The following is a 57,671-nucleotide window of genomic DNA, read 5'->3' as shown; positions in this document are numbered from 1 at the left end:
GCATAGTTTGTTTTTAATAGAGCAGTTAAATCCTGCACCACTTTATAATGTGCTTGATGAATTAATACAAAAACAAACCCAACACATGCCCGAGCACGTAAAAGCACGTTACTTAGATTAAATTCGTTACTATATGAAACTTGCAATGCGTAACTACCCTAACAGGCTAAAACGTGGCTTTACTCGCCAAGGCCCCGACTATCGCTTTGACGACCAAGTCGACTTTAGCGATATAAGAGATACCTTTGGCTTTAGGTCAATGGTCGTCGGTAAATGGGTAACTAAAGAAGAGCGCTACATTAGCGCTAATTTAATTTACGATGCACTGGCCGACCTTGCACAAATACTGCATTTACCGCCCAAAGCTATTGGTCTTCGTGGCAAACTTAACTTTGCATTTGGTCATGGTGGTCAAAAAGGTGTGCAAGCGCATTATAATGCAGCCTCTCAAACACTTGCTCTTGCAAAAAATGCAGGCGGTGGTGCACTTGCTCACGAATGGTTTCATGCGTTTGATCATCATATAAGCGAGCATTTATTTGCAGCAAAACCGCGATTTGGTTTTGCCTCAAAATTATGGCTTTCAAACACGCCTAATTTATCGCATCCACTTAATAATGCTTTGAACACTTTTTATAAAAATGTATTTTTAGATGAAGATGGTATTGATGCAAATAGCTTTGTACAAACGTGTATAGAACACGATAAGGCTCACAATATGAATTATATGAGCATGCCAGAAGAACTTGCAGCACGTTGTTTTGAAGCCTGTATTGAGCAGCATTCAAATATAAAAAATAGCTTTTTAGTGGGGGGCTTACAAAGTAGTAATTTAATATACCCAAATATTGGGCATATTAATAAAGCAAATGAAGCGCTTAACCAGTACTTTGAACTACTGGGTTATGCGCTTCATAAAATAGACGAGTAATGTCTATATTTGGTGATTACTTATCGTCACTAATACGACTTGCTACTGCACTGTTTTGATCTTTATATTTTGCATCTTTACGGATGTTGTATGGGTTTTCACACGGGCCCGATAGCATTTCAAAGCTCATAGCCCCAATTTTCATCAGTGGGCGAAGCGCCAGTGGTAATTTACCTGAGTTGTAAAACTCTAAAACAATATTACCGCTCCAGCCTGGGTCTATTCGGTGCGCGGTTACATGCACCATTAACCCCAAACGCGCAAGCGATGAGCGTCCATCTAACCACCCTACTATATCTGCTGGCAGAGTTACTTTTTCGTGTGTTATAGCAAGTGCAAGTTCACCTGGGTGTAAAAAAAATGCTTCACCTTCATCAAGCACTATTTCTTCACTCATGATTGATTCCATGGCTTTATTTAACTGATCTTTTGGACCACTTAAATCCACGTATGCTGCATTATGCGCATTAAAAGTTCTAAATTTATTACCTAATCGCAAATCGGCAGTTACGCCTGAAATCATGTCACTTGTTGGCGCAGGCTCAATAACAATGCGACCATCGCTTAGGTATTCATTAATATGTGTGTCTGAAAGTCTCATTATTTACTAATCTTCTGTAATCACAATTTCAATTGCATTGTGATGCTGTTGATAATAGAGCGTGCTGGCTATAAGCCTCGCTGCTGCGCTGTATGTTTTGCTTATCGCCGCGTCGTTATCGTTGGCAATAAGTTTTCCTTGCTCAGAATACTCACGTATATCTATTGCAAGCGGAATATGGCTAAGTACGGGCACGCCGTGCTTGTGCGCCAGTTTTTGTGCACCGTCTTTACCAAATACGTGGTTAGCTTCACCGCAGTGGCTGCAAATGTAATAACTCATGTTTTCAATTAAGCCCAGCACTGGCACGTTTACTTTATTAAACATAGCAATGCCTTTTTGCGCATCGGCTAGGGCTAAGTCTTGCGGTGTAGTGACAATAACAGTACCGCTCGCTGGTACTTTTTGGCTCATTGTTAGTTGAATATCACCGGTGCCCGGTGGCATATCCACAATTAAGTAATCAAGCTCACCCCAATCAGTCTCGTTAAGCAATTGGCTAAGTGCGCCTGACGCCATTGGTCCGCGCCATACAGTGGCGTCATCGCTTGGGACTAAAAAGCCAATTGACTGCGCTTTAATGCCGTTTGCATCAAAAGGCTGTAGCTGTTTGTTATCTTTAGTTACGGGCTCTGCGCCTACCAAGCCTAAAAGCATTGGAATAGATGGGCCATAAATATCAGCGTCTAAAATACCCACCTTTGCGCCTTCGTTTTTAAGGGCGCCCGCCAAGTTAACGGCAGTAGTCGACTTACCTACTCCGCCTTTGCCTGAGGCAATAAGCACAATATGTTTAATCGCCTTAAACTTAGCTGCCTCTTTAATGATAACCTTGGCGCTAATTGTTACAGGCACATTTAAGCTTTCACTTACGTGTTGCTCAACTAAAGGCATTTCTGATTGCCCAGCAAATGGCAGGGTTAATTTAATGTGTAGTGATTTATCGTCATTTTGAGTAATAGTATCAATGAAGCTTTCGTCAATACCGACGGCAAAAGCCGCACTACGATATGCCGCTAAGGCAGTAATAATCGGTTGTTTTTGCACCGATTTAGAAGAGAATAGTTTCGACAGTCCAAACATAGCAATTAAATAGCGTTTCTTTGATGAAAAGTGCCACGGAATTATGTAACATTCAGGGCATTAACACCAGTCAATTAATAAAAATCCATAAGCTGTGCGCACTCTAAGCAGATAGCTTGTAGATAAATTAATGATAATTGCCGTTTGTATAATAAAAACGGCGTTTTATCCTCAATTCGGAATGATTATGACGCAGCGAAAGATCCTGATTACCAGCGCATTACCTTATGCAAATGGCCCTACTCACTTAGGTCATCTATTGGAATATATTCAAACTGATATTTGGTCACGTTTTCAAAAACTACAGGGCCACGAAGCTTATTATGTTTGCGCAGACGATGCCCACGGCACGCCAATTATGCTTAATGCGCAAAAGCAAGGGATCACGCCTGAAGAAATGGTAAAACAAGTGAGCATAGAGCGCCAACGCGACTTCGCTGACTTTAATATCAAATTTGATAACTACCACAGTACGCATAGCCAAGAAAACAAAGAATTAAGCGAACTTATTTATAACCGCCTAAACGATGCCGGTCATATTAAAAAGCACACTATTTCGCAATTATTCGATCCAGAAAAAGGTATTTTCTTACCCGATCGTTTTGTAACTGGTACTTGCCCAACGTGTAAATCTGAAAACCAAAACGGCGACAGTTGTGATTCGTGTGGTGCTACATACAGCCCTACCGAACTCATTAATCCGCGTTCTGTAATGTCAGGTGCAGAGCCTGTACTTAAAGATTCTGAACATTACTTTTTTGACCTGCCAGCATTTGAAGGCATGCTAAAAGAGTGGTTACACTCGGGCACTATTCAACAAGAAATGGCTAACAAGCTAGACGAATGGTTTACCGATGGCCTGCAGCAGTGGGATATTAGCCGTGATGCGCCTTACTTTGGTTTTGAAATTCCAAATGCACCGGGCAAATATTTTTACGTTTGGTTAGATGCACCTATTGGTTACATGGCGAGCTTTAAAAACCTATGTGATAAAAAAGGCATCAACTTTGATGAGTTTTGGGCTGAAGGTTCAGACGCTGAGCTTTATCACTTTATTGGTAAAGACATCATTTATTTCCACAGCTTATTTTGGCCAGCAATGTTAGAAGGCGCTAATTTTAGAAAGCCAACTAACGTATTCGCTCATGGTTTTGTTACTGTAAATGGCGAAAAAATGTCTAAATCAAAGGGTACGTTTATTAAAGCGCGTACTTATTTAGATAACTTAAACCCAGAGTACTTACGTTACTACTACGCAGCAAAATTAAGCAGCGGTATTGTTGATCTTGATTTAAACCTAGAAGACTTTGCACAACGCGTAAATTCGGACCTAGTAGGTAAAGTAGTAAACATAGCGAGCCGTTGTGCTGGCTTTATTACTAAAAAGTTTGATGGCAAGCTAAGCAGCACTATTATGCAACCAGAGCTGTTAGCAGAGTTTCAAGCGGCTGCACCTAGCATTACAACACACTATGAGAACCGCGATTACAGCCGCGCAATTCGCGAAATAATGGCGCTTGCCGACAAAGCAAACCAATTTATTGATGGCGCAGCACCTTGGGTATTAATTAAAGACGAAACTAAGCAACAAGAAGCACACGAAGTGTGTTCTCTTGGTCTTAACTTGTTCCGCGTTTTAATTACTTACTTAAAACCAGTGCTACCAGAAATGGCCGACAACGTACAAGCATTTTTAAATGACGACCTTGCATGGGACGGCGTTCAAAATGCTCTCGTAAGCCACCCTATCAATAAATTTAAACCGTTAATGCAGCGTGTTGAAATGGATAAAGTAAATAAAATGGTTGAAGAATCTAAAGAAAGCTTAGCGCCAAAAGTAACTATTGACCCTAACAGCCCACTTGCAAAAGAGCCGATTAGCGACGAAATAGAATTTGATGACTTTGCAAAAGTAGACTTACGCGTAGCTAAAATTGCTAAAGCAGAGCACGTAGAAGGCGCTGATAAACTACTTAAGCTAACACTTGATTTAGGCGGCGAAACTCGCCAAGTGTTTGCAGGTATTAAATCAGCTTACGCACCAGAGGATCTCGAAGGTAAGTTAACCGTTATGGTCGCTAACCTTAAGCCTCGTAAAATGCGCTTTGGTATGTCTGAGGGCATGGTATTAGCAGCAGGTCCTGGCGGAAAAGAAATTTATATTCTTAACCCAGATGACGGCTCAGAGCCTGGTATGCGCGTAATGTAATATTACTCATACAATAAAAACCGCTGATACATCAGCGGTTTTTTTATGGGCAAAAGCAATGTTTAGTCGTATATTCAATACGAATGCCTCTGTATTAAATAAAGTGAATTGTAATTATGACCCAAATTTTAGATGCCAACAGAATAAAAGTAAGTAGCCAAATAAAACAACACAAATTAGTCGCCATACTGCGCTTAAAGCAACAAGGTGATGTAGCACCATTAATTGATTGTTTAGTTAATGCGGGCATAAACGCACTCGAGATCACGTCAAATACACCGGGCTTTGAGCAAGAAATAGCAAAAGCTCGTGCAGCTCATAAAAACGCACTTATTGGTGCAGGCACAATAATTAACACCACCCTTGCTCAGCAAGCAATTGATGCAGGCGCGCAGTTTATTGTAACGCCAAATACCAACAAATCGGTTGTCGAACTTGCCCACCAGCACGGGTTACCAGTATTAATGGGCGCGCTAACACCTACCGATGTAGCAAATGCAATTGAATATAAGGCAGATATTATTAAGGTATTTCCTGCGGGCAGTATGGGCGTTGGTTACTTTAAAGCATTAACAGGTCCATTTTCAGAAGCACAATTAATACCTGTTGGTGGTGTGAATTTAGATAATTTATCACAATGGTTTGAAGCAGGTGCTTGTGGCGCGGCAGTAAGTGGCGATTTTTGTAAGGTATTAAATACCGAACAAGAGCGTAGCCACCTTACCAAGCTTGTAAAAAACTATATAAGTAAACTGCCTAAATAGGCAGTTTATTTTATTTATAAAATAGCCAAATGTGTGCTCATAAAATTTGATTGGGCGCTATACAAAATTAATTACTACTAATTAATTCAGCTTTTTCAATACGCGATCTTTTCTTGGTAGGTAATAATTATCGTAATCAAGTGACACTATAACGCGCTCTGCTTTTCCTAATAACTCGTTACGCGGAATTAAACCTATTACACGCGAGTCAGCGCTATTGTCGCGGTTATCGCCCATTGCTAAGTAATAATCATCAGGAATTGTAATTGCATCAAACCCCGATAAACGTGAAGGAATATTTGCCACTCTTATCGAATGCTCTAATCCGTTTAAATCTTCAATTTTATCAAGCGAGTCTATGTTGCTTCGCTGATCTGCATAATTAAGTTTTTTACCATTAATAATGAGCTCATTATTTTCAAGCGCAACGGTGTCTCCTGGCACACCAATTACACGTTTAATTAAACGGTTATCGGCAGCTTGTGAGTCAAAAACAATAATATCACCAGCTTGTGGATCCGCTAATTTAAGTAATTTTATGTGCGTAAATGGGACGCGAATATCGTAGGCCATTTTATCGGTAAGTATTCTGTCACCTTCTTGAATGGTCGGTTTCATTGAGCCTGTTGGCACTTCGTACCAATCGGCAACAGCGCTTCTAAATACGCTCATCAGTGCAATAAATACGATAAGAGAGCGGTTATTTTTCCAAAACTTATAAACTAATTTCATGCCTATTCCTTCAATTGAACAAGTCTTTAATTGAGTAACTATTTATATGACTTTGCTAATTAGCTGCAGTTCAATCAATGATGTAACAAAACATGTTGACTACTAATTTTAATTGATCGATTAAATTTAGAGCGTCGTAACATTTAACGAAACCAACGGGTATTAACTTAAAGGAAAATAAAATGTTTAAGAAAATTACTACTGCATTATTGTTTACAACTGCAAGCCTTGGATTTACTACAATGGCTTATGCTGATCATCATGGTATGAAAAAAGACGTTGTTGAAGTAGCCGTTGAAAATGGTTCGTTCACTACTCTTGTTGCTGCTGTTAAAGCCGCAGGTTTAGTTGAAACACTGCAAGGTAAAGGACCGTTTACTATTTTTGCACCAACAGATGCTGCATTTTCTAAATTACCTGAAGGCACTGTTGAAATGCTACTCAAGCCTGAAAACAAAGACAAGCTAACGGCGGTATTAACTTATCACGTAGTGTCTGGAAAAGTGATGGCAGCCGACGTAATGAAGGTAGATAGTGCGAAAACACTACAAGGCCAATCAGTTATGGTTAAAGCCGACAGCATGGGCGTAATGATAAATGACGCTAAAGTTGTAAAAGCTGATGTAAAAGCAAGCAACGGCGTAATTCATGTTATCGACACCGTACTACTTCCAAAAGAGTAGTCATAAAAGAATAAGCCAAATAAAAAAGCATAAGTAAATACTTATGCTCTTTTATTTATTTTTGTTTCATCACATAAAAAATTATTGATTTAGTTTTTCTTTCGCTTCTTTTACTTTTTCAAAATCTAAACCAAGTTCATCAGTCGCTTCTTTAATAAGGTGCGGTTGAGTCATTACGACTGCCATTAGTTGCTGTAGTTTTTCTGGCGGAATACCAAGCTCTTGAACAAGCGCCATTGCCATCATTGGGTTTTGAGTAAACGCTTCAAACAATGCTTTTACTTTTTCGTCGCTTACATTGTGCTCTTTAAGTATTGCTAGTATTGGATTCATTATTAAACCTTAAGTGTTTTTTATAGGGCTTAGTATATGGGCTAAACCCTAAAATTAAAGAGTTACTCTACAAGTAAAACAACTTTACCAGCATTTTCATTACGCTCTAAAATAGCATGAGCTTCGTTTGCGTCGCTCCAAGGCAATGTTTTATACAGGTTAAAGTCGTACTTTTTAGTGGCAATATCATTGTAAAAACGCGCTACAAAGTCGTCGCGCACCTGGCGTTTAAACTCAATACTACGATTTCTAAGCGTTGAGGCATGAAACGAAATACGTTTGCGTAAAAGCGCGGCAAAATCAACTTCTGCAAAGCGTCCATCTAAAAATGCAAGCATCACAATTTGGCAATCCATCGCTGCAATAGCGGCATTTTTATTTAAGTAACTCCCCGAAACAGGATCTACAATTGCATTTGCTGTTAACTCATTTGCTTTCATATATTCTACAAAGTCGGTGGTTTTGTAGTTAATTGCATGATCGGCACCGAGTTCTTTTGCGTGTCGGCATTTGTCATCCGTACCTGCGGTAATAACCACGGTAGCACCTGCGCTTTTAGCCATTTGAATTGCTGCACCGCCCACACCACTAGCACCTGCATGAATAAGCGCTGTTTGCCCTTTTTGCAATTTACCAAGCTCAAATAACGCGCCAAATGCTGTTAGGTACACTTCGCTTATTGCTGCGCCTTCAGCCATTGTTACATCATCGGGTAATTCCATAAGCTGCTTTGCATCAACGGCTACATATTCACTGTAAGCGCCACCAGAACACAAAGCAAAAACACGTTTATTAAGCCAAACTCTATCAACTTTACCACCAATATCGCTAACAACACCGGCACATTCTAAACCTAAAATAGGACTATCTCCCGCAGGGGCCGGGTATTTACCTTGGCGCTGCATACTGTCTGCACGGTTTACACCTATTGCTGCAACTTTAACAAGTACTTCATGGCTCTTTAAAACCGGTTTTTCGGTTTCACTAAATGCAAGATTACCATCTTCATGAGAAATATATTTCATTGTTGCTCCAAGTTTAAAAACTGTAATAACATATAGATGGGGATGAACACAGATTCAAACAACCTCAAAAGCGCCAACTTTGTTTGTAAGGATAAACATCGGGTAGAAAACCATTGTGTACTTGTTGCTGACAACCTTGCCAAAACGTCGCTAAAAACAAGTTACTGTGCTCATTATTAAAATAATTAAACGCAATCTCGTTGGCGCTAAAAAACACATTAAATTGGCTCGGAAATATATCGTTTTCAGCTATATCAAAATACGAGTTACTACTTAGCTCTTCAAGTGCATTTTGGGTTTGTGGCACCTCTCTAAAGTTGCAATCGGTTAGTGGGCAAATTTCGTCAAAGTCGTAAAACACAACTCGCCCCCATCGCGTTACGCCAAAGTTTTTCATTAGCATGTCGCCCGGAAATATATTAGCACCGGCTAATTCTTTAATTGCTTTACCGTAATCATGCATAACTCTCTCTAAGGTTTTGTTATCGCATTGGGTAATATATAAATTAAGCGGGGTCATTTTACGCTCAACATAAACGTGCTTTAAAATAAGTGCCTTGCCAGATATAACCATGCTGCTACCAATTTGGCTTTTCATCTGCTCAAGCAGCTCGTCGCTAAAACGGCTTAAATCAAACGCTAAATATCTAAATTCGTGTGTGTCTACCAAACGACCAACCCTATCGGCTTGTTTTACAAAGTTATACTTTTCTTTCACTTGTGCTTTGGTGGCTGTTTTTGGCGCACTAAATTTGTCTTTAATTACTTTATAAACGTAATCTAGCCCTTCAATAGTAAATACCAGCATTACCATACCCGGCGTCCCTGGTGCTGTAACATACTTGAAGTTGGCTGGGCTATTTTTAGTCGTATCAACCTTGTGCCGATAAAACTCAGTTTTGGCGTGCTTTATAAAACCAATGGCGTTAAATAACTCAAAGCGTTGTTTATGTGGCATTAACACACTTAAGTAATCTACATAACGAGCGGGCTTATCGGTATCAACCATAAAATAGGTGCGTGCAAAACCAAATAATAAACTTAATTGATCGGCGCCCATCATTACAGCATCAAGCTTTAATCCCTCATCGGTATTTAAAATAGCGATAGCAAAAGGCATATTGTCGCCATTTTTAGCAATGCAGCGCCCAATTAAATAACAGGCTTTGTTTCTAAAAAATAATGAGTTGGCGTATTCAATATACCCATCGTTTAAATTTATAAGTTCGTACACCTGTTTGCATTGCTGCTTAGCGCCTTGCATTAACGTACTTTGTAATGTGGCTACATCGCGTTCTAAATGACTAAACGGCACTCTAAATACTTGATTAGTGATAAGCGTTTTAACGGCGTTATTAAACCCATTATGTAGCGATACCCTGCTCACTAAGCTTTCATAAGAGCGCGGCTCACTACGATACTTTGCTTTTAATACAAACAAATGCACAGTACGAATTTTTTTATCGTCCCAAATTGCGCCAAACGTTGAGTTAAAAAAGGTATGCGCAATAGGTTTATTTTCGTGATTTTCTACCATATCGCCGTAAATATTTTTAGCTAACTGCCACGTTTGCGGGCAAGTAAGTTCAGCATAAGCAATAACTCTCACGGCTTCACTCACGTTTTTAACTTCGCGCTCATACACCTGTAAACGTTCACGCATAGCACTTTGTACACTGTGATACTGTCGTTGTTCAAAACGGCTTTGTGCACCCAGTGTAATATTTAAAAATTGCGAAAACATCGCCTCAAATCCAGCAAAAACAGATCGTGCAAGCTTACTGGCTACAACGTGTTGTAGCGCATTATTAGATTGATTTGTTAGCTTATTTTGCATAAATACAGCACTTATATTGATGCCAGTTATGGCGGTTATTTTTTATTAATGGTTTACACCTTAGCAAGCAGGCTTTAATTTAGATAATTAATAAAGCATATAAATAGAATTTATTGGGCGTATTGACCTTTCGAGGTTAATTTTGCAGCCGTGTATTTGGTTTTTAAGCAAGGCAAAGTACATGTAGTGTGGTGACTCCCCATAAATGTACTTTAACGCTGCATAAAGGCCAAATACACACTGCCCATAGGGTTCTTTCTAGGGACGATTAACTCTTTGTTACTCGATTTTTACTTAGCCCACTAGGTGGCAAACCTCGCGCCGCGATTAAATCGCCCCTAGATTGAACAAATTTCAACCCTGAAAGGCCAACACGCCCATATGAATATAAGAAATGTCGATCTTAACCTTCTCGTTTACTTAAATGTGTTAATAGATGAAAAAAGTGTGTCAAAAGCTGCAAATAAACTTGCTCTTACGCAACCAGCTATGAGTAATGCGCTAAAACGTTTGCGCGATTTATTTGACGACCCGCTACTTGTGCGTGCCGCAGGCTCTATGACGCCAACGGCAAAGGCACTTGCATTAAAGCCTGAAGTTGAGGCCCTATTAAAAATGGCTGAAGCTATTACGCAGCCTAGTGAGCAGTTTAACCCTACAACCGCTGAAGTTACGTTTAGAATAATGGCAAACGACTATATAGAGTCGACCTTAATAGCCCCTTTTATAACGGCGCAGCTTAGTAAAAACCCCGGTATTAATTTTGATGTATTGAGCCCAAGCGACGTAAACCTACAAGATATGGAAAAAGGCACTATTGATTTAGCTATAAACCGCTTTAACGGTCTCCCTCGCTCGTTTCATCAGGCCAGTGTTTGGCGCGATAACTACTGTTGTTTAACGCATCCTAAAAATACATTTTTACAACATTCAGGGTTAGACGACTACTTACAAAAAGAACATATTTGGGTAAACCGTGCAGGCTGGGGACCAGAGGCCGCTGTTACTAATAAATCAGGTAAGCAAAAATTAGGCTGGGTAGACGAAGCCCTTTGGCAACTAGAACAAACCCGTAAAATACGTGTTTTTACTCGCCACTACATGGTCGCAAGCCTGCTTTGCCAATCAGAGCAACTTATTGCCACCCTACCGCGCAGGCAGGCTAAATTGTTAACCTCTCATACTGATTTAGTAATCAGCCCTGTACCATTTCAAATAGTGCCTATTGAGGTAAAAATGATATGGAGCCCGCTACTACACCACGCGCCTGCACACCAATGGTTAAGGCGTGAATTATTAGCGTTTGCTAAAACGATTGCAGATAGGTAATTAAGAGCAAACCTTTGATTAGTACTCAAGAGCCTAATGCGAGTGCCTGTGCTATGTACTGAATCATCTTATTTTGAGCTAATAGCTTGGTTAGCATTTTAAATACATTGAGTTAAAAACTATCTAATGAAAAAGCTAGAACTCAAATACAGTGTTCGCTGAAGAATTGAATCAAAATAGGTACTGCGTTATTCTTAATTAGTGATATAAAGTCAATAACTTTAGATACTCGTTATCAATAACCTAAGACATATTAAAAAATGGAATTTTATGTACCAATACCTATATTTGAAGTGTTCACTTATAATGAGCAAGGTCACCAAAATTAGCTTTCTTCCTTTCTCTAAAGTTGAAACTGATAATTTAAAAACCCTCTTATTTACTGCACGATTTTTTGTTTATATAGCTCTTGCATACTTTTTGAATGGGTTAGGTACTTTTTTATATGATGTTCATGAAGTTGTTAATTTATACAACTTTGAACAAACTTGGAGCGTAATATTTACAAATATTCATCAGACTCTACTGTTGAAAAAATTATTATGGGAGATGTTATTTAGCGCTGCTATATTAGCGACTGGAGGTATATTGGCTGCAATAGTTTCATTCGAGTTTAAATATGAAAGTAAAAGTGACTAACCTCAAGTCTTTGCTACATTAAAATAAACTTAATCGGATTATAAAAATATCATTAAATAACAACAACTTAAAAACCTTGCTGTGTAAGTGTTATTTAAGAGCCTTTTAAGGAAGATTATTATAAATATTGATTACTCTGCTTATTCACTTAGTGAATTAAACGAAGCAATTGAAAGTATTGACTCACATAAATATCCAGAGAACTACAAACGCCTTAAAGATGAATTAGCTAAACCAAATCGTAACGAGCCAAAAGCTGCGCAACAAATAGTAATAGCTAAAAAGAACACTAAGAAAACAAGTAAAGCGCTCCTGTGTATTGTTTTAGGTTTGTTTATTCTTTTGCGCAGCTATTTTAATTACGAAAGTGGTGTCATTTATAAGAGATACAATGAGCCGGCAGTGGCATCTTTAGAAAATAACCCGAAAAAGTTTTATTTATTTCTTTTTTTCACAATTAGTGCCGGAGGTTTTATTACGGCATATGGTATTCATGCTTTATTTTCTAAAAAAGAAGACAATGATAAACAAACTTAATAATAAGAATAACGATACTGCAAATAAAATTTTTGCTGTCTTTCAAAAATCCTATGCTATTGAGGCTAAACTGATCGGCGCGCATAACTTCCCTCCTTTAGCGCGTAATATTAAAGGTATAAAAAAGTCAGAAACAACTTTTTATGGCTACAGCGAAAAAGAATGTTTAGTAGCTGTTATTGAAGTAGATACAAACAACGAGTGTTTAGATATTTGTAGTTTAACCGTTGATCCTAGTCATTTTAAAAAAGGTATCGCAAGTAAGCTAATAAGTTATGTTTTAGCAATGGATGATTTTTCTCATGCAAGAGTTGAGACTGCGGTTGCTAATACTCCTGCAATAAATTTATATAAAAAGCATGGCTTCGTGGAATTTAAAAGATGGACTCCTTCACATGGTATTGAAAAACTGGCTATGTCGGTTGTAATTTAAATCAGTATTTCAAAATAGGTAATTTATAAATGGATAGTGCATCAATAATTGCGTGGAGTGTTTTGTTTGGCGGCATAGGTATTGGCTACCTTACTTACGGGCGAAGAAAAAAAGCCGTAGTGCCACTTTGTATTGGTTTGTCATTATTGGTTTTTCCGTACTTTATGACCAGTGTTAGCATGCTGTTGATTGTAGGCGGTATTTTAGTAGCTATTCCCTACTTTATTAAAATTTAACATTACTATTGTTATTGCTATTGCTATTGTGACGGATAAATAAAATACACGCGAAAAATAAAAAAGCGCCACGGTATTCAACTTTGGGAAAATACCGTGGCGCTTTTGGAAATCGTCGATATAGGAATCTACCTACAGCGTATTATTAGCAAGCTTAGTACCAACTTCATAAAATAATTAAAATTCAATAAAAACAATTAACTAAGATTCCTTCTTTATTCCTCAACTCCTCCCTTTGTTCCAGTTTTGTGCACACTTTCACCGCATTGCACCAAATTAATTAGTATTATTTAAGATTGTTTTCTGCGTTCTATTAACCATTAAATCTTACTATTGATAAAATCAATATCAGTTATTGAAAACAACAATTTTATTAATAATACACTTAGCGCTAGAGTGAAGTTAAGCCAACAAACTAAGAGTAATTATTATGACAACAACTTCTTTCACACGCCAAGACGGATTATTCATCGATGTTAACTTGCATCAGTTCATCGAAGAGCAGTTATGCACTAAGGCTAACACCACTGAAACTTACCAAGCGTTAGCTACTTTAGTTGACGAGTTTGGTTGTAAATGCCGTAAAACAAAGCATCAACCAGATGATGTATTAGAAGTTGATACATTATTAAATGCATACCAACTTAAAAATCATCCACTTTGCCATGTAGATGCACAAACTACGGAAGCCGTTTTAGACGAATATTGCTGCCAGGTTCCTGCAATTATTGTTGTTGCGTTAATGGATACGCTTAGTGGTACACAGTGCGATGAACCTCAAGCACATGAGATTTACCATCGTGCAGCGCAGTTAACCAACCGCCCTTGTATGCACAGAGTAAAAACTGCCTCAGCAGCTTAATAATGGATGTATTTAAAAGTGCTCGATAACCTTCTTTGCAAAGCCAGTACAAGTTAAGGTTATCGAGTTATGAATACTTGAGTTATCGGACTGCTCTTGCGCTAAATCAAAGGTTACTTCACCGCTTTTAAATGTTTGCTCTAACGCATTTTCTATCAGTAATGCGGCCTCGTCCCACCCCATAAATTTAAGCATTAATACCGCACTTAAAATACTACTGCTGGGGTTTGCTTTATTTTGCCCTGCTATACGTTCAAACGTGCCATGTGTAGGCTCAAAAAATGCGACATCGTTATTTAAATTTGCAGCAGGCATTATGCCAACACCACCAACTTGTGCGCTGAGCATATCAGCTAAAAAGTCACCATTTTGGTTAGTAGTAACCACTACATCAAATTGCTCTGGATGCATTAAACATTGTTGCAGCATGTTGTCGGCTATGACTTCTTTAATAATTAAGGGCGCTTGGTGTGCTCGCTCTATTTGCAACCAACGCCCATTTTCATGTGCAGTGGCATTAAACTCGTTTTGTGCAAGTGCAAACCCCCAACGCTTAAATGCACCATCGGTAAATTTAAGTACATTACCTTTGTGCACTAGCGTTAATGATTCACTATCGTTTTTAAGTGCATAGTTAATTGCAAAGCGCATTAGTCGCTCAGAGCCTTCTTTAGATATATTTTTAATACCAATTCCGCACTCTTGTGAAAACCTTAGGCGGGTTACGCCCATTTCCTCACATAAAAAATCGAGCATTTTTTCGCTTTCTACACTGCCTGCTTGCCACTCAATACCTGAGTACACGTCTTCGCTACTATCACGAAGCACTGTTATGTTTGTTAAAAAAGGGTTTTTTAAAGGAGAAGGGAGTGCACTAAAGCCTTTTATAGTGCGCATATTTACAAACAAATCCATTTCTTGCCTGAGTGCAACATTAAGAGATCGAAAGCCACCACCTAGTGGTGTGGTTAACGGCCCTTTTATGGCAATTTTACAGGCACGTACCGCGTTAATTGTTTCTTGTGGAAACCAATCACCGTCGTACAGCTTTGCGGCCTGCTCGCCATTATAAACCTGCATCCAATGAATTTTCCGTGCGCTTTTATAACAATGCTCAATTGCACTATCAACAACATGGCGCATTACCGGCATAACATCTAGACCCACGCCATCGCCATCAATGAAGGCAATTATAGGTTCTAACGGTATTTGCCAGTGTCCTTGTGCATCAATAGTGATATTTTGGCCGTGCTCAGGAACTTGAATATGCTGATACGTCATGGCTAAACCTAACTTAAAATAACGATTAATTGATTAAACCATGCTTAGCTAGGAGTGTCTGTATTTGTACTTTTATAGTTACTATCATTTTAAAAAATAAAGAATTAGGCGTGATTATTTATCCATTTAGTTGGTCTTGTATATTAGAATTTTCGTACCAATTATTAAATTACAGTGGAGCATTTTAATGAAATTCTTTTTTGTACTGCTACTATTAATCAGCTCTTTTAACGCATTAGCCGTTGAAGTAGTCATACATAACCTTAGCTCGCTCTCAAGTAATGCTCAAAATACGGTGTCTATATGGGTTAATCAAAGTGTTGAAAAAACACAAAATACACTGGGACCTTTAAAACAAACCACATTGCCTATTTATTTAAAACCGCAATACTTTGCTTTTGAGCCTGTACCGTGGGCTACAGTTAAGCGCAATAACCCCGATGGGCTTGAACTACATATAGATCGCTATGCCAGTTTAAATGCATTCACTAAAGATTGGACGCTATACCATGAACTTTCGCATTTATATTTGCCGCTACTTCCCTACTCCGGTTTTTGGCTTAGCGAGGGTTTTGCCAGTTATATGCAAAACGTAATAATGCGTGACAGCGGTATAATTACCCAGCCGCAATTTGTACAACGTTTAAATGCAGGATTTGATCGTGCCCGCCTGCAAACTAAAACTAAAACACAGCCACTTGATAAGCTCTCTGCCGATATGTGGAAACAACGAGCCCAGCAACGTGTTTATTGGACGGGTGCGGCTTTTTTTGCACAGGCCGATTTGGAGCTACAAAAACAAGGTTTATCTGTCGCGGGTATAATAAAACAGTATCAAGTATGCTGTAGACCCGCTCGATCTAGTGCTAAAACCTTTATAAAAGAGTTAGATAAGCTATCCGGTAGTAGCGTTTTTACAACGCTGTATGCAAAATATAATACCCGCACCGATTTTCCTGATATTAGTAAAGAGCAGCTAAACACGCTTTAACGGCTGCTCTGTTTTATATAGTTACTATATTCAACAAGCCCTTGCGCGTTAAAATTGGTTGAGTACTCGTTCATAAAACCATGCAAAAAATTGGTTTTATAGCACTTAACATTCGCTTTGGTGCTTAAAGCTTTAATAACTTCATCAACATTAAAGTGACTCTCACTTGCTGGAAATATGAACTCACAGGGTACTTTTGCGCTTAAATTTAAATTATGTCTAATTTGCGACGGATAAAAGCCAATTAACTTTTTAAGGTGTGTATTGCCTGTTAATAACTGTGCCCGCCATGCTGCACTTGCCCCTGCACTAAAAGCAATACACGTCGTTGGCACTTTTAAACTCTCAAAGCATTTTTGAAGTTTGTCGGTGTATTTATCATGGCCACACTGCTGTATAAAATTATTGTAACTATCTTGTTCACTTTCAATAGCTTGAAACTTGTTATTGTAAGGGTCAACAATAACTAAATTTGAACTAATTACCTGTGATAACTTCCTTAAAGCAGGGGTTAAACCATAAATATCACTCACTATTAGGTAATTCATACTTATCCTTTGGTAACTAAAAATGGGCTTTGTAAGCAGTTGATAAGATTTATTATAAATATTTTTACAAAAATAGCTTGCACACAATTTATATATAAGTTACCTTCCCTCTCTGGTTTAAAGAAACCGCCGCGGTTAACCATTTACCCTGATCCAGTAAGCCCCGCAAAACGTATATTTGAAAGCTAAGTTATTGTACGGCGAGAACCCCTTGAATAATACCGAGATGATTTTTTACTATCATCGCAAAAGTGTCATAAAGATCGTCAACACTGTAATGAAGCTAAACACAACATCGTTAATTTATTAACTGCAATTTGCTATAAAAATATAGCGCAGAATAAATAACAAGAATAAAGTGAGTTTTATTATGTCTTATAAATATAATGGGTCTATGATCCAAATCGCACATCCAGTGCAATCAATTTCAGTAAACAAACATCGTGTAATCTTTAGTGATACACAAGGTTTAAAAAATGCATTGTTTCAAAAAGCGAGTGATGCACGCCAGTTTGTTAAGTGGCTAAAAGCTAACTAAGCAACACATAACTTTAATTGCCCTTTTATTATTGCAATTATTGATAAGATATTATGCCAGCCTCGTTGCTGGCATTTTACTTTTTAGCTCTTTATTGGTTACAATAGTTTTACAATAATAATTACTGGCAGCTGTTGTAATGCTCCGTATATTTTTAACTTTCTTACTTTTTTTCTGTCTGAGCTCAATAGGCAATGCTAGAACCATAAACTGGCTAGCGCACGATTTTGCACCCTATTATATTTTAAATGGTCAATATCAACACCAAGGCCGTGACGAAAGCATAATTTATTTACTTGAAAAACAACTTCCTAATATTACCTTTAACCGCATGCTTATCCCTTCAGGTAAAGTAATCCAAGAGCTATCTAATACTTCAAATAATGTTTGTGCGTTATCGCTTTATAAAAATGATTACAGAAAAGAGCATATTTATTTTACAGAGGAGAGCTCAACAACGGGCCTCTCGCCTTCAATAGCAATGCACAAAAGACTCGCCAAAGCGCTAAATATAGCGGAATCAAAAGAAGTATCACTATTAGATTTAATACAAGATAAAAAACTAACTCTTGGGATCTCTATGAGCCGCTCTTATGGCCAAGAAATAGATACATTGATAAACAGTACGCCTAATATAGATTTAGTAATTAGACCCACTCGCGATAGCCTAGCGAGCCTCACATATATGCTTAACCTAAAACGAATTGATATTTTGCTGGGTTACCCAAGCGAGCATTACTATTTAGCTAAATCAATGCACTTTGAAGAGAACTTAACGCAGCGTCCATTAACCGAATCCCCAGCGCTCAGTTTTGGCTTTATTGGTTGTACTAAAAACGAGCAAGGCGCAAAAGACATTGCTATTCTTAATGAGCAGCTTAAAGTTATTAAAAAAATGCAGGCTTATAATGATTTACTCATGCGCTGGTTGCCCGAGCATTTAAGGCCGCTATTACAGTCACGTATTAATAGCGCAAAATAAGCAAATTCGAAGTCGCTTAATTTGAGTTTCTGTTAAGCAAAAAAAACGCCACAGTAAGTGGCGTTTATATATTTAATAATGGTATTACTGACGAACGCCTTCTATTGATAAAATAATATCAACATGGGTAGATGCAGGTCCTAAGTTGTAATCAATACCGTAATCGGTAAGTTTAAGGCTGGTTTCGCCCTCAAAACCTACGCGATAGCCGCCCCACGGATCTTTACCTTCGCCCACTTTATCTATTTCAAAAGTAATAGTGTTTGTTACGCCGTGCAGCGTAAACTCACCGGTTACATCAGCCTCTTCGCCGTCTTCATCAAATTTAATACTCGTGCTTTTAAATGTCGCTTTTGGGTATTTATCTACATTTAAAAAATCTTTACCATGTAAATGCTTATCGCGCTCTGCATGGTTAGAGTCAAGACTTGTGGTATCAATGTTTACCATAATTTTTGACGCATCAGGGTTTTTAGCATCGTAACTAAATGTGCCGTCAAAAGTATTAAAACGACCATATAACCAGCTGTAACCTAAGTGTTTAATTTTAAAGTTAACAGATGCATGCCCGCCTTTTGTATCAATTATATAATCAGCTGCATTGGCGGCTGTTGCCGATAACATCATTGCAGCCGAAACGGCTGTGCTTACTAATAATTTTTTCATTTTAATCATCCTTTAATGGTTTGATCATTCTAATTAAGGTTTTATCTTTATCGATAAAGTGATGTTTTAACGCCCCTAGTGCATGCAATACTGCAAACCCGATTAATGTGCACGCGCCGTAATAATGTACTTTTCCTGCAATATCGGCTTGGTCATCAAAGGCAAAATCAAGCGCTGATACATTAAATAAAGTAAATACTTCTATTGGACGCCCGTCTGCGGTTGATATTAAATACCCTGCAACAACAATAACAGCCAAAATAATATACATAGCAATATGCGCCGTATGCGCTAATTGGTTCATGCCTTTACTCTCACCTAATGGTTTAGGTTGTGTAGATAAAGCACGCCATAAAATTCTAAATAAAAATACGGCCACAAGCGTAATACCAATACTCTTATGTAAATCGAGTGAACCTTTATACCAGCTATCGTAATAAGTAAGCTCAACCATATATAAACCTAAACCAAACAGGCCAAAAATAGTCAGCGCCATGAGCCAATGTAAAATAATAGCGACAAGTCCGTAAGATGAAGGTGTATTTTTAAACATGTGTAACTTCCTATAATGCTATGACGTTACAATATAGTGCACAGCCATAAATGAAAATAACATTTACAAACACTTTACGTGCGTATACGCACAGAACTTTGATAATTAAAGTTAGTTTTAGAAGTTGAGGATTAAACAGATAGTTTTATAGGGTGGATTGTTCGCTTAAGCTGACATAAATTAAGCTCTCAGGGCTCACTTGCAAACAGGTAACAAGCCCTTCTTTAATGAGCTCAAGCATAGCTATAAAACTAACCACTACACCACTTCGCCCTTCATTTGGGGTAAAAAGCGCATTAAATACCACTGCCGAGTTTGCTTGCGATAGTTGCTGTAATATTTGGCTCATTCTCTCTCGGGTTGAGAGTACTTCAGCAGTAATTTGATGATGCTCAAAGGTTTTTGCACGCGCCATTACATCACTCAGCGCCAGCATTAAGTCTTTAAGTTCAATATCGGGGAGATTTTGACTTGTATCTTCACTTATTGGCATAGCGGCATGCGCTATAAAAATATCACGACCAACACGAGGAATATCGTCGAGGTTTTCGGCGGCTTGTTTAAACAGCTCATACTCTTGCAGGCGTTTAATAAGCTCTGCGCGAGGATCTTCTTCCTCTTCAAGCTCTTCGTGTACAGGGAGTAATAAGCGCGACTTAATTTGCGCAAGTAACGCAGCCATTACTAAATATTCGCCAGCAAGTTCGAGTTGAAACTCGGTCATCATTTCTACATAACTTACGTACTGCTCTGTAATACTAAAAATAGAAAGCTCGAGTACATCAAGCTTATGCTTTTTAATTAAATAGAGCAGTAAATCGAGCGGGCCTTCAAAGGTTTCTAATATTATTTCGAGCGCGTCAGGTGGAATGTATAAATCTTCTGGTTTGTCTACAACCGCTTTACCATGCAAAAAAGCCAGTGGCAGCTTTTGCTGCACTGGCTTTTCACTATTTTTTGTATTCGCAGTGCTTTCGCTCACTCGCTATTACTCAAACGGGCTTGTATCACCACAGCCAACACGCAAAATCTTGACTTCATCTTCCGACAAATCGATTACCGTGGTTGCTTGCTCGGCTAAGTGGCCACCGTGAATAATTAAATCAACGTGTTTATCTAATCGCTCTAATATTTCATCAGGATCTGATTCTGTAAACTGCTCACCTGGTAAAATTAAAGAACACGACATTAACGGCTCACCAAGTTCGGCAAGCAACGCACAGGCTATTGGGTGTTCAATTACACGCATGCCAATGGTTTTTTTCTTGTCGTTTAATAAACGTTTAGGGACTTCTTTTGTGCCTTTAAAAATAAAGGTATATGGCCCTGGCGTATTATTTTTAATGAGTCTAAATAGCTGGTTATCTACGCGTGCATAAGTAGATAACTCCGATAAATCACGACAAACTAGCGTAAAATTATCGTTTTTTTCAATACCACGAATACGCTCTATGCGCTCTTTGGCTTGCTTATTACCAATGTTACAACCGATGGCGTAGCCCGAATCTGTAGGGTAAACAACAACGCCGCCTTGTTTAATAATATCAACGGCTTGACTAATTAGTCTCGGTTGCGGGTTATCAGGATGAATATGAAATAATTGACTCATGTTAATGCCCCTTCTTCTCCTTCCCAAGCTTGCCAAACACCTTGGCAGTCTTTTGGTAGGTATAAATTTTTGCCAAGCTCTAAATAGCTTGTCGGAAAATGAAAATCAGACCCTTGAGAGCAAAGTAGTTCGTACTCACGGCTGAGTTCACCTAAAAATTGACGTTCGCTTGGCGCCTGTTGAGGTTGTGCAACTTCCATTGCGTCCCCTCCTACACTTTTAAATTCTACTAATAATTTGCGTAGCCACTTGTTTGACATTTGATAGCTACTTGGATGCGCAAGTACAGCAACACCACCAGCGGCATGTATGGCCTCAATAGCGGCTTGCATGGTGCACCAGCAACTTGGTACGTAGCCTGTTTTGCCACGCCCTAAGTACTTTTTAAAAACACCCGGGAAATTTTTAGCAACACCGCGCTCAATAAGGGCGCGTGCAAAATGTGCACGCGTTATTTGCGCGTCTTTTGCCAGCTCTTTAGCTTGCTCGTAAATGCCATCAAAGCCATTTTTTGCAAGGCGAACACCAATCTCTAGTGCACGCTCTTCTCGCTTTTGCTGTTGAGCTGATAATAAAGAGGTAAGGTCAATATTATTAATATCAATATTTAAACCTACAATATGAATTTCGAAGCTTTCCCATTTAGTAGACACTTCGGTACCCGTTATTAATGAAAGCGGTAAGTTTTCTGCTTCAATAAATTGCTGCGCAGGCTTAATAGCCGCCACAGTGTCATGATCGGTAATAGCAAACACATCAATATTTTTATCAACAGCGCGATGCAATAATTCTTCAACCGTTAAACGCCCGTCTGAATGTGTGGTATGGCTATGTAAATCATATTTTATCAAAAGAAAACTGCTTAAAGTTAAGGGTTACTGGTGTTTATGTAAGTATAACAACTTTTTTGACTAAATTGTTTTAAATAAACACTTGACACAAAAGCATAAGATACGTTTTACTGTAGCCACTTTCAGACACATTAAGAATTAACAATAATGATCAATTCAAACTTAAACACTATTTGGTGGTGGCACTCGTAATTATCGGGTGATGAATTGTCGTGTCTAACAAAAATTCAAAACCCGCAACTATGCGGGTTTTTTTATAACTAAATTTTACGAAACGTATACGTTAAAAATATTTAATAAATTTTGAGGCAGAAAAACATGAATAACGGTCTTACTCTTACACATCGTTGGTGGTGGCGCCTGATATAGCGGGACGGTAATGATCTGTTTGTAATTTAGATATCGTTATTCAAACCCCGCATTGCTAAAGCATTGCGGGGTTTAATTTTTTGAGGGAATGAGGTTTGATTTTTAGTCATATAACTACCACACCAGGCGAAGTAACAAGCATTACGCAAGTACGCGACTATATTAGTAGTCCTCTTGCATTATACGCGGCACTTGATAAGCCTAACTCACTACTGCTTGAATCGGCTGAGATTGATTCTAAAGACAGTGTAAAAAGTTTAATTTTAGTCGACTGTGCACTGCGCATTGTATGCCAAGGTAAAACAGTCACTATTACTGCTCAATCTAATAATGGGCAACAGCTTCTAAGCTACTTGCAGGCAAATGTTAAAAGCTGTGATGCCACTTTAGACGGCGCAACACTTACCCTGTGTTATTTAGACACTAGCGGCGATACTGACGAAGCAAGTAAACTAATTGCAGATAATGCATTTAGCGCTCTGAGAACTTGTATTAACAGTATTAAAAGCACAACTAACAATCCATTTTCGTTATTTTTAGGCGGTGTATTTGCCTACGATATGGTAGCAAACTTTGAGCAGTTAAGTGATGTACCTGATGGCGAAAACACCTGCCCAGATTACGTATTTTATTTAGCCGAAACCTTAGTTGTTATTGATCATCAAAAACAAACAACCGAACTCATTGGTAATGTATTTAACGGCCCAGACGTACACGCTAACTGCTTTGAAGTAGGTAAAGAGCTAGAGCGCTTAAATACGCTGTGCGATAACGCTTCAGAATTTAGTGCGGATATGCAAAGTGGCGAATGTGAGGTAAGCGTTGATATAGACGATGACACTTACTGCGAGCAAGTGGTTAAGCTTAAAAAGAATATTGTAGATGGTGATATTTTTCAGGTAGTGCCGTCGCGTACATTTTCACTACCTTGTCCTGATCCTCTGCATGCTTACAGCCAGCTTAAAAAACAAAACCCAAGTCCGTATATGTTTTATATGCGCGATGAAGACTTTGCTTTATTTGGCGCATCGCCTGAATCAGCACTTAAATACACAGTGCAATCTCAGCAAGTTGAAGTATACCCAATTGCTGGCACTCGCCCACGTGGCAAATTTGCTAATGGGCAAATAAACCCAGACCTAGACAGCCGCATTGAACTTGAACTTAGAAACGATCAAAAAGAGCGCGCCGAGCATTTAATGCTTGTCGATTTAGCCCGTAACGACGTAGCACGTATTAGTGTTGCAGGTACTCGTTTTGCCAAAGAGCTATTAAAAGTAGACCGCTATTCACAAGTAATGCATTTGGTGTCACGCGTTGTTGGTACACTCAAACCCGAGCTTGATGCACTGCACGCTTACCAAGCATGTATGAACATGGGCACGCTTGTTGGTGCACCAAAGGTTCGTGCTGCTGAGCTTGTTCGTCAAACAGAAGGTAAACGTCGTGGTAGCTATGGCGGCGCAGTAGGTTACTTAACCGGTGATGGCGCAATGGATAGCTGTATTGTTATTCGCTCAGCTTTTGTTAAAAATAACAAAGCGTATGTGCAAGCCGGTGCCGGTGTGGTGTTTGACTCAGATCCTATTTCAGAAGCAAACGAAACTCGCGCTAAAGCACAAGCGGTTATTACCGCCATTAAATCTACGTATAAGGCGGTATAAAATGAGCAAAGTAAATCCTATCAAAATCTATTTTTTAGATAACTTTGACTCATTTACATATAACCTTGTTGATGAGCTTACGATGCTTGGCTGCGAACTGGTTGTTTACAGAAACAACATTAGCGCTGAGGTTATCTTTAACAAAATACGCCAAGAGCAAGGCCAAGTACTATTAGTACTTTCGCCTGGTCCTGGCACGCCAAGCGATGCAGGCTGTTTAATGGAGCTTATTGAGCTCTCTAAAGGCCACTTCCCAATGCTAGGCATTTGTTTAGGCCAACAAGCATTAACACAAAGTTACGGTGGAGTAATCGGTCACGCGGGTGAAACCGTACATGGTAAGTCTTCAATTATTAATTTAGGCGAGCACCCTGTATTTGATGGTATGGGCAATACAATGCCTGTGGCACGTTACCATTCATTAATGGCAACAAAAGTGCCTGATAATATTGAGGTTATTGCCCAGTACGAAGATATCCCTATGGCTATTTATCATCATGATGACAACGCATTAGGTTATCAGTTTCATCCAGAATCAATACTAACGCCAAACGGCGCAATGCTACTTCAGCAAAGTGTCGCTTACTTAACACGCGCTAAATAAAAGAGGACATTATGAGTACACAACCAGAACAACCCATAAATGTTCAACACGCTATTGAGCAACTAATTACTGGGCAATCATTAAGCTACGCAGACGCCAAAGCGCTGTTTGATGAAATAATGCAAGGTAATATGAGTGAAATTGAGCTAACCGCCCTACTTATAAGCCTTAAAATTAAAGGCGAAGTAAGCGACGAAATTGCAGGCGCTGCGGCCTCAATGCGCGAAAACGCCGTTGCTTTTACTACCAGCAGTACGCAACTTGCCGATAGCTGTGGCACTGGTGGCGATGGCTCAAACACAATTAATATAAGTACAACGGCTGCAATTGTTGCCGCTGCTGCTGGTATTAACATGGTAAAACATGGTAATCGCAGTGTATCGAGTAATTCAGGCTCAGCCGATTTACTCAAAGCCCTGGGCATTAATATAGATATGAGCCCAGAGCAAGCAGCAAAATGTCTTGAGCAAACCAATTTTACCTTTTTGTTTGCACCGCACTATCACAGTGGCGTACGCCATGCGATGGGCGTACGAACATCGCTTAAAACACGCACTATTTTTAATATTTTAGGTCCGCTTGCTAACCCAGCGGCACCTGAAGTGCAATTACTCGGCGTCTATAACGAAGCGTTGTGTATGCCAATGGCACAAACACTTAAAACCCTTGGCACAAAGCGCGCTATGATTGTTCACGGCTCGGGCACTGACGAAATAGCTCTGCACGGCCCAACAACGGTAGTTGAGCTAAATAATGGCGAGCTTACACAGTACACACTAAACCCAAGCGACTTTGACCTTGCAAACTATTCACTTGAACAACTCGCTGGTGAAGGCCCACAATACAACGCAAATGCTAGCCTCGCCATCTTGCAAGGCAAAGGCACAGATGCACATAATGCTGCTATTGTTGTTAACGTAGCTGCTCTTTTATACCTAACAGGTAAAGCAGAAACGTTAAAAGAAGGGGCAAAACAAGTACAAACATTATTAAGTTCAGGGCAAGCCATGAACACACTAAGTGCAATTATTGAGGTAAGTAATGGCTAATGTATTAGACAAAATTGTTGCTGATAAAAAATTAGAACTAATTGAAAGAAAAGCCACGCGTCCGCTTGAAAGCTTTAAGCATCTTGCAGTGCCTACAAGCCGTAGCTTTTATAAAGCACTTGCAGCACCTGGCACACAGTTTATTTTAGAGTGTAAAAAAGCATCGCCTTCAAAAGGGTTAATTAGAGACCCGTTTGATTTGACTGAAATTACCTCAGTTTATAAAAAATACGCTACCTGCATGAGTGTGTTAACTGACGCTAAATATTTTCAAGGCAGTTTTGATTACCTCGAATTTGTGCGCAGCCAAGTAGAACAACCGCTTATCTGTAAAGACTTTTTTATAGATGAGTACCAAGTGTACATGGCACGTATTTATGGCGGTGACGCTATATTACTGATGCTTTCGGTACTCGATGACGAAAGCTATAACGCACTGCATGCGGTTGCAGATTCACTTAATATGTCGGTATTAACCGAAGTAAGTAATGAAGAAGAAGTACACCGCGCACTTGCACTTGATGCACAAATCATTGGCATTAATAACCGCGACTTACGCGATTTAAGCACCGATTTAGCCACTACCGAAAAACTACGAAAGCTTATTCCAGCTGATAAAGTGGTTATTTCGGAATCTGGCATTTACACCCATCAAGACGTAAAACGTTTAGCTCCATTATGCGATGGCTTTTTAATTGGCAGCTCACTCATGGGCGAGCGTGATTTAGAGCAAGCATGTCGCCGTGTGATTTTAGGTGACAATAAAGTATGTGGTTTAACGCGAACTCAAGATGCACAAGCGGCATATCAAAACGGTGCTGTTTATGGTGGTTTAATTTTTCATCCTAAATCGCCACGCTATGTAGATTTAGATTGCGCAAGAGAGCTGAGCCAAAGTGCACCACTTAACTTTGTGGGTGTATTTGTAGATGCCCCAATTGAGCAAGTTGTTCAATACGCAAGTGTGTTAAAATTAGCGGCAGTACAATTACATGGCCAAGAAAGTGACGATTACATTGCTGCGCTGCGTACACAACTTCCAACTAATTGCGAAATTTGGAAAGCCCAAGCAATAAAAGATGCATTGCCAACGCCTGTAAATGGGGTTGATCGACACCTTTACGATACGCACAGTGATACACAAGCTGGCGGTACTGGTAAAGCATTTGATTGGTCGGTGCTTAGCGGCGCAACTACACCATTTATGCTCGCTGGAGGCTTAAATCCAGACAATATTAAAGATGCGCTTTTTAAAGGTGCCTTAGGCCTTGACTTAAACTCAGGCGTTGAAGAATCTGCGGGTAAAAAGTGCCCTAACAAATTACATAATGCTTTCACAAGCATCAGAAATTATTGAGGTTAAAATGCAAAATCCAGCTTATTTTGGCGAGTTTGGCGGTATGTTTGTACCCGAGTTACTTGTCCCTGCGCTTAAGCAGTTAGAAAATGAATTTAACAAAGCACAAAAAGATCCTGAGTTTCAGGCAGAGCTAAGTAAATTATTAAACGAGTATGCGGGTCGTCCTACCCCACTTACTTTAACGCGCAATTTAGTTAAAAATCCAAAAGTAAAACTGTACCTAAAGCGTGAAGACTTACTACACGGCGGCGCACATAAAACAAACCAAGTACTTGGTCAGGCGTTACTTACTAAGCGTATGGGTAAAAAACAAGTTATTGCTGAAACAGGTGCCGGTCAACACGGTGTTGCAACAGCGCTTGCATGTGCCTTACTGGGTTTAAAATGTCGTATTTATATGGGCGCAAAAGACGTTGAACGTCAGCAACCTAACGTATTTAGAATGAAGTTAATGGGCGCAGAAGTTATTCCGGTAACAGCGGGTTCTGGCACATTAAAAGATGCAGTAAATGAAGCGCTGCGTGACTGGTCAGCAAATTACCAAGACGCACATTACCTACTAGGTACAGCTGCGGGTCCTCACCCATTCCCAACAATTGTACGCGAGTATCAAAAAATTATTGGTGAAGAAGCTAAGCAACAAGTACTTAAAGCAGAAGGTCGTTTACCTGACGCAGTTATTGCCTGTGTTGGTGGTGGTTCAAACGCAATTGGTATGTTTACTGACTTTATTGACGAGCCAGGCGTTAAATTAATTGGTGTTGAGCCAGCTGGTAAAGGGCTTGATACAAATGAGCACGGTGCAACAATTTGTAAAGGTACAAAAGGCATATTACACGGTACTTATACGTACATTATGCAAAATGATGATGGCCAAATTGAAGAGTCTTACTCTGTATCAGCGGGTCTTGATTACCCAGCTGTTGGTCCTCAGCATGCATTTTTACACGAAACTGGTCGCGCTCAATACGTGGGTATTACCGATACAGAAGCGCTTGATGCGTTTCAGTCGCTTGCTAAAAATGAAGGTATTATTCCGGCACTTGAATCAAGCCATGCGCTAGCTTATGCGCTTAAGTACGCAGAGGAGCTAACCGAGGAGAGTGTTATAGTGATTAATTTGAGTGGTCGTGGCGATAAAGATTTAGCACACGTTCACAATGTACTAACTGAAAGAGGTCAGCTATGAGCCAAGTAAAAACGGATCGTTACGGCAAAATGTTTGCAGCGCTTAACGAGCAAAAACAAGGTGCGTTTGTACCATTTGTAACGATTGGCGACCCAGGTAAAGAGCAAAGTATTGCGATTATTAAAAGTCTAATTGACGGCGGAGCAGATGCGCTTGAACTTGGTATTCCGTTTTCTGACCCAATTGCAGATGGTCCAGTAATTCAAAAAGCTAATATTCGCGCCCTCGATGTGCACATTAACACACAAGATTGCTTTGATATTATTAAAGAAATACGTGAGTATAATGCTGATATTCCAATTGGCTTATTATTGTATTCAAACCTTGTGTTTAAGCGCGGTATAGAAGCATTTTATAAAGATGCAAAAGCGGTAGGCGTAGACTCAATTTTAGTGGCTGATGTGCCTCTGCATGAATCTAAAATGTTTAGAAAGTCAGCTATGGATAACGGTGTAGACCCAATTTTTATTGCAACACCAAATGCGGATGACGACACACTTCGCCAGTGCGCCTCTTACGGTCGTGGTTATACGTATTTACTATCGCGCGCTGGTGTTACCGGTACCGATACTAAGGCACAAATGCCTGCTGGTAATATTGTCACTAAATTAAAAGAATACCATGCAGCCCCCGCTCTTTTAGGGTTTGGTATTTCAACGCCAGATGATGTAAAAGCGGCTCTTAATGCAGGAGCAGCCGGTGCTATTTCAGGCTCTGCTGTGGTTAAAATTATTGAAGCTAACCTTAATGATTTAGACGCAATGACCGCGCAACTAAAAGCATTTGTAGCTGATATGAAAGCAGCTACATCGCTATAAGCTAACTAGGGCGTGTTTTATACGCATTAAAAAAAGGGCATTTAAAATGCCCTTTTTTGTTTTTTAAAAATCAAACGCTATAGCAATATCCAAACGTTTTAAAAAAATTAGTGAGCTTGGTGTTTACCCTCTAAAATCTCTTCAATAAATTTAGCATTAAATGCTTCTAAATCGGCTGGGCTACGGCTTGTTACTAGGCCTTTATCTACACATACTTCTTGGTCAACCCAATTGGCACCTGCGTTAATTAAATCGCTTTTAATACTTGGAAAAGAGGTAATGGTACGGTCGCGCAATTTATTAATTTCAGCTAACAACCACGGAGCATGGCAAATTGCAGCAACGGGTTTGTTTTTTTCTGCGCCAAAAAAGCCATCAATAAAGGCTTTAGCATCTTTATCTTGGCGTAAACTGTCTGGGTTAAATAAACCACCAGGGAGCATAAGCGCGTCGTAATCGGCGGGGTCTGCGTTTGTAACTAGTTTATCTACTGTTACTTTATCGCCCCACTTATCTTCATCCCAGCCCGTAATTTGGCCTTCTTTAATTGATACTATTTCGATGTTTGCACCGGCATCAAGTAATGCGCTGCGTGGAGATAAAAGCTCACTTTGCTCAAACCCATCAGTGGCTAAAATTGCAATTTTTTTGCCTTGTAAACGTGTGCTTGTTTGTAATGTACTCATTGAGATCTCCTTTTTCTTGAAAAATATATTCGAAACACACAGTTAAACAGCATAATGCATGCCGATAACAAGCAATTGAAAATAAAGGATTTAATGTAAGTGGGATTTATAATGCCATGTAAATCATTTAGAGATTATGAATAATCTACATAGGTGCGAATTTATTTCCAGCTCATATAATTTAAAGCCACCAAACGCGAGGTATAAAACCTCACCTACAACATATACCCGTAGGTGCGAATTTACTTCGAGCTCATGTAACTTATCTATCAATACGGGGTTTAAAACCTTAAATAAATTTAAAGCAGATCTTTTAACGCCTTAGCCGGTTTAAAAACCGCTTTATTAGCGCCTTCTATTTCAATTGCTGCGCCTGTTTGCGGGTTACGCCCAGTGCGCGCTGGGTAATAACTTAGTGCAAACGTACCAAAGCCATTAATTTGAACCTGATCACCTTCAGAAAGTGATTTAGTAATTACTTTTTGCAAGCTTGAAAGTGCCGCTTGAGAATCTTTTTTTGTTAATTCACTTTTGTGTGCAATGGCAGCAACGAGTTCTGCTTTATTCATTTTAGGCTCCTAAATACACGCCAAATCAGTGTTGGTTAAGCGTGGGAATATGATGATATATAAAATACCAAACCAAATTGGCAATAAAGCCACGCAGGCTAAGGGTTACAGGGCAACAAGTCAACCTTGTAGTTGCTAAGCTTTATGTGGTAAAAAGCCTTTGACTCTTTTTTGTATAATTTAGGTAGTATATGCACGCATTAATTGAATACATTCCACTCATACTGTTTTTTGCAGTTTTTAAGCTAGTCGATATTTACTGGGCTACCGGTTTATTAATGGCCACTACGCTCATTCAAGTTGCTTATAGCTACTTTAAACATGGCTCTGTGCCTACTCGTCAGTGGATATTTTTTGGCATTGCTGCTGTGTTTGGTACGTTAACGCTGGTACTTCATGATGAGCAATACATAAAATGGAAAGCAACACTCATATACGCAGGTTTAAGCTTAACGTTACTTGTTAGCCGTTATGTACTTAAGAAAAATCTCGTTAAAAAAGCGCTTAGCTCAATTCTCGAAAACGCTAACGATACAAAACAAGCCATTGTTGTCCCAGAACCATTATGGAATAAGCTTAACCTAATGTGGGTTGTAATTACTGCTGGCATCGCAGCACTAAACATTTATATTGCATATAATTTTTCGCTCGACTTTTGGGTTAACTTTAAAGTGTTTGGTTTAATGGGTATTACCTTTGTAAGTATTTTTGCCACTATTATTGCCTTGTACAAATACCTCCCTAGTGAAGAAGAACCAGCAAAGTAAGCCCCCTCGTCATAAAAGTGTCGTCTTAGCTTGTTAGCTTATTAAAAAAAGCAAGTTGAGACGATCTTGAACGCTAATCAATACCGCTGGTTTGAATTTACCCTCATTTTTGTATTTCTGCCTTTATTGGGCTTTGGATTACGTGAGCATTTAGCTAACTGGCTTATTCCTGCGCTTATTATACTTATGAGTGTGTGTTGTATGTTGCTACTGGGCGATCCCCACTTTAAACGTTTTAGGCTTACAAGCCTTGGGCAATTTTCTGCTGTTAAAAAGCGTTTGTTTAGCTTCTTTTTTTTAGGTGCGCTGTTCTCGGGTATGTTTTACGGGATTATTCATCAGGGCAACTGGTTTACCCTTCCCCGCAACTCGTTTAATGATTGGCTTTTACTGTTGTTGCTCTACCCAATACTGTCGGTTATTCCTCAAGAGTTAATATTCAGAACGTATTTTTTTCATCGTTATAAACGCATCATGCCCAAAAAAGCAGTGCGTATTGTAGTTAGTGCAAGTGTATTTGCGTTGGCGCATATTGTGTATGCAAATTGGATTGCAGTAGGTTTAGCATTTTTAGGTGGCTTACTGTTTGCCTATACCTATGCACAAAGCCGCTCAACCGTCGTGTGTGTTATTGAGCATAGTTTATGGGGGATATGGATGTTTACACTCGGGATCGGCAGCTACCTTGATTCAGGCGCATTTAACTAATATAACAAGCATTAAAAAATCCGATACCAGAAAACTAATATCGGATTTTGAATATTTCTAAAACCACTTAACTAATGGTTAAAATAACGATTCAAACTCACCATTTGGAAATAAAACACCAGGAATACCACGTACTGCAGTAACATCAGCTAGTTTAGTATCACCAAAATATAAACCGCCACTGTAATTACGGCCCTTTTGCTTTACATCTAACCAACGTCCATTTTCGCCTTTCGCTATTAGATTAATGTTGCCACTAACATCACGAATACGTAAATCTAACGCACGGTTTTTTATGCTAACAAATATATCTGTAGAGGTAAGTTCTGATAAGTTTTCAACATCGCCCACGTAAGCAAACTTAAAATCGCTTGCACCACTCAACGGAAAATCTAATTCAAAAGTAAATGCTAAATCGTCATTATCTTCACCAATAAAAGGCGAAGCCTCTACTGCAGTGATATGAAATGCAGTGTCTTGAATGTCACTTACGTAATCACCATTAAAATCAAAAGTAGATAACGTCGTAGACTCTTCACCTAATGAATTAACAAAACGATTTAAGTTTAGTGATAAATCGCCTTCAAGTTTACCAGCGGCTTTATTGATAATTACATTGGTAGTTACCTGTGTAATACCTGTGTCGGCTTCTGGATTTAATTCACTTTGAGCATCTATACCATCAAACTGAATTAGCAACTCACTTACATCAACACTTAATACCGTAGCACCATTTGTAACAGTAGCGCTCATTATACCTTCAATTTTATTACCTAATACACCACTTACTCTAAATGTTGGAATTGATAAATCAATTGTTATAGGTAACTCATCATATGTGCCAGTTATAGCCCAAGTATAAGGTGATTGGCTGTAATCAATATCTAAGTCACGAAGTTTATACTGTCCTGATGGTGTAGAGCCATCAGCTAGTGGTGAATAATTTGTAATAACTTCGTTTAAAGCATTAGTAAGTGCATCAAGGGTTCTTTGTGTGTCTTCATCAAACGCATCTTCAAGCTCAGCAAATTTTACGTCTAATTCATCTGAATAGCTTTTTTCTTGAAGTCTTGCAGCACCTATAATATTTCGTGTATCAACAAGTAACTCTCTAGAATCTAAGCTTTGAGCTTCTGTTGAGCGAACCTGCCAATTTATAAATGTAGTTACACTTGCGATCGTTTGCTTAACTTGACCTGCAACGTTTGGTAGTAATCCATTACCTTGGTCGCTAAATAAGTTATCTGTAACATACTGCGCTGCTAAATCGCTATAATCTTCCCATGCCTGTTGGTCAGTCTCTGAGTTAGTAAATGCATTAAAAGCACTTTCAACACTAAACGTACTATCAGCAACACCAGCTAAAATTGCTGCGTAAGTAAATGCATTAGTAACCATTTCTGCTTCAACACTTGCATTTAAATTGCTGTGCGTTAAATGATAAAAAGGCGTGGCTGATAAACTAGCTTGCGTAGCACTAAAGCCTTCATCTGTAATTGCTTTACTTAATGGCGATAAATAAACCGTATTTACACCCGGTGCACTAAATGCATTTGCTTTGTAATTAAGAGTAACGGCTGTCAATTCTTGGTAGTCTATTAAACGGTTTGCGTTTAAGTCATTTACATCACCACGAACTGTTCTGCCACAACCTGTAAAGCGCGGACAAGGTAGAGCAGTATCACTCGGTATAAACTCAAAACTATTAAAAGTAAGTGGAGTTACACTTACACTCGCAGTATTGATGTTTTCAACTTCAATTGATTCTTGCACCACCCCGTCGCTATCTAAAACATTAAGCGTGCCCTGTGGTGATTGCCAATTAGATACATAAAAACTCACAGAAGAAGATGTAGCAATCTCACTCACTGCAACAGACTCTGAACTGTCACTGTCTGATGAGGAACCACAACCTACCAATGCAATAGCTACCCCTAAGGGTATAATTTGTTTTAACATCTTCATTCCTTAAAACTTAATGTTCACGTACCAATTCACATTAGCATAATAGGCTTTATCTAAATCTAGGCTATCAGTTTGTAAATTAAGACCAAAATACTCGTTTTCTATACCAACTAAAAATGCTTCACTTTTTGTCTCATAGCCTGCCTGTACTCTCCAATGATCCCAAAAGTGTATACGGCCTTTTAATTGGCTGAACGTGTCTTTGTCGTAACGTTTTAAAGTTAACTGAGTCGAAAATCGGTCGTTTATTCTGTAATCGGCAAATGCTTGTAGTCGCATTTCCATTTCTAAATCATGAGATACCGTATTTCCAAATGCAGATGTTTTTAATGAAACTGTTGGCTGAGTAATAATATCGCCGTTGTCATCTTCGCTAAATGGAATTTCAGTAGTTTGACCTTTTACGGAGCCACTGTCTTCATACTCTGTTTTATAAAGCAAATCTTTTACGCTAAAGCCAACCTGAAGCTCATCGTTTACTTGCCAATCAGCAAAAATATCTAGGCTATAGCCAAGCCCTTCAGGCTTTTCTGAAGGTGAAAACTTTTTAAATAATATATCTTTTGAAAAGTTGTAATCAACAGTTACAGCGCCTTCAACTTCATCACTATAAATTTCACCATTTACAGTGGCATCTTGATAGTGTGAGCTGGCAAAAACAGAAAGTTTAGGTGTTATTGTTAATGCATTTTTATCTAAAAATTTAAAATCATAAGATACAAATACACCGTTAGACGTTGCTTGTTTAGCATCAAGGTAATATGTATAAAATCTATCTTCAAACTCTAGATCATTTTTTTCGGTATGAGTATATTTAGCTGTATCAGGATCAAAGTTAAGGACATAGTCGTAACGACTTTGTAAACCTACCTTAAAATTACCGTAGCCAACACCTACTTCAAATATATTATAGGTAAATGCACTGTCACCCGATTTTAATGGAGCATCAAAATCATCTACAAAAGCTTGTACTGGTTGTGCTTCAGTATAAATTTCTGCGTCAAAGTGGGTAAAAATTTGAAATTGGTTATCTGCGGAAGCAAGAGGAGAAATAAAAGCTGTTGAAAATCCTAACAAGAGAATTTTTTTTTTCATAATTTAATCGCTTTCTATAAAAAAAGGGAAAAGCACTGCTTTCCCCTTTTATAGTTTAAATATTACTTAGATGAATCAATTAAATCAACATCAGTGTAATCAACTACGTCACCATCAATGTAAGTAATTGAAAGACCGTTTGTTGTTTTAGTTGCAGTACCAAAAGACATCATCATCTCATTGTACATAGCCATAACGTCACCAGTGTAACCTGTACTTTCATTATCAGTAATAGACAATGTATAACCCATTGCATTATTTACAGTAATATCTAGAGCACTTGTCTCTTCCATATCACTATCAATAAATGTAGCCATTACTTTAAAGTCTACATCACCAGAAACACCTTCTAATGTAATAGAACCTGAATCTGTTGCATCATCAGCTGTAATGCTTAACACGCCATCAAAGCCTGAATCGCCATCAACAATTTCAACATGGTTCGACATCTCAGTCATTACAATTTCAGCGTCATCTACATTGTCAGCCGTCACTGCGCCATCAAAAGTAAATACTAAACATGAATCAATTTGAGTTGAATCAATTGTACCAGCGGCAAATTCAACACAATCTGTAAGTGCTTGTGTTTGTGTATCAGCAGTTACAAGCTTAACTGAAGCGTCATTTTCACCTACTAGCGTAGCACCCCAAGCAACAACAAGCTGATTGTCTTGATAAGATGCAGCTGCGCTGATCATCTCACCTGTAGTCGCATTGCTAAGCATTAGCGTAAGATCATCTAAATTATAAGCATAATCCCAATCAGCATTACGAGTTGAAGTACCTGTACCTGAGTTATTACCCATTTCAGCTAATTCATCAATTACGTCGGCAAGAACGTCTGCTGCATCGATAACCGCTTGACCACCAGTGTTAGTAAGCACAGTCATTGTCGCTAAAGACTCTGATGTAGCTTTAACAGAAGTTAGTACTTCAAGTTTTGCAACTGCAGTTTCAGCAGCAAGCTGTAGATTATAAGCTGTTACAAATTGCTCGCTAGCTAGTTCACCTTGAGCTACAGCAGCTGTTTGCATAGCTGTAAGCGCATCAATCATTGCTTGTGCGCCTTCGCCTTCAAGTTCTAGGTAGGCATTAGCAGCAACAAGTGCTTGCTCAATAGCAATTTCAAGTGCATCAACAGCAGCAGCAAAATCAGACGCAGCAGTAACGGCAGTCATTGCAAGCTCTTTTGCTTCAGCAGCGTTTGCAGCAGTATCTACCATTGCATTTTCTGCGTTAGCAAGTGCGCTAGTAGAAGCCGCTTCAGCTGTGTCTGCTACTGATTTTTTCTCATCAGCAACGTCTGCAGTGTCTTCAGCAACTAGTTTTGCAGCAGCAAGAGCCACATCAAACTCTGTAATCGCTGCTTCAGCTTCAGCTACTAGTGCAGCTAGTGCCGCGTCGTATGTAGCGGTGTCAGTTACAGCAACAGATGCGTCTGTTTGCAACGACGTTGCAGAATCAAGAACTTGTTGGTAATCAGAGCTTTGAGTAACTAACGCTTTTGCTGCAGTTACATAGCCTTGTGATTTAACAAAAATAGAACCCGCTTTAGCTGTTAAACCAGCTGTAGCAGCTTCATTTTTCAGTAATGTAACAGCGCTTACAAATGCAGCTGCGTTATCAGCGGTAAGAGCATCGCCACCCATTGCTTGAACATCTACAAGTGAGCTTTGAGCTGTTTCAATGTTCATTTCTAATGCAGTAAGTGCAGTTTGAGAAGCAGTAACTTCTAATGTTAAAGCAGCTGCTAGAGCTGTATAAAAGTCATCTCCAACTGTACATTCTGCGCCAGTACAACCAATTACTTCTAGTGCTTTTTTAATTTTCACTGCAGCGGCTGCAAGGCTCGCATCAGTTGCTGCACCATTTTTAACAGCTTTATCTTTAGCAGCTTTTGCTTTTTTAGCAACATCAGCTGAGTTAGCAGCAAATGCAACTATCTCACCAGCAGTAGGAGCTGGAATTTTTGCTGCGAAAGCGGCTTCTAATGCAGTTTTAATGTCATCTTCAGTACCAGTAGCAATGGCAACAAAAACATTTGCAGTATTTGTAATAGCTGTTTGTAACATTGTCGCTATTGCTGCAATGCTAGCATCAGCATTACCTTTAAACTGGCCTGATTTAATACCAGCTTTAATGCTGCTCATTACATCACCAATTGAAGGTAAACCTTGAATTGAAGATGAAAGCTGTGCAATTGCTAAAATACCGTCAGTAAGTTCTTCTTCGCCATCAACATCACTTAAATCTACAGCGCCGCCGTTAGATAAATCACCAATAATAGCTGAAAGTAAAAGTGCAGCGTCTTGACCCATTACTTGTACAACAGTATCTAAGCTTGCTTTAGCAATTGCGTCTTCATCTACACTTGAACCTGAGTCAAGAAGAAGAGCCGCCACTAACGATGTTAAGAAAGTAACATTAGCTTTATAAGAAGCTTCTACATTAGCATCGCCTGCAGAACCACTTACTCCAGATGTATCAGCTTCAACAGCTGGAACAAATTTAACAACTGAAAGCTCTAGGTCAGTTTTGTACCATTCGCCAAACTCAATCGCAGTATCGCCATCATTTACGTCATCTTCTTCTGGCGCTACATCGTAATCGCCACAACCTACGTAAGCATCACAACGTAAAAAGCTATCATCACCTTCTGCAGACGTTTTAACAGTAATGTAAACTGGTCCAGTAAAGTCATCATCTAAGTAGATGCTGTAACGGCCGCTTTCATCAGTTAATACTTCAGGGTTAGCAGCAATTTTACTTGCTTCTACTGCAGCATCAGCAGCACTTTGTGATAGTGCTTCTTCAGAAAAAGACTCTGCTTCTGCTGAAGCAGCTGAGCGAAACGCAACAGGAACGCTTTGACCAGATGCATCTAAAGTCATTACAGTTACTACTGCACTTTTCATTGAACCTTTAACTGCTTTACCGGTTACTTCAATGTTGAACTGTGCATCACCTGTTGCAGTAAAAGATTCTACAGGTGTAACAGGAATGTTTCTGTCATTGTCCGAACCACATGCTGTTAAGCCTAATGTAAGTGCAACTGAAGCTGCAATAGGTGTAAATTTGATCGTACGCTTTACCATTTATTTCTCCTTGATAGCCTGGAATGAGTATCAGAAATTAGTTTAGTTGATAGTGGCTTGTGTAAGCTTTTATGTTTAAAAAGCATTAAAAAAGTACACAATCATAACCTTTGTTACCAGAACATTAAAAATACCATTAAGCTATATAGTTATGCTACATATTTATACGTTTTATAGAAGTATTTATCTTTATTCTATGAGCTACTTCTTTATCAGCATCTCTATTATTCAATAACCTATAGACACTCATAAAGAACCAGCACATATTGATACAATATATTCACTTTATTAAATGAATATTACATACAATCTAGTTTGTTAATTATATTCTTCAAGTAAATGCGATGGATGAGAGCTAAAAAAGAGGATAATTCGAAAAATTAATGAAAAAGGATTGTTTATAATTAATGTTAGTAGGTTTTACTTTAGGTAAGCAAACGTTTATAAAACTTGTTTACTTACCTAAAGTAAATGTTTAGTAATTACTGAGGGACTCTTACAACCCCTTCCATTAATACGCGTGCACTTCGGCTCATACTTGCTTTGGTAACTAGCCAGTTGCCAGCATTATTTTTAGCCTCAGCACCTACTTTTAGCGTGCCCGACGGATGACCAAAGTTAACTTCACTTAATTCGCCGCCACCAGCGGCTATATTTACGAGTGTGCCTTCAATTGCTGCGGCCGTGCCAATAGCAACCGCAGCTGTACCCATCATGGCATGGTGCAGTTTACCCATCGACATAGCGCGTACTAACAAGTTGATATTTGCAGCTTCAATAATTTTACCGCTAGATGCTTTGTAATCTAAAGGTGATGCAACAAACGCAACTTTAGGCGTATGTTGCCGAGCTTGCGCTTCACTAATGTTAGTGATTAAGCCCATTTTAACAGCGCCGTAAGCACGAATGGTTTCAAGCTTTTTAAGCGCTGCAACATCGTTATTTATATCGTCTTGCAGCTCTGTGCCGGTATAATTAATATCAGCGGCGTTAATAAATATGGTAGGAATACCTGCATTTATCATCGTGGCTTTTAGAGTACCAACACCTGGTACTTCTAAGTCATCAACTACGTTACCTGTTGGAAATAACGCGCCATCGCCATCAGCGGGGTCCATAAATTCAAGTTTTACTTCAGCTGCTGCAAATGTAACACCATCGAGCTCAAAGTCGCCGGTTTCTTGTACTTCGCCATTTGTCATAGGGACATGCACTAATATGCTTTTTTTAATATTAGCCTGCCACACACGCACAATAGCAACACCGTTATCGGGCACTAGGTTTTTATCGACCAAACCATTACTAATGGCAAAAGCACCGACTGCTGACGTTAAATTGCCGCAGTTTCCGCTCCAATCTACAAAAGGTTTATCTATCGCCACTTGACCAAACAAGTAATCAACATCGTGATCGGCTTGCTTACTTTTACTTAGGATTACGGTTTTACTAGTACTTGATGTAGCGCCGCCCATTCCATCCGTTTGCTTAGCATACGGATCGGGGCTGCCAATAACGCGTAGTAGTAAATTATCGCGCGCCTCGCCTTCTACTTGAGCAGGCTTTGGCAAATCAGTTAAATTAAAAAAAACACCTTTACTGGTGCCGCCACGCATATAGGTTGCAGGCACTTTAATTTGCGGTTTAAACATAATATTTGCCCTTATGCAGATTGCGTTGCTTCTAAAAAGTCTTGAGCAAAGCGTTGTAACACACCACCAGCCGCGTAAATAGAAAGCTCTTCTTGGGTATCGATACGGCACTTCATAGGCACAGTGAGTACTTCACCGTCTTTACGAGTAATACTTAAATTAACGGTGGCACCTGGTTTTAAATCGCCCGCTACATCGTACGTTTCACTGCCATCCAGCTTTAGAGTTTTACGCGTTGTGCCTGCTTTAAACTCAAGCGGTAAAACACCCATACCAATTAGGTTAGTACGGTGAATACGCTCAAAACCTTCAGCTGCTATTACTTCAACGCCTGCAAGTCTTACGCCTTTTGCAGCCCAATCGCGCGACGAACCTTGCCCGTAATCGGCACCGGCTACAATAATAAGCGGTTGCTTACGCTCCATGTAGGCTTCGATTGCTTCCCACATACGGGTATTAGTACCTTGTGGCTCTAACCGTGCGTAAGAACCTTGTTTAACTGCGCCGTTTTCGTCAAGTACCATTTCATTTAGCAGCTTTGGATTTGCAAAGGTTGCGCGCTGCGCTGTTAAATGATCGCCCCGGTGCGTTGCGTACGAGTTGTAGTCTTCCTCTGGGACGTTCATTTTGGTCAGGTATTCGCCAGCAGCGCTGCTTGCCATAATTGCGTTTGATGGCGATAAATGATCCGTTGTAATGTTATCGCCAAGAACTGCAAGCGCACGCATACCGGTCATTGTGCGCTCACCCGCAAGTGCACCTTCCCAATAAGGAGGGCGACGAATGTAGGTGCTTTCTGGGCGCCAGTCGTAAAGTGGGTCGTTATCTTCACCGTAATCTACGGTTAAATTAAACATCGGCTCGTATACTTTTCTAAATTGCTCTGGCTTAACGCTTTGCTTAATTACTGCATCAATCTCTTCGTCAGACGGCCATAAATCTTTAAGCGTAATATCGTTGCCTTGTTGATCTTGCCCTAGTACCCCTTTTTCAATATCAAAGCGAATAGTACCTGCAATGGCGTACGCAACAACTAAAGGAGGTGACGCTAAAAATGCTTGCTTAGCATAAGGATGAATGCGCCCATCAAAGTTACGATTGCCCGAAAGCACCGCTGTAGTGTATAAATCGCGATCAATTACTTCTTTTTGAATAACAGGGTCAAGCGCACCGCTCATACCATTACAGGTAGTACACGCAAAACCAACAATGCCAAAGCCAAGTTGCTCAAGCTCTGTTAGTAGGTTTGCATCTTCAAGGTATGATTGCACTGCTTTTGAGCCTGGTGCTAATGAGGTTTTAACCCAAGGTTTGCGCATTAAACCCTTAGCATTTGCGTTACGGGCAAGGAGTGCAGCGGCAATTACATTGCGTGGATTACTCGTATTAGTACAGCTAGTAATAGCGGCAATAATACATGCGCCGTCTGGCATTAAGCCTTCTTCATTTTCAACGACACCCGAAATACCTTCTTTAGCTAAATCGCTTGTCGATACACGGCGGTGTGGATTAGATGGACCCGCAATATTGCGCCCCACGCTTGATAAATCAAACTTAAGCACACGCTCATATTTTGCGGTTTTTAAGCTATCGCTCCAAAGGCCTGCTGTTTTTGCGTAGTTTTCTACAAGGGCAATTTGTTCTTCTTCGCGACCTGTTAAACGCAAGTAATCTATTGTTTTATCATCGATATAAAACATGGCTGCAGTTGCGCCAAATTCAGGTGTCATGTTTGAAATGGTTGCTCTGTCGCCAAGTGTAAGCGCATCGGCACCTTCACCGTAAAACTCTAAATAAGTAGATACAACACGTTGCTCACGTAAAAATTCAGTAATAGCCAACACAATATCGGTTGCGGTAATACCGGGTTGGCGCTTGCCTGTTAGCTCAACACCGACAATATCGGGCAAGCGAATATAAGAAGCACGGCCCAGCATTACGCTTTCAGCTTCAAGCCCACCTACACCCACAGCAATAACACCTAGCGCATCAACATGTGGCGTGTGGCTGTCGGTGCCAACTAGTGTATCTGGGAATGCAATGCCATCTCGGTTTTGAATAACCGGCGACATTTTTTCAAGGTTAATTTGATGCATAATGCCGTTACCCGGTGGAATTACGTCAATATTTTTAAACGCAGTTTTTGTCCAGTTTATAAAATGAAAACGGTCATCATTTCGTCTGTCTTCGATGGCGCGGTTTTTTTCAAACGCATCAGGATCAAAACCGGCATGCTCTACCGCTAGTGAATGATCAACAATTAGCTGCGTAGGTACTACCGGATTCACTTTTGCGGGGTCGCCGCCTTTGGCTGCAATTGCATCACGAAGCCCAGCTAAATCAACAAGCGCTGTTTGGCCTAAAATATCATGGCAGACCACACGCGCCGGATACCACGGAAAATCTAAATCTTGTTTGCGCTCAATTAGCTGGTTAAGTGCATCGGTTAACATAGCAGGGTCGCATCGGCGTACTAGGTTTTCGGCAAATACACGTGATGAATAAGGTAGCGTGGCGTATGCACCTGGCTTAATTGCATCTACGGCTTCTTGGGTATCGTAGTAGTCGACATTTGAGCCCGGTAAGGGTTTACGGTATTGGGTATTATTAATTATGGTCATGGTAAGGGTTCGCTAATTTGGTGACGGATGTAGTACCAATTTTATGGAGAGTGCAATTGGTATTTTTCAAGAAAGGCTTTAGGTTTGTAGTTGTTTTTATTATATAAAGCATTAAAGCCGTAAAAGGTGAGCCATTGGCTCACCTTAGTTAAAAATAATTAACTTCTTGATTCGATTGGTGTGTAACTACGTGCATCTGGCCCTGTGTAATCGGCACTTGGGCGGATAATACGGTTGTTAGCGCGTTGCTCTTTTACATGTGCAGTCCAACCAGTAACGCGGCTCATTACAAATATTGGCGTAAATAATTTAGTCGGAATATCCATAAAGTGATAAGCAGATGCATGGAAAAAATCGGCATTACAAAACAGTTTTTTCTCGCGCCACATAATCTCCTCACAACGAACAGACACTGGGTAAAGCACGGTATCGCCTACCTCTGCCGCTAGTTTTTCAGACCATTTTTTAATAATTACATTGCGTGGATCAGATTCGCGATAAATAGCATGACCAAAGCCCATAATTTTATCTTTACGTTCAAGCATGCCCATTACTTCTTGCTCAGCATGTTCAGCACTTGTAAAGCCTTGAATCATATCCATTGCCGCTTCGTTAGCACCACCATGTAATGGACCACGCAGCGTGCCAATCGCACCTGTTACACAAGAATGAATATCAGAAAGCGTTGATGCACACACACGACCCGCAAATGTAGAAGCATTAAACTCGTGCTCTGCGTATAAAATTAGTGATACGTTCATCACTTGTGCAAATAACTCGCTAGGTGCTTTGTCGTGTAACAGCGTTAAAAAATGTGCGCCAACAGAGTCGTCATCTGTTTGTGTTTCAATGCGTACGCCATCGTGTGTAAAGCGGTACCAGTAACAAATAATACTTGGGAACACAGCAATCATACGGTCGATTGCATCATTAGCTTGGTTAAAATCATTTTCCATTTCAAGGTTACCCAACATTGAGCAACCTGTGCGCATTACATCCATTGGATGCGCGTCTTTAGGAATATTTTCAAGCACAGTTTTAAGCGCATCTGGTAAGCCGCGTAAACTTTTTAGCTTTGCTTTATACTCAGCCAATTCGCTAGTTATTGGTAACTCACCGCGTGAAAGTAAAAAAGACACTTCTTCAAACTGCGCTTTTTCGGCAAGTTCGCTAATATCGTAACCACAATACGTTAAACCAGAACCACTTTGTCCAACAGTACACAATGCTGTTTGACCAGCCACTTGTCCGCGTAAACCCGCGCCGCCTAATGCTTTATCTACCATGATCTTCTCCTATCTTAAATTTGTGTGTGATTTTATTATTTGTCAGATTTTGATGAAAAAAGGGTGTCGAGTGTGTTCTCGTACGTGTGGTAATCTAAAAAGTCGTAAAGCTCAGAACGCGTTTGCATATTTTCAATTTGGCTTTGTTGAGAACCTTCATTTAAAATTGCTGAATACACGTTTAGTGCTGCTTTATTCATGGCTCTAAATGCACTTAGTGGGTAAAGCACCATTTCAACGCCTACATCGCTTAACTGCTCTTTTGTGTAAATAGGTGTTTGGCCAAACTCAGTAATGTTTGCCAAAATTGGAACGTTAATCGCTTTTGCAAATGCTTGGTAATCAGCAAGGTCGTGCACGGCTTCTGCAAAAATAGCGTCAGCACCGGCTTCAACACAGGCAGCTGCACGGTCTATCGCGGCGTTTAAACCTTCTTTTTGAAATGCATCGGTACGCGCCATAATATAAAAATCGCTATCGGTTTTTGCATCAACCGCCGCTTTAATGCGGTCAACCATTTCACCTTGGCTTACAATTTCTTTATTAGGGCGATGACCACAGCGCTTTTGCGCTACTTGGTCTTCTATATGAAAACCCGCCGCACCGGCTTTAGTCATTTCTTTTACTGTGCGTGCAATGTTAAACGCCCCACCCCAACCGGTATCGGCATCAACAAGTAGTGGTAAATCGCTAGCACCTGTAATACGGCGAATATCTTCAAGCACGTTATCAAGGCTCGTCATACCTAAGTCAGGCATACCAAACGAGGCGTTTGCAACACCGGCACCTGAGAGGTAAATAGCTTGGTGACCCATTTTTTCAGCCATCATCGCTGTGTAGGCGTTAATAGTACCTACTACTTGTAACGGGCGGTTATTGGCAATAGCGTGTTTAAATTTTAATCCTGCTGACATTACTTTCTCCTCACTTTGAACGGTTGCTACGTGGAGTAACTTATAGTTTTAATCTGTAATTATGACTGTTTGACTGCTTTTGCTAACTTTTAACTTTTAACTTTTAACTTTTAACTTTTAACTTTTAACTTTTAACTTTTAACTTTTAACAGCTTATGCTTTCTGCTTAGCTAATAAATCAAATTTGGTTTGAATATTTGCTTGCGATGCGCTTATGTGGCGCTTCATAAGCATTTCAGCCAGTTCGCCGTCGTGGTTTTCAATGGCGTTAATAATCGCTAAATGCTCATCAAACGCTTTTGATACACGCGGCCCCACCATGCCCATTTGTACACGGTACATGCGTATTAGTTGATAGAGCTCATTACACAGTAAATGAATTAAATGCGCGTTTTTACTGCCTTGAATAATACGGTAATGAAAATCTAAATCGCCGGCTTCTTGATAATAAGATTCGCCCTCTTTAACACGTTGTGTTTGTAGGTGCTGATTAAGTAATTGCTTTAAGCCTTTTACTTCCTCGGGTTCCATATTGTCGGCAGCAAGCCTACATGCCAAGCCTTCAAGCGAACTACGAACTTGGTAAACTTCAATCAAGCGTTCAGCGGTAAGGGCAACTACTCGGCAACCTACGTTAGCTTTACGCTCAACAAGGTAGCAACTTTCTAGGCGATTTAACGCCTCTCTAAGCGTTGCACGGCTTACACCATAACGTTTGGCAAGCTCAGGCTCTGATATTTTACTGCCTTGAACTATGCTGCCTTCAACAATCTCACGGCGCATATCTACAAATACTTGATCTGATGCGGTAGTTATAGGCGCTTCGTTTAAAAATGTGTGTGTCATAAGTTATTTTTTAGATTGTCGACAATTAATGTGGTTACTATGGGCTTATTAAAAAATCATGTCAACCCTTAAACCTATCAAAATGGCTAAAAAACACATCTATTGTCGACACTATTAACCTAAAGTCGCATAAAAATGGTTTTACAATGGACTAAAACAGTAAAGTGTCGACAGCGTAATAAATCAGATGTTACGCTTTTTAGCGCTGAAAACACCTCGCATAAGTGCTATTATCGCGCTTTATTTTTATAGTATGAGCTAACGCGTGAACGCCAACACTTTTATTCCTGAGCACTTTATTGACGACGTAAAAACCTATTTACCAGCGCATCTAAACTTAGATGACTTTTTAAATGCGTGTCGCAGGCCCCTCAGAAAATCTATCCGCGTTAATACATTAAAAATTAGCATTGAAGAATTTGTAAAACGTGCCACTGAAAAAAATTGGCTGTTAACCCCAATCCCTTGGTGCAGTGAAGGCTTTTGGTTAGAACGCCCAAGCGATGAAGAGCAAAACCTAGCCCTTGGTAATACCGACTTACACCTAAGCGGTGCTATGTACGTGCAAGAGGCAAGTTCAATGCTACCCCCTATCGCATTAAAACAAAGCATTGAACTCGCAGACTCTCAAAATAACACCGTACTTGATATGGCATCTGCGCCAGGTTCTAAAACATCACAACTAGCTGCGCTTATGGATAACCAAGGTGTGCTTGTTGCAAACGAGCTTTCGTCATCGCGCCTAAAAGTACTTAGCGCAACACTCAAACGTATGGGGGTTGGTAACTGTGCGCTTTCACACTTTGATGGCGTTATATTTGGCAACTACATGTTTGAATGCTTTGACAGTATATTGCTAGACGCGCCCTGCTCTGGCGAAGGCACAGTACGTAAAGATGCCGACGCACTTAAAAATTGGTCAATAGAATCAAACATACAAATAGCCCAAGTACAAAAAGACTTAATTAAAAGTGCATTTTACGCATTAAAGCCAGGTGGCACCTTAGTCTACTCAACTTGTACACTTACCCCGCTCGAAAACCAGCAAGTGTGCGATTATTTACTCAGTGAATTTGGCGACTATATAGCGCCTGAGTCACTAAGTGATCTATTTGAAGGTGCAAGTAAAGCCACTACCGCTGAAGGCTATTTACACGTATGGCCGCAAACATTCGACAGCGAAGGCTTTTTTATTGCTAAATTTAAAAAGCACGCAAGCTGCAATAATCCAAATCAAACAATTAAAAAAGGCGCATTTCCTTTTAACGAGTTTGATAAAAAACAATGTGCCGCGTTTATGCAATCGCTTAAAAAGCATTATGGGTTAACTAACCTGCCTGGCAGCCTAATGCAGCGTGACAAAGAACTGTGGTTATTTCCTGAGGGGTTTGAAGCCGTGCAAAATAAAATTAAGTACGCACGTTTAGGTATTCAAATTGGCATTATTCATAAAAATGGCGTGAGACTAACGCACGAATTTGCAACCGTATTTGGCAATGAGTGTAAAACTAATATTTACGCATTAAATAACGAGCAAGCAAATGATTATTTTCAAGGTAAAGATATACGATTAACTGAAGTAACTCAAACAATTGGTGAAGTGGTATTAACACTGTGTGGTTGCCCTATTGGGCTGGGGAAATGGCAAAAAAATAAGATTAAAAATTCACTACCACGAGATCTAGTGCAAAATACGCAGTTAATAAGCTGGGGTTAAACTAAAGTACAAATTACACATAATTAATCTAATCCTTTGTTATCAAATGTAACCAAGGGGCAAAATTAGTTATGCTTTATTTAGTAGTTTTACTACACTTTAAAGTACTTTCTTCTTCTCCCTAATGAACCAAGAAAGTGTTTTAGCTAACGCTAGGCTCAATTTAGAGTCAATTTATAGCCCAGAGCAAAAATAGCTCTGGGCTTTTTTGATTAATAGAGTGTTTGCTTACCAAAAAAGTAAAAAACACTACACTATTAGAAGTAGTTAAAAATCAATAAGCCTTTTTGCATTTGTATTTTAATAATGCATTTCACCAGTTAAGAACACCAAGCTACTATTTTAGGCATATTTAAAATGGCTTATTCTAATTGAAAAGTATTTTCTTTTTACAGCTATTAATATGCCCTAATATTAACTCAGAGCTATAGTGTTATGCTGACACCTTATGAGCTGGAAACTATACTAGGTTCCACATAAATCCATCGCTAATTATATTGCCCACCACAAACTATATTTACTGAAGCCTTATTTCGTGCAGTTGAGAGAGCAACTAAGTTGTAGGACTAATTAAAATGCGAGTATTTATCTAGCTAAACTTAACAGCCTTGGTAATATTTCAAAATAGAGGTTTTGATCCTGATTATAGAACCGACCTGTTGAAGAAGATATACAAACCGACTATCGTCAGTATAGACAATATCTACAACACCACTTTCGTTCGCCATTAAACACGTCATATCTACCCAGCCATTGTTTTGTGAAGTATTTAATAGCACTCTACCATTAGACTCTCCCCCCCAGCTTACTGCACCCGCAATAGTGAGCGAATGGTCAGGGGCTTGTTTCATACTCAAAAAAGCAGAGGATGAAGGTTCGTTAACTATTTCAGTAAAAGTACTATCACGTTCGTTAAACTTGTAAATTACAGCCTTCTCAAGTGAACCTAAAAGGTATAGAGATCCATCAATATACTCAAGATTGAAAGCCCAAAAGCCACTTGGAGCTTTTACCGTTTTAATTAAGCTTCCATTATCAACATCATGAAAGTACAACATTTCCTCATCATCGATATGATATGTCACTATAAAGTCATCGGTTTTTATAAGGGAACGATAAACTCTATTATGATTAGTCGAAAATACTTTTTCACTGGTGCTTTGTTCAATATTCTCATCAAGCGACGGTGATAACTTATACAAACCACCATTGTCCCCATCCTTGTATACATAGATATTTTCTGATATTGAAATTTTCCTTGAATAACTTTGCCCCCAAAAAGAGCCACTATCATTTCTACTTTGAGAACTGTCTATTCTTTGCACATTAATAAAATTGTTATTTTTATCTGCAGTTATCAAATAGTCTTGGGGCAAATTCCAAGGAGATAAGGTAGCGAAAACAGCCTCATCGTTAGTTTTCACTGACCATGAGTGTCCAGCTAATAACCAGTCTCCAGAAGTTCTAGGGAAAATATTTATAAATTGGTTTGGTTGATTCAGTTCCATTGATACCAAGCCATTATCCATACTAGCAATATATAGCTTTTCATTATCAATATGAATATCAGTGCCTACAAAGTTACTTGCGTTATAAGACTTCTCATAGAAATTACCCGATTTTCTATCATGTTGATATATACCCCAGTAATCACTAAACCATATGCTACCCTTAACCGCACTCGGCATTCCAATTGGTTTAGTTATAGATTTACGCCACTTCCTATAAGGCAGTGATGTATCATAGTTTACAGACACCTTCGAACCTAATGACAACCCAAAAGGTTCTACAATTAACTCATACAGGCTTACATTCCAAGTACTCCCTAAAGCTATAAAATTCTTATTATCCAATCTGTTATCAATAAAAACATTTACTATATTTTTATTAGCTAGATCTGCGTTTATAGGTACGTGAGAATTGAGGTCGTAAACTCCTTTAGTTGTGAAAACAAAAGCGTTTGCATTACCACTTATTCGCGCAATGCGTAGGATATTCTCTTTAAAGGTGTGTTCAAGTCTGTGGCTACCATCAAGAAGATTTATTCGGTACAAATTAGTGCCATTATAACCATATATATAATCTGGACTCTCATCAAAATAAACCCCTTTTAATTTATCAATTGAAAGTGGCTTTTTTGTAACATCACCAGAAATATCTATACACCCTAATTGAGCCTCTAATGCCGCAAAACAAGTAGTACCTGCTTGCGATGTTGAAAATAACTGAAGAGTAGTACTTCGGTAGGTATTTAACTTTAAACCTACAGGTGACCACATAACATCATTTATGAGTTCAAGAACCTGTTTTTTTGTTACAGCTAGCAAAGTGTCGTTGTGAACTAAAAGACCAGTAATATTATAGTTTGTAAGTCCTTTTACAAACGGCTGCCAGCTATCTCCATAGTACTTCCATACTCCTGTAACATCAGAAGATGCATAAACCTCGTTTTTATACTCAACAATACTACTGAAGGCACCTCCCCCTCCCCATCCAATTCGCATAATGTCAGGTTCAGTTGTGTTTTCTGAAGCAACTGAAAGATCAGGTTTACTCTTAAAAAAAATTGAAAACAGAGTTTCTTTATCATAAAGGTTATTTTTAATTAGGTAGGAAATTATGGCTTGAGTACTACTAGGAAATAGAATAAATAAAGTTTGTAATATTTCTATCCTCTTTGAAGGACTTCGCTCCTCTAAAGATAATAAACGCTTATATTTACTATCAGAAATAGCTTCGAGAAATCCATTTTTGTACAGCTCAATAGTTGTTTTTATTTGCATATCATTCAAATAAATAATGTCATCACTTTTTGACAATGAAGCTATGGCATCTGTGAGTGCGTGTGAGTGCGCCTCATTCGCAAGTAAAAAAGTAGATAAAAGTCTATCACCTAATTGGTGTTTTGATTCATCTTGAAAACTTTTGGAATAACCTTTACTTATAGACAATAAAAATATAAAAAAAGAAATAGTAAAAAGTTTAATTAATATAGCGCTTGATTGGACTTTCATTAGAAACTCCTCTATATGCTTAGTCAGATTGAAAATAGATTGCTTAGTTAGCTAGAGACAGCTAAGTAGTAGACATGTTGATAAGTGTCTTCATTGAGTTTAGTAATACCTTAGAGAGTACACAAGCCGAATGTATATTAATATTTTTTATTAAGAAGGTAATGCCCAAAAGTTACTCTATTTATTTTCAGCTAAAAACTTATCAATAGCTAAGCAAGCTGAAGCAAATGAGGCCTAATATCTAAGCTAGATAAATCAGGTCCTTTTAAGGGAGAAAAACACTGAGTATATTTGCTCCATCCAGAATTCGATCCAATATATTTTTACCAACAATTAGTGCTGGTAAACATAGCCCAGATGTTAAAGCATAAAAAAATCGACTTCTAATCGCTGGGAAAATAAAGGTGCTAGCGTTAGGTGTAGCATTGAGAAAGCTAAATCAAACTTGTTATAAATCGATAAAGAATCAAAAAAGGAATCAGTCCGCATTGGCTTTGTACTCGGTTCTGAGAGGGGGTATACATTTTAGCCGCAGTAATCTTTAAAAATGTAACTACTTCTAACCACTTCAAAACGAGAACCGAATTGTAGCGATAAACATATTGTAGATAAACGATTAATTTTCTCTGCGAACATAAAAATTTCATAAAATTCATTACCATAATTAACTGCAGAGTTAAGCTCGGCAACATACAATGCTCTATATTTTGGGGAAAGTTGCTGCCAGTTCATTAACGCTATTTGAATAATACCAAGCTGCACATCAAACTTGTACGGCCCAAATTTCTTAGCCTGCTGAATATACTCATATACTCGTTCTGTAGGCCCCTCTTGATAACTAACTACTTGCGCTAGTGCAATCCAAGTTTCTGACCATGTTTGCCTTAACTCTAATGACTTTAATAAATCTTTTTCCGCTTGTTGGTAAACCAAAAGCTTACTCTTATTTTGCTCGCTAGTTACAGCTAGATTGAGCATTTTTATATAAGCACTTAACTGCCAGTAATGAGGCTGTAAAGGGTCTTGGCTTGTTGCATATGTAATTGCCTTATCTGCAAGCTCTAGCTCTTCAGGAGTAATTGTGCTTACAGGCTGCTTTAAAATATTGACTGCATTAAAATACCATGTATTTGCACGCATACTTTGTAAACTCTGATAACCTATAACTAATGTAGCAACTGCAAGTATTGCAATTTGTGTGAGGCGGTTTGTATTTAAATTACTCATTAAACAACGACTCAGTTAAACGCATTGGGTTAGTAAAAAATAAATCATGTGCATCATTTTGACCAATTAGCTCACTAACTATTTGCTTAGATTTACTCAAAATAGGCGGCCTGCGCTTAACTGAATGAGCATCAGATGCAACATAGGTTACTAAACCGTTTTTTAGCATATCTATACTAATATTTTTTGCAGTTTCGCCCCATGCACCTTCAATGCTTGACGCTGTTAACTGAAACTCACACCCTAATTGCTTTAAACGATTAATATAAAAAGGATTTACTTGAATATCACGATTACGCTCAGGATGAGGAATAATCACTTTTATATTTTGTTTGGCTAGCCAATTTATAAACTTATCGTAACCTTGCGGTACATGAGAGTGTGGTAGCTCCAATAGTAAATAATTTACTGAATTAAGCGTACCAATAAACGGGAGTTTATTACCAAGCACCAAACTCATTAGCTCTACATCAAGCCTAACTTCAGCGGCTACAGCTAGCTTAATATTAATATTATTTACTAATGCCTGTGCTTTCAAATTAGCAAGCTCGCTATACAATTGCGAGACCGAGTTATTAAATCTCCCAATATGTATATGAGGCGTGGCAACCATATGGGTAATACCATCATTTTGTGCAATAGTTAATAGTGCTAAAGATTCCATTAAATCTTTAGCACCATCATCAATTCCTGGCAAAATATGAGAATGAATATCAATCACTGCTTTACCATTTTACTATGCATTTGGCTGCTCAGGCTTTTGTGAATAGTCGTAATAGTCGTAATAGCCATGGCTGTGTTCGTCTTTACTTTTACCCATATCTACTTGGTTAAGCACAATACCTGCAACATGCGCTTTAGCTTCAAATAAACGCTCAATACCCGCTTTAATAGGTTTTATACGCGTAATATCCGCTTTAACAACATAAATTACTGAGTCTGTACTTTGCGCTATAACTAATGCATCACTCACGGCTTGTGTTGGTGGTGTATCAATGATTATATAGTCGTATTCAGCTCTAAGTCTCTTTATTACTTCACTAAAGCGTGCGTTAGATAAAAGTTCTAACGGGTTACTAGGAATTTGGCCACTTGGCATAATAACTACGCCCGATTCTACATCAACATGTACACATTCAGTTAACTGTTCAGTACCCACTATTAAATTGCTTAACCCTGGGTGAAATACCGGAATATCAAAGCGTTTAGCAATACTTGGCTTGCGTAGGTCAGCATCAATTAATAATACTTTACCCATTTGTGCAAGCGACATCGCTAAATTAGCTGAAGTGGTCGTTTTTCCCTCCCCCGATGAGCTAGAAGTAACTGCAATTACTTTATGATCCCGCTCTAACTGAGTTAATAACAAACTAGTTCTAAACGTACGTACCGATTCTGCAAAACGCCTATAATTATCCTCAAGGTACGCATGTATCGGAAATACACTCTTTTTAGGCATCGGTACGTGCGGTAATAACCCTAACATACGCTGAGCTAACTTGTTTTCAACATCATTTTTAGTTTTAACAGTGTCATTAAGCGCATCAAATATAATACTCATAACTAGTGCAAAGCCTAGGCTTGCAAAAAAGGCAAGTGCAACAATGAGCTTTTTATTTGGTTTTGATGGGTCTCTAGGCGTATATGCACGGTCTGTAAAGCGCGCAGTTGCAGAGCTAAAATCACTAGTAACTTCAGTTTCTTTTGAACGTGATAAAAACGTATTAAATATATTTCGATTGGTCTCTACTTCACGCTTCAATTGATTATATTGAGTCTCTTTACGAGTAATATCTTGATATTCAGCACGTATTTTAGCTAAATCCCCCTCGAGAGCACTCACAGTGCGCGCAATTCGGTTTAACTCTTTTTCAATACCTGTTACAAGCCCTTTTATCTGTTTATTCAAATTACTTTGAACGGTTGCAAGTTCTGCTTTCGCAGAAATAATGCGAGGGTGTTTAAGGCCATACACCTCACCTAGCTCACTTAGCTTACGCTCAACTATGACCACTTCTCTTTTAACATTTTGGATAACTTGGTGTGATGTTATTTCCGGCATACTGCCTAACAGATCCAGGTTGTTATTACCATATTCGCTAATTACCCTGTTGATACTTTCAAGGTTGTTTTTTTCTTTACGCGCAACAATTAACTGCTGAGAAATCTGCTCAAGCTCTTGTGTGGCAAGTCCTGCTATACCTTCAATATCAACTAATTTTTGTTTCTCTCGATAAGCTTGCAAACGCTCTTCTGAGTTATCTAACTGAATGCGTAATTGCGCTAGACGTGTGTTTAACCAACTTGATGCTTGTTGAGTAATACCCATTTTGGCACGTATTTGGCTTTCGATATAAACTTCACCAACAGTATTAGCTACAAGCGCAGCTAATTTTGGGTCACTCGACTCAAAACTTACTCTTACTAACTGAGTTTTAGAGATTGGTGATACTGTTAGACGAGATCTAAATGCGGCCAATAAGCCAATCATTTTACGTTCAGCCTGTTCTTGCGGAGAATATACTGTAGTATCTTTTTTATTTAAAAAAGGCAAAGATTTTTTAACAAAAGATTTGAACTCCCCAATAGCTGAAGGTTTTCCAATAAAGTCGCTATGGCTTTTTAAATCCAGCTTAGTTATAACTTCACGGGCTATACTGTCTGACTTTATTACTTCAAACTGAGTTTGGTAATATTCTTTCTTATTAGAATCTAAGCCATATATTTCTTGAAAACTAACAGCTTTAGCCTGTTCTGCTTCAATTAATAATGTAGCTGTGGCTACATACTTAGGAACTAAGGTAAGTGAAACCATAATAGTAAGAAGTGTAACTATTATAGAAAACCCTAAAATTCGCCATTTAGCACGCTTTACAACATTGAGATAAGCACCAAAGTCAATAATCTCTTCATTATTGCTTATACTTTCATTTATTTGGTTCATTAAATACTGCCTTATAGATTGCTTAAAACAAGCGTTGTTCAATTTTTATAGTATCGCCCGCTGCAATTTGGCTATTTAAGCTACCTTTTTGTTGCTGCTGTTTAGTCTGCTCTTTAAAAATATAAATTTTATCAATAGAGGCTCGCTCAGTTAAACCACCCGCTAGGGCGATGGCTTGGTTAACTGTCATAGCCGGCTGGTAAGGGTAAGCCCCTGGGTTTTCAACTTCACCATGTATGTAAAAAGGCCTATATTGAACAACCTGAACGTAAACATTTGGATTAACTAAGTAGTCAGGCTTTAATCCCTGAGTGATAACCTGCTCAACCTCAGAAGTGTTAAGACCTGCAAGTTTCACTTTTCCTAAAAACGGGTAGTTGATCTCTCCACTATTCCCTAATAATGCAGTAACTTCTAAATCAGGCTGTCCAAATACTTTTATTTCAACCTTATCGCCTGCACCTAATACATAACTGTGTGCAGTTTGAGCAAAACAAACGCTACTTAAAAATAGCAGCGTTAAACTAAAAATAAACTTCATTAATTAGCCTTTAATGCAAATGTAAAATTGATACCTACAATAATACGATCAAATTCTATTGCGCTTTGGGTAGAATCTTTATCAATAAAGTCTACATAGGTAGATACCATCCCGAACTTACTCGCAACATAGTTTAAACCTAAACGCGCGCTTTTAGTTTTATCTTTACGACCAATATCGCCAGTGTATTGCTCATTAGTATAACTAAGCCCCGCTAGTGAGCTTAAATAATCGCTCCAGCTATGAGTCCAATTAACACCATATGTACTTTCTTTAATGTAATCGCCCTGCACTAAAGGATCTTTAGCTGAGCGACTAGTTTTAAATTGCACGGTAGAGTAACTAAGTGGTTGCCAACTAACGCCAGCCTCCCAACTTAAACCACTAAAGCTTTCACGCTCATTTGAGCTAAAATCTTTATTTTGATAACCCAACTTAAATGATCCAGAAGTAACGGCTGTCGCTTCCCACTCCATACCTATTAGTATTTTCACGTCGTCACTATCGCGTGATATACCATTAGCTTGCAGAGAGTCGTAACGATAGTTTTCTTGTTTAACCTCTAAAAAGGTACGAGTTGATGCTTGAGTATTATAGTAGCCAGTTACGCCAATTAACGATTTATCATAATCACGATATTGCGATACTTCTCTAAAGTTTTGATATTTCTTACTAAAAAAACCAGCTTTCAAAGCAACTTGTGCTTTTGAGCTTTGTGCACCATATTCGTATCGCGCTAAGACATTTTGCTCCTGATATTTAACTAACTCATTAACAGCATCACCAAGACCTTCAGTTAAGCCACTACCTCGAGGTTCATATAGCCAATCGGCATCACCGTTAATATCTAAACGATGTTGGCTAGTAAATTCTTTATGCACACCAGCACCAATATTTACTTGAGTGAAATTGTCAGCGGTATCTTTATTATGTAACGAGCTACTTGAACGCAAATCAAGATTATAGCTGTCTGGGCCATCTTCAATCGCCGCTTTTATATTAGGAGTAATAGTCCAGATTAATCGCGACTCTTCGTTTTCTGGTGTGCTAAAAAAATTGTTGTTACTGCTAATACCTGTTTGTAAAGTCGGTGTAATTTCAGCACCGTCTTTAGTGATAACACTACCAGGCTTTAAGTTAGCTGCTACAGGTGTAGCCACAACCACAGTTAAAAAAGCACTTAATGAAACTAGTTTTTTAGTATGCATTTGCATTTTTAAATCCCTTAAAAATTGTTATAAAAATAATTTTAACATCAAACCATAAAGACCAGTGTTTAATATAATGTAAATCAAATTCAACACGTTTTTCCATTTTATCAAGAGTATCGGTTTCGCCGCGCCAGCCATTAATTTGCGCCCAACCTGTAATTCCTGGCTTAGCTTTATGGCGTAACATATAAAACTCTACTTTTTTACGGTATTCCTCATTATGGGCAACAGCATGAGGCCGTGGCCCTACAATAGACATATCGCCTTTCAAAACATTTATAAATTGCGGCAACTCATCAAGGCTTGTACGGCGTAAAAAACCACCTAAAGGTGTTATACGTGCATCATTTTTAGTAGCTTGTGTAACCACTGCACTGTTTTCGGTAACACTCATTGAGCGAAACTTCCATACTTTAATTTTACGCCCATCTAATCCGTACCGGTCTTGCTTAAAAATTACAGGCCCTTTAGATGTAAATTTAACAGCAAGAGCAATTGCAATAAGAATAGGAGATATCAACGTTAATATAATAGAGGCTACAATTATATCCTCAGTGCGTTTCATAAATTCGCGCGCGCCTATAAAAGGCGATTCAAACACACTTAATGTGTCAACATCACCAACATGTTCAATACGTGCATGTATTAAGTTAGATATTAAAAAATCAGGAATAATATGTACATCAACCGTAGTATCGCCTAGTTGGCGCAAAATATCAGCAATGCGTTTATCTGCCTTCATAGGTAAAGCAATATACAAAACATCCATTTCCCCATTACGCGCTGCATCGACCGCATGCTGGATCCGCCCAGCTACATCGTGCTTAGTAGAATTTTCAAAAAGGCGTTCTGGTTGTCTATCATCAAAAAAACCTAAAAATTTAAAGCCAAGTTCATCATTTTTATTTATTTCATCATATAAATTAACGGCTGATTCTGTTGCTCCAACTATTGCAACATTACGCAAATTTAGCCCGAGCTTTCTTCTATTTCTTTTAAATAAATATACACCTAGGCGCCAAGTATACAAAAAAACAATACTAAGCAAAAACCACAATCCCAAACCAATTCGAGAGAGCGAATCCGTAAATTTAAAAGTAAAAGATATAAAGAGCAAAACAGCAAAGGCCGTGAGTAAAGCACCCCAAGCACAAAGCACCATAGTTCTAAACTTCCCAGCACGCCAAGAGCGATAAGCCGAGAATATTTCAGCACAATAAAGAAAGGTTAATGCTACGCTAAGAACTGATACCATATATATTGGATTTAGCTCAAAGCTATAGAATAAAGCTGAGCATTGAAAGGCTAAAAATAATGCAAAAATATCGAATAACCGATAAAAATTAGCATCAGACGAGCCCGTTGGCTTGAACGTCCGTGAAGATTTCATACTATGTATCCCTATAGGTATCTTTATATAAATTTAGAATGACTAAACTCTCTTAATTCTACCTGAGCAAATAAGTTCATTCAACTAAGTTAGTAATAATGACTACATTAATCTTAAACA

The 57,671-nt window shown here is 38.9% G+C and carries 53 protein-coding genes (1 of these 53 running past the window's edge); 23 read left to right on the top strand and 30 right to left on the bottom strand.

Translation table 11 applies throughout. The features are described from left to right. Positions 1–121, top strand: partial view of a tRNA-uridine aminocarboxypropyltransferase gene (locus CXF64_RS07700; protein WP_010554237.1) — the 3' portion only. It extends 476 nt beyond the left edge of the window; 121 of the gene's 597 nt are visible here — the last part of the coding sequence; the start codon falls outside the window, past its left edge; the stop codon is at positions 119–121. Positions 122–145: 24 nt separating this feature from the next. Continuing rightward, the gene (locus tag CXF64_RS07695) at positions 146–931 is read left to right on the top strand and encodes a CLCA_X family protein (RefSeq protein ID WP_101216741.1); all 786 of its coding nucleotides are present in this window, start codon (positions 146–148) and stop codon (positions 929–931) included. A gap of 16 nt (positions 932–947) precedes the next feature. On the opposite strand, the gene dcd is transcribed toward CXF64_RS07695, so the two are convergent. Then, on the bottom strand, positions 948–1,532 hold the full coding sequence (gene dcd, locus CXF64_RS07690) for a dCTP deaminase (RefSeq protein WP_007582539.1): 585 nt from the start codon (positions 1,530–1,532) through the stop codon (positions 948–950). 6 nt (positions 1,533–1,538) lie between these two features. Next, complete coding sequence (gene apbC / locus CXF64_RS07685) at positions 1,539–2,615, bottom strand: iron-sulfur cluster carrier protein ApbC (protein ID WP_033026641.1); 1,077 nt, start codon at positions 2,613–2,615, stop codon at positions 1,539–1,541. Positions 2,616–2,802: 187 nt separating this feature from the next. Between apbC and metG the strand changes: the two genes are divergently transcribed. Beyond that, entirely contained in the window at positions 2,803–4,824 is a 2,022-nt protein-coding gene (gene metG / locus CXF64_RS07680; RefSeq protein ID WP_007582537.1) for a methionine--tRNA ligase, read from the top strand. A gap of 116 nt (positions 4,825–4,940) precedes the next feature. Then, positions 4,941–5,588: a bifunctional 4-hydroxy-2-oxoglutarate aldolase/2-dehydro-3-deoxy-phosphogluconate aldolase gene (locus CXF64_RS07675; protein ID WP_024593389.1), complete on the top strand. Its 648-nt coding sequence runs from the start codon at positions 4,941–4,943 to the stop codon at positions 5,586–5,588. Between the two features lie 81 nt (positions 5,589–5,669). Here CXF64_RS07675 and lepB read toward each other — a convergent pair whose 3' ends face one another. Beyond that, entirely contained in the window at positions 5,670–6,320 is a 651-nt protein-coding gene (lepB, locus tag CXF64_RS07670; protein ID WP_007582535.1) for a signal peptidase I, read from the bottom strand. A gap of 182 nt (positions 6,321–6,502) precedes the next feature. On the opposite strand from lepB, the gene CXF64_RS07665 reads away from it, so the two are divergent. Next, positions 6,503–7,003 (top strand): fasciclin domain-containing protein, encoded by a 501-nt coding sequence (locus CXF64_RS07665; protein WP_007582534.1) that lies wholly within the window; start codon positions 6,503–6,505, stop codon positions 7,001–7,003. 81 nt (positions 7,004–7,084) lie between these two features. On the opposite strand, the gene CXF64_RS07660 is transcribed toward CXF64_RS07665, so the two are convergent. The 3 genes from CXF64_RS07660 to aceK all read right to left on the bottom strand — a co-directional run bounded on the left by CXF64_RS07660 (position 7,085) and on the right by aceK (position 10,198). Then, a complete protein-coding gene (locus tag CXF64_RS07660) occupies positions 7,085–7,336 on the bottom strand; it encodes a DUF2999 family protein (RefSeq protein ID WP_007582532.1) in 252 nt (83 codons plus the stop codon). 62 nt (positions 7,337–7,398) lie between these two features. Further along, positions 7,399–8,361: a zinc-binding dehydrogenase gene (locus CXF64_RS07655; protein ID WP_010554229.1), complete on the bottom strand. Its 963-nt coding sequence runs from the start codon at positions 8,359–8,361 to the stop codon at positions 7,399–7,401. A gap of 64 nt (positions 8,362–8,425) precedes the next feature. Further along, the gene (gene aceK / locus CXF64_RS07650; protein ID WP_101216733.1) at positions 8,426–10,198 is read right to left on the bottom strand and encodes a bifunctional isocitrate dehydrogenase kinase/phosphatase; all 1,773 of its coding nucleotides are present in this window, start codon (positions 10,196–10,198) and stop codon (positions 8,426–8,428) included. A gap of 381 nt (positions 10,199–10,579) precedes the next feature. Between aceK and CXF64_RS07645 the strand changes: the two genes are divergently transcribed. The 6 genes from CXF64_RS07645 to CXF64_RS07620 all read left to right on the top strand — a co-directional run bounded on the left by CXF64_RS07645 (position 10,580) and on the right by CXF64_RS07620 (position 14,234). Then, positions 10,580–11,527: a LysR family transcriptional regulator gene (locus CXF64_RS07645; RefSeq protein ID WP_101216732.1), complete on the top strand. Its 948-nt coding sequence runs from the start codon at positions 10,580–10,582 to the stop codon at positions 11,525–11,527. Between the two features lie 306 nt (positions 11,528–11,833). Next, a complete protein-coding gene (locus tag CXF64_RS07640) occupies positions 11,834–12,166 on the top strand; it encodes a hypothetical protein (RefSeq protein ID WP_133120254.1) in 333 nt (110 codons plus the stop codon). An 87-nt stretch (positions 12,167–12,253) separates the two neighbouring features. Beyond that, positions 12,254–12,703: a hypothetical protein gene (locus CXF64_RS07635; protein WP_101216730.1), complete on the top strand. Its 450-nt coding sequence runs from the start codon at positions 12,254–12,256 to the stop codon at positions 12,701–12,703. Further along, a complete protein-coding gene (locus tag CXF64_RS07630; protein ID WP_101216729.1) occupies positions 12,687–13,136 on the top strand; it encodes a GNAT family N-acetyltransferase in 450 nt (149 codons plus the stop codon). Before CXF64_RS07635 ends, CXF64_RS07630 begins: the two co-directional genes overlap by 17 nt. A gap of 29 nt (positions 13,137–13,165) precedes the next feature. Beyond that, entirely contained in the window at positions 13,166–13,372 is a 207-nt protein-coding gene (locus CXF64_RS07625; RefSeq protein WP_010554223.1) for a hypothetical protein, read from the top strand. Positions 13,373–13,802: 430 nt separating this feature from the next. Next, the gene (locus CXF64_RS07620; protein ID WP_024593381.1) at positions 13,803–14,234 is read left to right on the top strand and encodes a hypothetical protein; all 432 of its coding nucleotides are present in this window, start codon (positions 13,803–13,805) and stop codon (positions 14,232–14,234) included. Positions 14,235–14,246: 12 nt separating this feature from the next. Here the strand turns inward: CXF64_RS07620 and icd are convergent, their stop codons facing one another. Continuing rightward, positions 14,247–15,515: an NADP-dependent isocitrate dehydrogenase gene (gene icd / locus CXF64_RS07615; RefSeq protein WP_101216728.1), complete on the bottom strand. Its 1,269-nt coding sequence runs from the start codon at positions 15,513–15,515 to the stop codon at positions 14,247–14,249. A gap of 187 nt (positions 15,516–15,702) precedes the next feature. On the opposite strand from icd, the gene CXF64_RS07610 reads away from it, so the two are divergent. Then, positions 15,703–16,506 (top strand): M61 family metallopeptidase, encoded by an 804-nt coding sequence (locus tag CXF64_RS07610; protein WP_101216727.1) that lies wholly within the window; start codon positions 15,703–15,705, stop codon positions 16,504–16,506. Here the strand turns inward: CXF64_RS07610 and CXF64_RS07605 are convergent. Next, positions 16,503–17,054 (bottom strand): hypothetical protein, encoded by a 552-nt coding sequence (locus CXF64_RS07605; protein WP_101216726.1) that lies wholly within the window; start codon positions 17,052–17,054, stop codon positions 16,503–16,505. The genes CXF64_RS07610 and CXF64_RS07605 overlap by 4 nt on opposite strands. Positions 17,055–17,424: 370 nt before the next feature. On the opposite strand from CXF64_RS07605, the gene CXF64_RS20800 reads away from it, so the two are divergent. Next, a complete protein-coding gene (locus CXF64_RS20800; protein ID WP_002961566.1) occupies positions 17,425–17,592 on the top strand; it encodes a hypothetical protein in 168 nt (55 codons plus the stop codon). 139 nt (positions 17,593–17,731) lie between these two features. Further along, entirely contained in the window at positions 17,732–18,574 is an 843-nt protein-coding gene (locus CXF64_RS07600; protein WP_101216725.1) for a transporter substrate-binding domain-containing protein, read from the top strand. An 84-nt stretch (positions 18,575–18,658) separates the two neighbouring features. On the opposite strand, the gene CXF64_RS07595 is transcribed toward CXF64_RS07600, so the two are convergent. The 5 genes from CXF64_RS07595 to rnm all read right to left on the bottom strand — a co-directional run bounded on the left by CXF64_RS07595 (position 18,659) and on the right by rnm (position 22,253). After that, on the bottom strand, positions 18,659–19,240 hold the full coding sequence (locus tag CXF64_RS07595; RefSeq protein WP_101216724.1) for a YceI family protein: 582 nt from the start codon (positions 19,238–19,240) through the stop codon (positions 18,659–18,661). Between the two features lies 1 nt (position 19,241). Further along, positions 19,242–19,793 (bottom strand): cytochrome b, encoded by a 552-nt coding sequence (locus CXF64_RS07590; protein ID WP_002961572.1) that lies wholly within the window; start codon positions 19,791–19,793, stop codon positions 19,242–19,244. A 145-nt stretch (positions 19,794–19,938) separates the two neighbouring features. Then, positions 19,939–20,775 (bottom strand): segregation and condensation protein A, encoded by an 837-nt coding sequence (locus CXF64_RS07585; RefSeq protein ID WP_010554218.1) that lies wholly within the window; start codon positions 20,773–20,775, stop codon positions 19,939–19,941. A 6-nt stretch (positions 20,776–20,781) separates the two neighbouring features. After that, a complete protein-coding gene (locus tag CXF64_RS07580; protein ID WP_024590418.1) occupies positions 20,782–21,402 on the bottom strand; it encodes an L-threonylcarbamoyladenylate synthase in 621 nt (206 codons plus the stop codon). Continuing rightward, on the bottom strand, positions 21,399–22,253 hold the full coding sequence (gene rnm, locus CXF64_RS07575) for an RNase RNM (protein WP_101216723.1): 855 nt from the start codon (positions 22,251–22,253) through the stop codon (positions 21,399–21,401). Before rnm ends, CXF64_RS07580 begins: the two co-directional genes overlap by 4 nt. 464 nt (positions 22,254–22,717) lie before the next feature. Here rnm and CXF64_RS07570 point away from each other — a divergent pair, with 464 nt between their 5' ends. From CXF64_RS07570 to trpA, 6 genes are read left to right on the top strand one after another with little or no spacing between them, the layout of a single operon-like run. After that, entirely contained in the window at positions 22,718–24,286 is a 1,569-nt protein-coding gene (locus CXF64_RS07570) for an anthranilate synthase component 1 (RefSeq protein ID WP_024590416.1), read from the top strand. 1 nt (position 24,287) lies between these two features. Beyond that, positions 24,288–24,890, top strand: a complete 603-nt coding sequence (locus tag CXF64_RS07565; RefSeq protein WP_101216722.1) for an aminodeoxychorismate/anthranilate synthase component II — start codon at positions 24,288–24,290, stop codon at positions 24,888–24,890. Positions 24,891–24,901: 11 nt separating this feature from the next. Next, positions 24,902–25,939 carry an anthranilate phosphoribosyltransferase gene (gene trpD / locus CXF64_RS07560; protein ID WP_101216721.1) on the top strand — a complete coding sequence of 346 codons (1,038 nt, stop codon included), beginning with the start codon at positions 24,902–24,904 and terminating at the stop codon, positions 25,937–25,939. Then, positions 25,932–27,296 (top strand): bifunctional indole-3-glycerol-phosphate synthase TrpC/phosphoribosylanthranilate isomerase TrpF, encoded by a 1,365-nt coding sequence (gene trpCF, locus CXF64_RS07555; RefSeq protein WP_101216720.1) that lies wholly within the window; start codon positions 25,932–25,934, stop codon positions 27,294–27,296. Before trpD ends, trpCF begins: the two co-directional genes overlap by 8 nt. 7 nt (positions 27,297–27,303) lie before the next feature. Continuing rightward, positions 27,304–28,488 carry a tryptophan synthase subunit beta gene (trpB, locus tag CXF64_RS07550; protein WP_010554212.1) on the top strand — a complete coding sequence of 395 codons (1,185 nt, stop codon included), beginning with the start codon at positions 27,304–27,306 and terminating at the stop codon, positions 28,486–28,488. Beyond that, positions 28,485–29,306: a tryptophan synthase subunit alpha gene (gene trpA, locus CXF64_RS07545; RefSeq protein ID WP_101216719.1), complete on the top strand. Its 822-nt coding sequence runs from the start codon at positions 28,485–28,487 to the stop codon at positions 29,304–29,306. The genes trpB and trpA overlap by 4 nt, the downstream gene beginning before the upstream one ends. Before the next feature lie 107 nt (positions 29,307–29,413). Here trpA and CXF64_RS07540 read toward each other — a convergent pair whose 3' ends face one another. Together CXF64_RS07540 and CXF64_RS07535 are read right to left on the bottom strand one after the other, a co-directional pair. Next, positions 29,414–29,992, bottom strand: coding sequence for a type 1 glutamine amidotransferase domain-containing protein (locus tag CXF64_RS07540; protein ID WP_007582489.1), 579 nt, complete (start codon positions 29,990–29,992; stop codon positions 29,414–29,416). Between the two features lie 299 nt (positions 29,993–30,291). Then, positions 30,292–30,561, bottom strand: coding sequence for an HU family DNA-binding protein (locus tag CXF64_RS07535; protein ID WP_007375441.1), 270 nt, complete (start codon positions 30,559–30,561; stop codon positions 30,292–30,294). A 191-nt stretch (positions 30,562–30,752) separates the two neighbouring features. Here CXF64_RS07535 and CXF64_RS07530 point away from each other — a divergent pair, with 191 nt between their 5' ends. Beyond that, entirely contained in the window at positions 30,753–31,328 is a 576-nt protein-coding gene (locus tag CXF64_RS07530; RefSeq protein WP_101216718.1) for an inner membrane-spanning protein YciB, read from the top strand. 66 nt (positions 31,329–31,394) lie between these two features. Next, positions 31,395–32,036 (top strand): CPBP family intramembrane glutamic endopeptidase, encoded by a 642-nt coding sequence (locus CXF64_RS07525; RefSeq protein ID WP_101216717.1) that lies wholly within the window; start codon positions 31,395–31,397, stop codon positions 32,034–32,036. A 78-nt stretch (positions 32,037–32,114) separates the two neighbouring features. Here the strand turns inward: CXF64_RS07525 and CXF64_RS07520 are convergent, their stop codons facing one another. From CXF64_RS07520 to CXF64_RS07485, 8 genes are all read right to left on the bottom strand, one after another. Then, positions 32,115–33,995, bottom strand: a complete 1,881-nt coding sequence (locus CXF64_RS07520; protein WP_101216716.1) for a hypothetical protein — start codon at positions 33,993–33,995, stop codon at positions 32,115–32,117. Between the two features lie 9 nt (positions 33,996–34,004). After that, complete coding sequence (locus tag CXF64_RS07515; protein WP_101216715.1) at positions 34,005–35,096, bottom strand: hypothetical protein; 1,092 nt, start codon at positions 35,094–35,096, stop codon at positions 34,005–34,007. 62 nt (positions 35,097–35,158) lie between these two features. Next, positions 35,159–38,191: a hypothetical protein gene (locus CXF64_RS07510; RefSeq protein WP_101216714.1), complete on the bottom strand. Its 3,033-nt coding sequence runs from the start codon at positions 38,189–38,191 to the stop codon at positions 35,159–35,161. A 482-nt stretch (positions 38,192–38,673) separates the two neighbouring features. Beyond that, positions 38,674–39,840 (bottom strand): 2-methylaconitate cis-trans isomerase PrpF, encoded by a 1,167-nt coding sequence (gene prpF / locus CXF64_RS07505; RefSeq protein ID WP_101216713.1) that lies wholly within the window; start codon positions 39,838–39,840, stop codon positions 38,674–38,676. An 11-nt stretch (positions 39,841–39,851) separates the two neighbouring features. After that, positions 39,852–42,461 (bottom strand): Fe/S-dependent 2-methylisocitrate dehydratase AcnD, encoded by a 2,610-nt coding sequence (gene acnD / locus CXF64_RS07500; protein ID WP_101216712.1) that lies wholly within the window; start codon positions 42,459–42,461, stop codon positions 39,852–39,854. A gap of 158 nt (positions 42,462–42,619) precedes the next feature. Continuing rightward, positions 42,620–43,747 (bottom strand): bifunctional 2-methylcitrate synthase/citrate synthase, encoded by a 1,128-nt coding sequence (gene prpC / locus CXF64_RS07495; protein ID WP_101216711.1) that lies wholly within the window; start codon positions 43,745–43,747, stop codon positions 42,620–42,622. A gap of 35 nt (positions 43,748–43,782) precedes the next feature. Beyond that, positions 43,783–44,661 (bottom strand): methylisocitrate lyase, encoded by an 879-nt coding sequence (gene prpB / locus CXF64_RS07490; protein WP_002962361.1) that lies wholly within the window; start codon positions 44,659–44,661, stop codon positions 43,783–43,785. A gap of 153 nt (positions 44,662–44,814) precedes the next feature. After that, complete coding sequence (locus CXF64_RS07485) at positions 44,815–45,507, bottom strand: GntR family transcriptional regulator (RefSeq protein ID WP_002962362.1); 693 nt, start codon at positions 45,505–45,507, stop codon at positions 44,815–44,817. 265 nt (positions 45,508–45,772) lie between these two features. Between CXF64_RS07485 and rsmF the strand changes: the two genes are divergently transcribed. Continuing rightward, positions 45,773–47,224, top strand: a complete 1,452-nt coding sequence (gene rsmF / locus CXF64_RS07480; RefSeq protein WP_101216710.1) for a 16S rRNA (cytosine(1407)-C(5))-methyltransferase RsmF — start codon at positions 45,773–45,775, stop codon at positions 47,222–47,224. A gap of 599 nt (positions 47,225–47,823) precedes the next feature. Here rsmF and CXF64_RS07475 read toward each other — a convergent pair. The 7 genes from CXF64_RS07475 to CXF64_RS07445 all read right to left on the bottom strand — a co-directional run bounded on the left by CXF64_RS07475 (position 47,824) and on the right by CXF64_RS07445 (position 57,551). Beyond that, complete coding sequence (locus tag CXF64_RS07475) at positions 47,824–50,238, bottom strand: hypothetical protein (RefSeq protein ID WP_101216709.1); 2,415 nt, start codon at positions 50,236–50,238, stop codon at positions 47,824–47,826. Between the two features lie 525 nt (positions 50,239–50,763). Next, positions 50,764–51,465, bottom strand: coding sequence for a VpsP family polysaccharide biosynthesis protein (locus CXF64_RS07470; protein WP_101216708.1), 702 nt, complete (start codon positions 51,463–51,465; stop codon positions 50,764–50,766). Next, positions 51,458–52,186: a tyrosine-protein phosphatase gene (locus tag CXF64_RS07465; protein WP_101216707.1), complete on the bottom strand. Its 729-nt coding sequence runs from the start codon at positions 52,184–52,186 to the stop codon at positions 51,458–51,460. Before CXF64_RS07465 ends, CXF64_RS07470 begins: the two co-directional genes overlap by 8 nt. A gap of 15 nt (positions 52,187–52,201) precedes the next feature. After that, positions 52,202–54,409: a GumC family protein gene (locus CXF64_RS07460; RefSeq protein ID WP_101216706.1), complete on the bottom strand. Its 2,208-nt coding sequence runs from the start codon at positions 54,407–54,409 to the stop codon at positions 52,202–52,204. 22 nt (positions 54,410–54,431) lie between these two features. Beyond that, complete coding sequence (locus CXF64_RS07455) at positions 54,432–54,950, bottom strand: polysaccharide biosynthesis/export family protein (RefSeq protein ID WP_101216705.1); 519 nt, start codon at positions 54,948–54,950, stop codon at positions 54,432–54,434. Beyond that, positions 54,950–56,164 (bottom strand): outer membrane beta-barrel protein, encoded by a 1,215-nt coding sequence (locus CXF64_RS07450; protein WP_101216704.1) that lies wholly within the window; start codon positions 56,162–56,164, stop codon positions 54,950–54,952. The genes CXF64_RS07455 and CXF64_RS07450 overlap by 1 nt, the downstream gene beginning before the upstream one ends. Next, on the bottom strand, positions 56,148–57,551 hold the full coding sequence (locus CXF64_RS07445) for an undecaprenyl-phosphate glucose phosphotransferase (protein ID WP_101216703.1): 1,404 nt from the start codon (positions 57,549–57,551) through the stop codon (positions 56,148–56,150). Before CXF64_RS07445 ends, CXF64_RS07450 begins: the two co-directional genes overlap by 17 nt. Between the last annotated feature and the right edge of the window lie 120 nt (positions 57,552–57,671).

The organism is Pseudoalteromonas sp. GutCa3 (assembly GCF_002836155.1).
GTDB classification, from domain to species: domain Bacteria; phylum Pseudomonadota; class Gammaproteobacteria; order Enterobacterales; family Alteromonadaceae; genus Pseudoalteromonas; species Pseudoalteromonas arctica.
This window is presented reverse-complemented; position numbering and strand designations above follow the sequence as displayed.

Excerpts from the sequence above, each read along its gene's own strand:
- CXF64_RS07695 (WP_101216741.1), top strand. The coding sequence starts at position 146 with ATGCGTAACTACCCTAACAGGCTAAAACGTGGCTTTACTCGCCAAGGC.
- dcd (WP_007582539.1), bottom strand. The coding sequence starts at position 1,532 with ATGAGACTTTCAGACACACATATTAATGAATACCTAAGCGATGGTCGC.
- apbC (WP_033026641.1), bottom strand. The coding sequence starts at position 2,615 with ATGTTTGGACTGTCGAAACTATTCTCTTCTAAATCGGTGCAAAAACAA.
- metG (WP_007582537.1), top strand. The coding sequence starts at position 2,803 with ATGACGCAGCGAAAGATCCTGATTACCAGCGCATTACCTTATGCAAAT.
- CXF64_RS07675 (WP_024593389.1), top strand. The coding sequence starts at position 4,941 with ATGACCCAAATTTTAGATGCCAACAGAATAAAAGTAAGTAGCCAAATA.
- lepB (WP_007582535.1), bottom strand. The coding sequence starts at position 6,320 with ATGAAATTAGTTTATAAGTTTTGGAAAAATAACCGCTCTCTTATCGTA.
- CXF64_RS07665 (WP_007582534.1), top strand. The coding sequence starts at position 6,503 with ATGTTTAAGAAAATTACTACTGCATTATTGTTTACAACTGCAAGCCTT.
- CXF64_RS07660 (WP_007582532.1), bottom strand. The coding sequence starts at position 7,336 with ATGAATCCAATACTAGCAATACTTAAAGAGCACAATGTAAGCGACGAA.
- CXF64_RS07655 (WP_010554229.1), bottom strand. The coding sequence starts at position 8,361 with ATGAAATATATTTCTCATGAAGATGGTAATCTTGCATTTAGTGAAACC.
- aceK (WP_101216733.1), bottom strand. The coding sequence starts at position 10,198 with ATGCAAAATAAGCTAACAAATCAATCTAATAATGCGCTACAACACGTT.
- CXF64_RS07645 (WP_101216732.1), top strand. The coding sequence starts at position 10,580 with ATGAATATAAGAAATGTCGATCTTAACCTTCTCGTTTACTTAAATGTG.
- CXF64_RS07640 (WP_133120254.1), top strand. The coding sequence starts at position 11,834 with ATGAGCAAGGTCACCAAAATTAGCTTTCTTCCTTTCTCTAAAGTTGAA.
- CXF64_RS07630 (WP_101216729.1), top strand. The coding sequence starts at position 12,687 with ATGATAAACAAACTTAATAATAAGAATAACGATACTGCAAATAAAATT.
- CXF64_RS07625 (WP_010554223.1), top strand. The coding sequence starts at position 13,166 with ATGGATAGTGCATCAATAATTGCGTGGAGTGTTTTGTTTGGCGGCATA.
- CXF64_RS07620 (WP_024593381.1), top strand. The coding sequence starts at position 13,803 with ATGACAACAACTTCTTTCACACGCCAAGACGGATTATTCATCGATGTT.
- icd (WP_101216728.1), bottom strand. The coding sequence starts at position 15,515 with ATGACGTATCAGCATATTCAAGTTCCTGAGCACGGCCAAAATATCACT.
- CXF64_RS07610 (WP_101216727.1), top strand. The coding sequence starts at position 15,703 with ATGAAATTCTTTTTTGTACTGCTACTATTAATCAGCTCTTTTAACGCA.
- CXF64_RS07605 (WP_101216726.1), bottom strand. The coding sequence starts at position 17,054 with ATGAATTACCTAATAGTGAGTGATATTTATGGTTTAACCCCTGCTTTA.
- CXF64_RS20800 (WP_002961566.1), top strand. The coding sequence starts at position 17,425 with ATGTCTTATAAATATAATGGGTCTATGATCCAAATCGCACATCCAGTG.
- CXF64_RS07600 (WP_101216725.1), top strand. The coding sequence starts at position 17,732 with ATGCTCCGTATATTTTTAACTTTCTTACTTTTTTTCTGTCTGAGCTCA.
- CXF64_RS07595 (WP_101216724.1), bottom strand. The coding sequence starts at position 19,240 with ATGAAAAAATTATTAGTAAGCACAGCCGTTTCGGCTGCAATGATGTTA.
- CXF64_RS07590 (WP_002961572.1), bottom strand. The coding sequence starts at position 19,793 with ATGTTTAAAAATACACCTTCATCTTACGGACTTGTCGCTATTATTTTA.
- CXF64_RS07580 (WP_024590418.1), bottom strand. The coding sequence starts at position 21,402 with ATGAGTCAATTATTTCATATTCATCCTGATAACCCGCAACCGAGACTA.
- CXF64_RS07565 (WP_101216722.1), top strand. The coding sequence starts at position 24,288 with ATGAGCAAAGTAAATCCTATCAAAATCTATTTTTTAGATAACTTTGAC.
- trpD (WP_101216721.1), top strand. The coding sequence starts at position 24,902 with ATGAGTACACAACCAGAACAACCCATAAATGTTCAACACGCTATTGAG.
- trpCF (WP_101216720.1), top strand. The coding sequence starts at position 25,932 with ATGGCTAATGTATTAGACAAAATTGTTGCTGATAAAAAATTAGAACTA.
- trpB (WP_010554212.1), top strand. The coding sequence starts at position 27,304 with ATGCAAAATCCAGCTTATTTTGGCGAGTTTGGCGGTATGTTTGTACCC.
- trpA (WP_101216719.1), top strand. The coding sequence starts at position 28,485 with ATGAGCCAAGTAAAAACGGATCGTTACGGCAAAATGTTTGCAGCGCTT.
- CXF64_RS07540 (WP_007582489.1), bottom strand. The coding sequence starts at position 29,992 with ATGAGTACATTACAAACAAGCACACGTTTACAAGGCAAAAAAATTGCA.
- CXF64_RS07535 (WP_007375441.1), bottom strand. The coding sequence starts at position 30,561 with ATGAATAAAGCAGAACTCGTTGCTGCCATTGCACACAAAAGTGAATTA.
- CXF64_RS07530 (WP_101216718.1), top strand. The coding sequence starts at position 30,753 with ATGCACGCATTAATTGAATACATTCCACTCATACTGTTTTTTGCAGTT.
- CXF64_RS07520 (WP_101216716.1), bottom strand. The coding sequence starts at position 33,995 with ATGTTAAAACAAATTATACCCTTAGGGGTAGCTATTGCATTGGTAGGT.
- CXF64_RS07515 (WP_101216715.1), bottom strand. The coding sequence starts at position 35,096 with ATGAAAAAAAAAATTCTCTTGTTAGGATTTTCAACAGCTTTTATTTCT.
- CXF64_RS07510 (WP_101216714.1), bottom strand. The coding sequence starts at position 38,191 with ATGGTAAAGCGTACGATCAAATTTACACCTATTGCAGCTTCAGTTGCA.
- prpF (WP_101216713.1), bottom strand. The coding sequence starts at position 39,840 with ATGTTTAAACCGCAAATTAAAGTGCCTGCAACCTATATGCGTGGCGGC.
- acnD (WP_101216712.1), bottom strand. The coding sequence starts at position 42,461 with ATGACCATAATTAATAATACCCAATACCGTAAACCCTTACCGGGCTCA.
- prpC (WP_101216711.1), bottom strand. The coding sequence starts at position 43,747 with ATGGTAGATAAAGCATTAGGCGGCGCGGGTTTACGCGGACAAGTGGCT.
- prpB (WP_002962361.1), bottom strand. The coding sequence starts at position 44,661 with ATGTCAGCAGGATTAAAATTTAAACACGCTATTGCCAATAACCGCCCG.
- CXF64_RS07485 (WP_002962362.1), bottom strand. The coding sequence starts at position 45,507 with ATGACACACACATTTTTAAACGAAGCGCCTATAACTACCGCATCAGAT.
- CXF64_RS07475 (WP_101216709.1), bottom strand. The coding sequence starts at position 50,238 with ATGAAAGTCCAATCAAGCGCTATATTAATTAAACTTTTTACTATTTCT.
- CXF64_RS07470 (WP_101216708.1), bottom strand. The coding sequence starts at position 51,465 with ATGAGTAATTTAAATACAAACCGCCTCACACAAATTGCAATACTTGCA.
- CXF64_RS07460 (WP_101216706.1), bottom strand. The coding sequence starts at position 54,409 with ATGAACCAAATAAATGAAAGTATAAGCAATAATGAAGAGATTATTGAC.
- CXF64_RS07455 (WP_101216705.1), bottom strand. The coding sequence starts at position 54,950 with ATGAAGTTTATTTTTAGTTTAACGCTGCTATTTTTAAGTAGCGTTTGT.
- CXF64_RS07450 (WP_101216704.1), bottom strand. The coding sequence starts at position 56,164 with ATGCAAATGCATACTAAAAAACTAGTTTCATTAAGTGCTTTTTTAACT.
- CXF64_RS07445 (WP_101216703.1), bottom strand. The coding sequence starts at position 57,551 with ATGAAATCTTCACGGACGTTCAAGCCAACGGGCTCGTCTGATGCTAAT.